General features: G+C 59.8%; 56 protein-coding genes (2 of these 56 only partly in view). 13 read left to right on the plus strand and 43 right to left on the minus strand.

Annotated elements, in window-relative coordinates; all coding sequences use genetic code 11:
- The 3 genes from ACM6IP_RS19960 to ACM6IP_RS19970 form a co-directional block, all read right to left on the minus strand.
- Positions 1-429: the 5' portion of a hypothetical protein gene (locus ACM6IP_RS19960; RefSeq protein WP_414862148.1), read on the minus strand. It extends 270 nt beyond the left edge of the window; 429 of the gene's 699 nt are visible here — the first part of the coding sequence; its start codon is at positions 427-429; its stop codon lies beyond the left edge, outside the window.
- Position 430: 1 nt separating this feature from the next.
- Complete coding sequence (locus ACM6IP_RS19965; protein ID WP_414862149.1) at positions 431-1,198, minus strand: MarR family transcriptional regulator; 768 nt, start codon at positions 1,196-1,198, stop codon at positions 431-433.
- Between the two features lie 248 nt (positions 1,199-1,446).
- On the minus strand, positions 1,447-3,348 hold the full coding sequence (locus ACM6IP_RS19970; RefSeq protein WP_095166894.1) for a potassium transporter Kup: 1,902 nt from the start codon (positions 3,346-3,348) through the stop codon (positions 1,447-1,449).
- 444 nt (positions 3,349-3,792) lie between these two features.
- Here ACM6IP_RS19970 and rimO point away from each other — a divergent pair, with 444 nt between their 5' ends.
- The 6 genes from rimO (at position 3,793) to tsaA (ending at position 8,750) form a co-directional block, all read left to right on the plus strand.
- A complete protein-coding gene (gene rimO, locus ACM6IP_RS19975) occupies positions 3,793-5,130 on the plus strand; it encodes a 30S ribosomal protein S12 methylthiotransferase RimO (RefSeq protein ID WP_095166890.1) in 1,338 nt (445 codons plus the stop codon).
- 115 nt (positions 5,131-5,245) lie between these two features.
- Positions 5,246-5,719: a GNAT family N-acetyltransferase gene (locus ACM6IP_RS19980; RefSeq protein WP_095166887.1), complete on the plus strand. Its 474-nt coding sequence runs from the start codon at positions 5,246-5,248 to the stop codon at positions 5,717-5,719.
- Between the two features lie 82 nt (positions 5,720-5,801).
- Positions 5,802-6,512 (plus strand): rRNA pseudouridine synthase, encoded by a 711-nt coding sequence (locus ACM6IP_RS19985; protein ID WP_159994071.1) that lies wholly within the window; start codon positions 5,802-5,804, stop codon positions 6,510-6,512.
- 67 nt (positions 6,513-6,579) lie between these two features.
- Positions 6,580-7,044, plus strand: a complete 465-nt coding sequence (locus tag ACM6IP_RS19990) for a DUF1456 family protein (RefSeq protein ID WP_095166883.1) — start codon at positions 6,580-6,582, stop codon at positions 7,042-7,044.
- A 150-nt stretch (positions 7,045-7,194) separates the two neighbouring features.
- A complete protein-coding gene (locus ACM6IP_RS19995; protein WP_414862150.1) occupies positions 7,195-7,965 on the plus strand; it encodes an SDR family oxidoreductase in 771 nt (256 codons plus the stop codon).
- An 86-nt stretch (positions 7,966-8,051) separates the two neighbouring features.
- Complete coding sequence (gene tsaA / locus ACM6IP_RS20000) at positions 8,052-8,750, plus strand: tRNA (N6-threonylcarbamoyladenosine(37)-N6)-methyltransferase TrmO (RefSeq protein WP_414862184.1); 699 nt, start codon at positions 8,052-8,054, stop codon at positions 8,748-8,750.
- Positions 8,751-8,881: 131 nt separating this feature from the next.
- Here the strand turns inward: tsaA and fpr are convergent, their stop codons facing one another.
- Positions 8,882-9,661, minus strand: a complete 780-nt coding sequence (gene fpr, locus ACM6IP_RS20005; protein ID WP_003443014.1) for a ferredoxin-NADP reductase — start codon at positions 9,659-9,661, stop codon at positions 8,882-8,884.
- Positions 9,662-9,780: 119 nt separating this feature from the next.
- Between fpr and ACM6IP_RS20010 the strand changes: the two genes are divergently transcribed.
- Positions 9,781-10,707 carry a LysR family transcriptional regulator gene (locus tag ACM6IP_RS20010; RefSeq protein WP_095166878.1) on the plus strand — a complete coding sequence of 309 codons (927 nt, stop codon included), beginning with the start codon at positions 9,781-9,783 and terminating at the stop codon, positions 10,705-10,707.
- Positions 10,708-10,711: 4 nt separating this feature from the next.
- On the opposite strand, the gene ACM6IP_RS20015 is transcribed toward ACM6IP_RS20010, so the two are convergent.
- Both ACM6IP_RS20015 and erdR read right to left on the minus strand, forming a co-directional pair.
- Positions 10,712-11,074 carry a diacylglycerol kinase gene (locus ACM6IP_RS20015; protein ID WP_095166877.1) on the minus strand — a complete coding sequence of 121 codons (363 nt, stop codon included), beginning with the start codon at positions 11,072-11,074 and terminating at the stop codon, positions 10,712-10,714.
- A gap of 73 nt (positions 11,075-11,147) precedes the next feature.
- Positions 11,148-11,798, minus strand: coding sequence for a response regulator transcription factor ErdR (erdR, locus tag ACM6IP_RS20020; RefSeq protein ID WP_095166875.1), 651 nt, complete (start codon positions 11,796-11,798; stop codon positions 11,148-11,150).
- A 237-nt stretch (positions 11,799-12,035) separates the two neighbouring features.
- Here erdR and ACM6IP_RS20025 point away from each other — a divergent pair, with 237 nt between their 5' ends.
- Complete coding sequence (locus ACM6IP_RS20025) at positions 12,036-12,935, plus strand: DMT family transporter (RefSeq protein WP_414862151.1); 900 nt, start codon at positions 12,036-12,038, stop codon at positions 12,933-12,935.
- Here the strand turns inward: ACM6IP_RS20025 and ACM6IP_RS20030 are convergent.
- The gene (locus ACM6IP_RS20030) at positions 12,932-13,642 is read right to left on the minus strand and encodes a tRNA-uridine aminocarboxypropyltransferase (RefSeq protein ID WP_095166871.1); all 711 of its coding nucleotides are present in this window, start codon (positions 13,640-13,642) and stop codon (positions 12,932-12,934) included. The genes ACM6IP_RS20025 and ACM6IP_RS20030 overlap by 4 nt on opposite strands.
- Positions 13,643-13,832: 190 nt before the next feature.
- Here ACM6IP_RS20030 and ACM6IP_RS20035 point away from each other — a divergent pair, with 190 nt between their 5' ends.
- The gene (locus tag ACM6IP_RS20035; RefSeq protein ID WP_095166869.1) at positions 13,833-14,258 is read left to right on the plus strand and encodes a PA3611 family quorum-sensing-regulated virulence factor; all 426 of its coding nucleotides are present in this window, start codon (positions 13,833-13,835) and stop codon (positions 14,256-14,258) included.
- On the opposite strand, the gene ACM6IP_RS20040 is transcribed toward ACM6IP_RS20035, so the two are convergent.
- Complete coding sequence (locus ACM6IP_RS20040; protein WP_095166855.1) at positions 14,259-14,453, minus strand: hypothetical protein; 195 nt, start codon at positions 14,451-14,453, stop codon at positions 14,259-14,261.
- A 478-nt stretch (positions 14,454-14,931) separates the two neighbouring features.
- On the opposite strand from ACM6IP_RS20040, the gene ACM6IP_RS20045 reads away from it, so the two are divergent.
- Positions 14,932-16,050 carry a TIGR00730 family Rossman fold protein gene (locus ACM6IP_RS20045; RefSeq protein WP_401128026.1) on the plus strand — a complete coding sequence of 373 codons (1,119 nt, stop codon included), beginning with the start codon at positions 14,932-14,934 and terminating at the stop codon, positions 16,048-16,050.
- 34 nt (positions 16,051-16,084) lie between these two features.
- On the opposite strand, the gene recX is transcribed toward ACM6IP_RS20045, so the two are convergent.
- From recX to ACM6IP_RS20070, 5 genes are all read right to left on the minus strand, one after another.
- Positions 16,085-16,552: a recombination regulator RecX gene (gene recX, locus ACM6IP_RS20050; RefSeq protein ID WP_095166851.1), complete on the minus strand. Its 468-nt coding sequence runs from the start codon at positions 16,550-16,552 to the stop codon at positions 16,085-16,087.
- Between the two features lie 8 nt (positions 16,553-16,560).
- Positions 16,561-17,610 carry a recombinase RecA gene (recA, locus tag ACM6IP_RS20055; protein ID WP_095166849.1) on the minus strand — a complete coding sequence of 350 codons (1,050 nt, stop codon included), beginning with the start codon at positions 17,608-17,610 and terminating at the stop codon, positions 16,561-16,563.
- Between the two features lie 83 nt (positions 17,611-17,693).
- On the minus strand, positions 17,694-18,194 hold the full coding sequence (locus ACM6IP_RS20060; protein ID WP_159994057.1) for a CinA family protein: 501 nt from the start codon (positions 18,192-18,194) through the stop codon (positions 17,694-17,696).
- A 103-nt stretch (positions 18,195-18,297) separates the two neighbouring features.
- Complete coding sequence (locus tag ACM6IP_RS20065) at positions 18,298-18,639, minus strand: phage holin family protein (protein ID WP_095166845.1); 342 nt, start codon at positions 18,637-18,639, stop codon at positions 18,298-18,300.
- Between the two features lie 183 nt (positions 18,640-18,822).
- Complete coding sequence (locus tag ACM6IP_RS20070) at positions 18,823-19,557, minus strand: helix-turn-helix transcriptional regulator (RefSeq protein WP_095167143.1); 735 nt, start codon at positions 19,555-19,557, stop codon at positions 18,823-18,825.
- Positions 19,558-19,758: 201 nt separating this feature from the next.
- Between ACM6IP_RS20070 and mutS the strand changes: the two genes are divergently transcribed.
- Together mutS and fdxA are read left to right on the plus strand one after the other, a co-directional pair.
- Positions 19,759-22,338 carry a DNA mismatch repair protein MutS gene (gene mutS, locus ACM6IP_RS20075; protein WP_414862152.1) on the plus strand — a complete coding sequence of 860 codons (2,580 nt, stop codon included), beginning with the start codon at positions 19,759-19,761 and terminating at the stop codon, positions 22,336-22,338.
- A gap of 140 nt (positions 22,339-22,478) precedes the next feature.
- On the plus strand, positions 22,479-22,802 hold the full coding sequence (gene fdxA / locus ACM6IP_RS20080; protein WP_095166841.1) for a ferredoxin FdxA: 324 nt from the start codon (positions 22,479-22,481) through the stop codon (positions 22,800-22,802).
- Between the two features lie 507 nt (positions 22,803-23,309).
- On the opposite strand, the gene rpoS is transcribed toward fdxA, so the two are convergent.
- The 8 genes from rpoS to ACM6IP_RS20120 form a co-directional block, all read right to left on the minus strand.
- Positions 23,310-24,314 (minus strand): RNA polymerase sigma factor RpoS, encoded by a 1,005-nt coding sequence (gene rpoS / locus ACM6IP_RS20085; protein ID WP_095166839.1) that lies wholly within the window; start codon positions 24,312-24,314, stop codon positions 23,310-23,312.
- Positions 24,315-24,418: 104 nt separating this feature from the next.
- Positions 24,419-25,276 carry a peptidoglycan DD-metalloendopeptidase family protein gene (locus ACM6IP_RS20090; RefSeq protein ID WP_414862153.1) on the minus strand — a complete coding sequence of 286 codons (858 nt, stop codon included), beginning with the start codon at positions 25,274-25,276 and terminating at the stop codon, positions 24,419-24,421.
- 211 nt (positions 25,277-25,487) lie between these two features.
- Positions 25,488-26,123: a protein-L-isoaspartate(D-aspartate) O-methyltransferase gene (locus tag ACM6IP_RS20095; RefSeq protein ID WP_174244610.1), complete on the minus strand. Its 636-nt coding sequence runs from the start codon at positions 26,121-26,123 to the stop codon at positions 25,488-25,490.
- 41 nt (positions 26,124-26,164) lie between these two features.
- On the minus strand, positions 26,165-26,914 hold the full coding sequence (gene surE / locus ACM6IP_RS20100) for a 5'/3'-nucleotidase SurE (RefSeq protein WP_159994049.1): 750 nt from the start codon (positions 26,912-26,914) through the stop codon (positions 26,165-26,167).
- Positions 26,902-27,960, minus strand: coding sequence for a tRNA pseudouridine(13) synthase TruD (gene truD / locus ACM6IP_RS20105; RefSeq protein ID WP_401128036.1), 1,059 nt, complete (start codon positions 27,958-27,960; stop codon positions 26,902-26,904). Before truD ends, surE begins: the two co-directional genes overlap by 13 nt.
- On the minus strand, positions 27,957-28,430 hold the full coding sequence (gene ispF / locus ACM6IP_RS20110) for a 2-C-methyl-D-erythritol 2,4-cyclodiphosphate synthase (RefSeq protein ID WP_095166830.1): 474 nt from the start codon (positions 28,428-28,430) through the stop codon (positions 27,957-27,959). Before ispF ends, truD begins: the two co-directional genes overlap by 4 nt.
- A 42-nt stretch (positions 28,431-28,472) precedes the next feature.
- Positions 28,473-29,318, minus strand: coding sequence for an S-formylglutathione hydrolase (fghA, locus tag ACM6IP_RS20115; RefSeq protein ID WP_095166828.1), 846 nt, complete (start codon positions 29,316-29,318; stop codon positions 28,473-28,475).
- A gap of 89 nt (positions 29,319-29,407) precedes the next feature.
- Positions 29,408-30,520, minus strand: a complete 1,113-nt coding sequence (locus ACM6IP_RS20120; RefSeq protein WP_095166826.1) for an S-(hydroxymethyl)glutathione dehydrogenase/class III alcohol dehydrogenase — start codon at positions 30,518-30,520, stop codon at positions 29,408-29,410.
- A gap of 106 nt (positions 30,521-30,626) precedes the next feature.
- Here ACM6IP_RS20120 and ACM6IP_RS20125 point away from each other — a divergent pair, with 106 nt between their 5' ends.
- Positions 30,627-31,523, plus strand: coding sequence for a LysR substrate-binding domain-containing protein (locus ACM6IP_RS20125; RefSeq protein ID WP_414862154.1), 897 nt, complete (start codon positions 30,627-30,629; stop codon positions 31,521-31,523).
- Between the two features lie 73 nt (positions 31,524-31,596).
- Here the strand turns inward: ACM6IP_RS20125 and ispD are convergent, their stop codons facing one another.
- From ispD to rpsB, 22 genes are all read right to left on the minus strand, one after another.
- A complete protein-coding gene (gene ispD, locus ACM6IP_RS20130) occupies positions 31,597-32,310 on the minus strand; it encodes a 2-C-methyl-D-erythritol 4-phosphate cytidylyltransferase (protein WP_414862155.1) in 714 nt (237 codons plus the stop codon).
- Positions 32,307-32,585: a cell division protein FtsB gene (ftsB, locus tag ACM6IP_RS20135; RefSeq protein ID WP_027619031.1), complete on the minus strand. Its 279-nt coding sequence runs from the start codon at positions 32,583-32,585 to the stop codon at positions 32,307-32,309. The genes ispD and ftsB overlap by 4 nt, the downstream gene beginning before the upstream one ends.
- A 170-nt stretch (positions 32,586-32,755) precedes the next feature.
- On the minus strand, positions 32,756-34,045 hold the full coding sequence (gene eno, locus ACM6IP_RS20140) for a phosphopyruvate hydratase (protein ID WP_095166820.1): 1,290 nt from the start codon (positions 34,043-34,045) through the stop codon (positions 32,756-32,758).
- 242 nt (positions 34,046-34,287) lie between these two features.
- Entirely contained in the window at positions 34,288-35,919 is a 1,632-nt protein-coding gene (locus ACM6IP_RS20145; protein ID WP_095166818.1) for a CTP synthase, read from the minus strand.
- Positions 35,920-36,193: 274 nt separating this feature from the next.
- Positions 36,194-37,519: a tRNA lysidine(34) synthetase TilS gene (gene tilS / locus ACM6IP_RS20150; RefSeq protein ID WP_414862156.1), complete on the minus strand. Its 1,326-nt coding sequence runs from the start codon at positions 37,517-37,519 to the stop codon at positions 36,194-36,196.
- A 126-nt stretch (positions 37,520-37,645) separates the two neighbouring features.
- On the minus strand, positions 37,646-38,593 hold the full coding sequence (locus ACM6IP_RS20155) for an acetyl-CoA carboxylase carboxyltransferase subunit alpha (RefSeq protein WP_095166814.1): 948 nt from the start codon (positions 38,591-38,593) through the stop codon (positions 37,646-37,648).
- Between the two features lie 140 nt (positions 38,594-38,733).
- Positions 38,734-42,255 (minus strand): DNA polymerase III subunit alpha, encoded by a 3,522-nt coding sequence (gene dnaE, locus ACM6IP_RS20160; protein WP_095166812.1) that lies wholly within the window; start codon positions 42,253-42,255, stop codon positions 38,734-38,736.
- Between the two features lie 73 nt (positions 42,256-42,328).
- Positions 42,329-42,955 (minus strand): ribonuclease HII, encoded by a 627-nt coding sequence (gene rnhB / locus ACM6IP_RS20165; RefSeq protein WP_095166810.1) that lies wholly within the window; start codon positions 42,953-42,955, stop codon positions 42,329-42,331.
- An 11-nt stretch (positions 42,956-42,966) separates the two neighbouring features.
- Positions 42,967-44,097, minus strand: coding sequence for a lipid-A-disaccharide synthase (gene lpxB / locus ACM6IP_RS20170; protein ID WP_414862157.1), 1,131 nt, complete (start codon positions 44,095-44,097; stop codon positions 42,967-42,969).
- Positions 44,098-44,099: 2 nt separating this feature from the next.
- A complete protein-coding gene (gene lpxA, locus ACM6IP_RS20175) occupies positions 44,100-44,876 on the minus strand; it encodes an acyl-ACP--UDP-N-acetylglucosamine O-acyltransferase (protein ID WP_095166805.1) in 777 nt (258 codons plus the stop codon).
- Positions 44,873-45,313, minus strand: a complete 441-nt coding sequence (fabZ, locus tag ACM6IP_RS20180) for a 3-hydroxyacyl-ACP dehydratase FabZ (RefSeq protein WP_027619040.1) — start codon at positions 45,311-45,313, stop codon at positions 44,873-44,875. Before fabZ ends, lpxA begins: the two co-directional genes overlap by 4 nt.
- Positions 45,314-45,421: 108 nt before the next feature.
- Positions 45,422-46,477 carry a UDP-3-O-(3-hydroxymyristoyl)glucosamine N-acyltransferase gene (lpxD, locus tag ACM6IP_RS20185; RefSeq protein ID WP_095166803.1) on the minus strand — a complete coding sequence of 352 codons (1,056 nt, stop codon included), beginning with the start codon at positions 46,475-46,477 and terminating at the stop codon, positions 45,422-45,424.
- A 3-nt stretch (positions 46,478-46,480) separates the two neighbouring features.
- On the minus strand, positions 46,481-46,984 hold the full coding sequence (locus ACM6IP_RS20190) for an OmpH family outer membrane protein (protein WP_095166801.1): 504 nt from the start codon (positions 46,982-46,984) through the stop codon (positions 46,481-46,483).
- A 45-nt stretch (positions 46,985-47,029) separates the two neighbouring features.
- Positions 47,030-49,417: an outer membrane protein assembly factor BamA gene (gene bamA, locus ACM6IP_RS20195; protein ID WP_414862158.1), complete on the minus strand. Its 2,388-nt coding sequence runs from the start codon at positions 49,415-49,417 to the stop codon at positions 47,030-47,032.
- Positions 49,418-49,489: 72 nt separating this feature from the next.
- The gene (gene rseP, locus ACM6IP_RS20200; protein WP_414862159.1) at positions 49,490-50,842 is read right to left on the minus strand and encodes a sigma E protease regulator RseP; all 1,353 of its coding nucleotides are present in this window, start codon (positions 50,840-50,842) and stop codon (positions 49,490-49,492) included.
- A gap of 54 nt (positions 50,843-50,896) precedes the next feature.
- A complete protein-coding gene (gene ispC / locus ACM6IP_RS20205) occupies positions 50,897-52,087 on the minus strand; it encodes a 1-deoxy-D-xylulose-5-phosphate reductoisomerase (protein WP_414862160.1) in 1,191 nt (396 codons plus the stop codon).
- A complete protein-coding gene (locus tag ACM6IP_RS20210; RefSeq protein ID WP_414862161.1) occupies positions 52,084-52,890 on the minus strand; it encodes a phosphatidate cytidylyltransferase in 807 nt (268 codons plus the stop codon). The genes ispC and ACM6IP_RS20210 overlap by 4 nt, the downstream gene beginning before the upstream one ends.
- A complete protein-coding gene (gene uppS, locus ACM6IP_RS20215; RefSeq protein WP_095166791.1) occupies positions 52,890-53,645 on the minus strand; it encodes a polyprenyl diphosphate synthase in 756 nt (251 codons plus the stop codon). Before uppS ends, ACM6IP_RS20210 begins: the two co-directional genes overlap by 1 nt.
- Positions 53,646-53,658: 13 nt before the next feature.
- Positions 53,659-54,216, minus strand: coding sequence for a ribosome recycling factor (gene frr, locus ACM6IP_RS20220; RefSeq protein WP_095166789.1), 558 nt, complete (start codon positions 54,214-54,216; stop codon positions 53,659-53,661).
- Complete coding sequence (gene pyrH / locus ACM6IP_RS20225) at positions 54,213-54,956, minus strand: UMP kinase (RefSeq protein ID WP_011059526.1); 744 nt, start codon at positions 54,954-54,956, stop codon at positions 54,213-54,215. Before pyrH ends, frr begins: the two co-directional genes overlap by 4 nt.
- Positions 54,957-55,165: 209 nt before the next feature.
- Positions 55,166-56,029 (minus strand): translation elongation factor Ts, encoded by an 864-nt coding sequence (tsf, locus tag ACM6IP_RS20230; RefSeq protein WP_095166787.1) that lies wholly within the window; start codon positions 56,027-56,029, stop codon positions 55,166-55,168.
- A 190-nt stretch (positions 56,030-56,219) separates the two neighbouring features.
- A protein-coding gene (gene rpsB / locus ACM6IP_RS20235; RefSeq protein WP_003219330.1) for a 30S ribosomal protein S2 crosses the window boundary here: on the minus strand, positions 56,220-56,570 show its end. The gene runs 387 nt beyond the window's last position; only the last 351 of its 738 coding nucleotides appear in the window; its start codon lies beyond the right edge, outside the window; it ends in the stop codon at positions 56,220-56,222.

Genomic DNA, 56,570 nt, shown 5'->3' on the forward strand with positions numbered 1-56,570 from the left:
CGTCGCAAGAAAGTAGGTCGGTTTAAATATCTGGATTACGGTACCGCTGGGCAACGTAAATTTATCGGCCCTCGCCAGTCCCTCCACGAACCAACGGTTGGCATATCCGAGAACTTCAGGGTCAGAAGGCATCACGTCAACGACGACGTCGTTGAAACGGAAACGACAGTTGACTTCATCCTCACCGGTGATCTTGAAGTGCTTGGTCGCCAGCCGCTCTATGAGGTGTTGCCAGGCGCTAATGCCTGCCAGCTCGATCACCAAGTCGACATCATCGGTGAACCGGATGTCGTCCAGCACAGCCGCATCAGTGACCAGCATGGCCGTGGTGCAACCGCCGACAAAGGCAACTTCAGCGAGAAACGCCTGCCCCAAGCCGTCTGCCACAAACTCTATGAGTTCGTAGTTGTGATCCGCGCTTGATGACATGTTATTTCAGCCCCATCCCTGCTTTCAGAATGTTGACCGCCACACCACGCTCTCGCGGGCCACCAAGACGGATCGCGTCAGCAAGCGCAAGATAGTGATAAAGGATTCTGTCCCTCTTCACCGCTTCCGGCACTGTCTTGTAGAGCGGCACTATCGCCTGACCACGCTCAGTTCCGAGTGCATCAGGCCAAACCGGAATCAACCCGCCAGCGCTCTTGATGCTTTTGGAAAGGGCCGGAGCTGCGAAGCCTGTTGGAATACCGCGAACCATCGCGCCCGGTTTCACGGGGAAAAAGTATTTCAGAGCGTGCTCGGTAATTTTCAGCAGCTCTCGCCGATTAACTTTCGCAAACCCGGTGTCGTAGTCATTGGTGAGAATTCCGGACTCACGGCACCTAGCCATAGAATTTGAAACTTCGCTTTTGCTTATCCCAAGAGACGCAGATAACGCACGCAACGAGTAACCCTCACTCCAGCTCGCCAGCCGCGGAGAAGGCACAGGCTCCGACCACCCTTCCCACCCATCCTCATCCCCCAAGGGCAAGTCGAACTCCTGGCGGCGGAATACAGTTTCTTCACCATCAACGGGGTAGCTGTCCAGCGGCAGCCCTACTCGCCCCCCTGCCGTCATTCGATTGATCTGCTGGGGCTTCAACAGCTCTTCAACCCTGTTCGAATTCGACTCAGACTCCATCCTCCCAAAAAGATTTTCTTCCTGGGCATGCAAGCTGGCCATCTTGAACAAAAGCAAAATGTCTTGACTCTTCATGAAGCTAAAAACCCCAAGTGTCCACACTCCATAAAACGTGGACACTTGTCTCATTGGAAATATCGAGCAGTCAAGCTCTTTCGATACTTGTCAGTTTTCACTGGGCAAACCTGCAGATCGTCTGCCAATTCGCAAACAGCAGGGACAGTGACTGAACTTAGAAGCCCTCGAACCGTAGCGCTAACGACCCTTAGACGAAAAAGCCCCCGCAACCTTGAGGTGGCAGGGGCTTCTTCATCCAGCAACGCTTACATCTCCACCTGCGTCCCCAACTCAATCACCCGGTTCAGCGGCAGATTGAAGAAGCGCAGGTTGCCGTTGGCGTTTTTCAACATGAAGGCGAACAACGCTTCGCGCCAGCGGGCCATGCCTTCGAGCTTGGAGGCGATCACCGTCTCGCGGCTGAGGAAGTAGGTGGTGCGCATCGGGCTGAAGTCCAGCTCATCGAGATGACACAGCTTCAGCGCCTGCGGCACGTCCGGCTCGTCGACGAAACCAAAGTGCAGGATCACCCGGAAGAACCCTTCGCCGTGCGCCTCGACCTCAAAGCGCCGCGCTGGCGGTACCCGTGGGATGTCTTCGTAGACCACGGTCAGCAGCACTACCTGCTCGTGCAGCACCTGGTTATGCAGCAGGTTGTGCAACAACGCGTGGGGCACCGCGTCCGGGCGTGCGGTGAGGAACACCGCCGTACCCTGGACCCGATGGGGTGGCTGCACACGGATGCTGCTGATGAAGATCGGCAAAGGCAGGCCGCCCTCGTCCATCCGCTCGACCAACAGTTGTTTACCGCGTTTCCAGGTGGTCATCAGGACGAACAGCGCCAGACCGGCGATTACCGGAAAGGCCCCGCCCTGGACGATTTTCGGCACGTTTGCAGCGAAATACAGACCGTCCACCAGCAAGAAGCCCAGCAACACCGGGACGGCGAGCAGTGGAGGCCATTTCCACAGCAACAGCATGACCGCCGACACCAGGATGGTGGTCATCAGCATGGTGCCCGTCACCGCCACCCCGTACGCCGAGGCCAACGCCCCAGAGGATTCAAACCCGAGTACCAGCAGGATCACCCCGACCATCAGCGACCAGTTCACCGCGCCAATGTAGATCTGGCCCTGTTCGGCACTGGAGGTGTGCTGGATGTGCATGCGCGGAATGTAGCCGAGCTGGATCGCCTGGCGGGTCAGGGAGAACGCCCCGGAAATCACCGCCTGGGAGGCAATCACCGTGGCCAGGGTCGACAGGCCGACCAACGGAATCAAGGCCCAGCTTGGCGCCAGCAGATAAAAGGGGTTGCGGGCCGCGCTCGGATCGCCGAGCAGCAATGCGCCCTGGCCGAAGTAATTCAGCACCAGCGCCGGCAGTACCAGGATGAACCAGGCGCGGGCAATCGGCTTGCGGCCGAAGTGGCCCATGTCGGCGTACAGCGCTTCAGCACCGGTCAACGCCAGCACCACCGCACCGAGGATTGCCACGCCCATGCCCGGGTGGACAATGAAGAAGCGCACACCCCAGACCGGGTTCATCGCCTGCAGCACTTCCGGATGTTGCAGGATGCCGTAGACACCCAGCGCGCCCAGCACCAGAAACCAGGTGACCATGATCGGCCCGAACAGAATGCCAATACGCGCAGTGCCATGGCGTTGGATCAGGAACAGCGCCACCAGCACCACCAGCGACAGTGGCACCACCCAGTGGTCAATGCCGTCGAATGCCAGTCCCAGGCCTTCAATCGCCGAGAGCACGGAAATCGCCGGGGTAATCATGCTGTCGCCATAAAACAGCGCTGCACCGATCAGCCCACAGACCACCAGCAAGGTGCGCAATCGGGCATGCCCGGCCGCCGCTCGCCGCGCCAACGCGGTCAAGGCCATGATCCCGCCTTCGCCCTGGTTGTCGGCACGCAGCACAAACATCATGTACTTGATCGACACCACCCAGATCAACGACCAGAAGATCAGTGCCAGAATCCCCAGGACGCCGTCATGGTTGACCGGTACGCCATAGTTCCCGGAGAAGACCTCCTTGAGGGTGTACAGCGGGCTCGTGCCGATATCGCCGTAAACCACCCCAACTGCCGCCACCAGCATGCCGATCGGCTTGGCCGCCGAATGCTCGGAACCTGCCGCCTGACTACTTGCCTGCCCCATCCACCACCCCTACTACCCAGACCCGGACTGCCTTGGAAAAGCACGACGCTTTATCGTGCAGCATGCGCTGTTTTACTTTCCGTTACAGACGTTTTGTTGACTGTAAGAAATCGGCAAAGCCCAACGGCGCGAAGCATAGCGCAGCACTCGTCGTATTTCCCTGCATAAAGCTGGTCAAGAGGGCCGACCATCGCTAGAATTGCGCACTTTTTGATCAGAGGCTAAGCGTCCTGCCTCGCGAATACTGCTGTTTTTTGACGGCGCCTGTTGTTGCCATGCTGCGTTGCCGCTTCTCGCCATAGCCAGCTATGACTCGGCGCGGTGCCTTGCCCGACAACAACAGTCACTCGTCAAAAAGCAGCGTAATCACGAGGCAGAACGCCAAGCGCCCGTCTGTCGCCTTGCCGTTCCCGGCTGGAGGCGTCACAAATACCGAGGTTAGACATGTCCACCACTCCTGCGTCGGCCAACCCCAAGGTTGGCTTCGTATCCCTGGGTTGCCCAAAAGCGCTGGTCGACTCCGAGCGCATCCTTACCCAACTGCGTATGGAAGGCTATGACGTCGTGTCCACCTATCAGGACGCGGACGTCGTGGTGGTCAACACCTGTGGCTTCATCGACTCGGCCAAGGCCGAATCCCTGGAAGTGATCGGCGAAGCCATCAAGGAGAACGGCAAGGTCATCGTGACCGGCTGCATGGGCGTCGAAGAAGGCAATATCCGCAACGTGCACCCAAGCGTGCTGGCCGTCACCGGCCCGCAACAGTACGAGCAAGTGGTCAATGCCGTGCATCAGGTCGTGCCGCCACGCCAGGATCACAACCCGCTGATCGACCTGGTGCCGCCACAAGGCATCAAGCTGACCCCGCGCCACTACGCCTACCTGAAGATTTCCGAAGGCTGCAACCACAGCTGCAGCTTCTGCATCATCCCGTCGATGCGCGGCAAGCTGGTCAGCCGCCCGGTGGGCGATGTGCTGGACGAAGCCCAGCGCCTGGTCAAATCCGGCGTCAAGGAACTGCTGGTTATCTCCCAGGACACCAGCGCCTACGGCGTTGACGTCAAGTACCGCACCGGGTTCTGGAACGGCGCGCCGGTAAAAACCCGCATGACCGAACTCTGCGAAGCCCTCAGCACCCTGGGTGTCTGGGTGCGCCTGCACTACGTTTACCCGTACCCGCACGTCGACGAACTGATCCCGCTGATGGCCGCGGGCAAGATCCTGCCGTACCTGGACATCCCGTTCCAGCACGCCAGCCCGAAAGTCCTCAAGTCGATGAAACGCCCGGCCTTCGAAGACAAGACCCTGGCGCGCATCAAGAACTGGCGCGAAATCTGCCCGGACCTGATCATCCGCTCGACCTTCATCGTCGGCTTCCCTGGCGAAACCGAAGAAGACTTCCAGTACCTGTTGAACTGGCTGACCGAAGCGCAACTCGACCGCGTGGGCTGCTTCCAGTACTCGCCGGTAGAAGGCGCACCGGCCAACGACCTGGACCTGGAAGTAGTCCCGGACGACGTCAAGCAGGACCGTTGGGAGCGTTTCATGGCGCACCAACAGGCCATCAGTTCGGCACGCCTGCAAATGCGCATCGGCCGGGAAATCGAAGTGCTGGTCGATGAAGTCGACGAGCAAGGCGCGGTCGGCCGCTGCTTCTTCGATGCCCCGGAAATCGACGGCAACGTATTTATCGACAACGGCAGCAACCTCAAGCCAGGCGATAAAGTCTGGTGCAAGGTGACTGATGCCGACGAGTACGACCTGTGGGCTGAACAGATCTAAGACAGGGCATCCCCTACGGATTGCACTGACTCCAAAAAGCCCCGCTCTTTTTCATGAGATGCGGGGCTTTTTTACGGCTATCGTTTGCTTATCCACTAAAAAGAGGCAGGCGGGCATGCGTCAGCATTCGGTCATCCACACACCGACACTCAGCGATTATCAGGAACTGACCCAGGTCTGGGAGGCATCAGTGCGTGCGACCCACGATTTTCTGCCAGACAGCTACATCGAGTTGCTGCGCAACCTGGTGCTCACCCGCTACCTCGACGCGGTGATGCTGATCTGCACCCGCGACAAACAGCAGCACATCAGCGGCTTCGCCGGGGTTGCCGCCGGCAAGATCGAAATGCTCTTCATCGCCCCCCAGCATCGTGGCGAAGGCCTGGGTAAACAGTTGTTGCAGTACGCCATGCAACACCTGAATGCCGATGAACTGGACGTCAACGAGCAGAATCCGCAGGCCCTGGGTTTCTACTACAAGCAAGGGTTTGAAGTGATCGGACGCTCGGCAGTCGACGGCATGGGCCAGCCCTATCCGTTGCTGCACATGCGTTTGAAGCAGTCCAGGCCGCAAGCCCTGCGCGGCTAAAAGCCACACAAGGCAAATGGACCCGCGATTAACCGGCGCGAGGCAGGTACAATGCCTGCCCCCTTTTTGTTACGGCCCTGTCATGACTGACCCGATTCGTCTTTCCAAACGCCTCATCGAACTCGTCGGCTGTTCCCGTCGGGAGGCTGAGCTGTTCATTGAAGGCGGCTGGGTCACCGTGGACGGCGAAGTCATCGACGAGCCGCAGTTCAAGGTCGATACCCAGAAAGTCGCGCTCGACCCCGAGGCCAAGGCCACTGCGCCGGAGCCGGTGACCATCCTGCTGCATGCTCCTGCGGGCATGGACGTGGAGAGCGCCCAGCAATTGATCAGCGCCGACACCCTGAGCGAAGAGCACCGTTTCAGCAAGCGCCCGCTCAAGGGGCATTTCCTGCGCCTGACCGTCAGTGCCGACCTGCAGGCCAACGCCAGCGGCCTGCTGGTGTTCACCCAGGACTGGAAAATCCTGCGCAAGCTCACGGCCGACGCGAGCAAGATCGAGCAAGAGTATGTGGTCGAAGTCGAAGGCGACATGGTCGCCCACGGCCTCAACCGCCTGAACCACGGCCTGACCTACAAGGGCAAGGAATTGCCAGCGGTCAAAGCCAGCTGGCAGAACGAAAACCGCCTGCGCTTCGCGATGAAGAACCCGCAACCGGGAATCATCGCCCTGCTCTGCCAGGCGGTCGGCCTCAAGGTCATTGCCATCCGCCGCATCCGTATCGGCGGAGTTTCCATCGGCAAGGTTCCGCTGGGCCAATGGCGCTATCTGTCCGCCAAAGAGAAATTCTGAGGCTGCCACTCATTTCGGTGTCGCCGGTACCGGCAACGCCCACAGCTGAATGATCAGGACTGCACACATGATTCATAACGACGTACTGCGCAGCGTGCGCTACATGCTCGACATCAGCGACAACAAGGTCGTCGAGATCATCAAACTCGGCGGCATGGACGTCACCAAGGAAGACCTCGTTACCTACCTCAAGAAAGACGAGGAAGAAGGTTTCGTATTCTGCCCCGACGACGTCATGGCGCATTTCCTCGATGGCCTGGTGATCTTCAAGCGGGGCAAGGACGAAAGCCGTCCGCCACAGCCGATCGAAACGCCGGTGACCAACAACATCATCCTGAAGAAACTGCGCGTGGCCTTCGAGCTGAAGGAAGACGACATGCACGCCATCCTCAAGGCCTCCGAGTTCCCGGTGTCCAAGCCGGAGCTGAGCGCACTGTTTCGCAAGTTCGGCCACACCAACTACCGCCCGTGTGGCGACCAGTTGCTGCGCAACTTCCTCAAGGGCCTGACCCTGCGCGTCCGTCCGCAGTAAGAGCCGGCCAGCCGGCGATGGCGCCCTTCAAAACGCCATCGCCCGCAGCTCGACCCGCCCGTATGGCGGCACATTCCCGGTAAAAATAGTGGCTCCGCTTCCCGCGGCTGACGACTAGGGTGTAGTGACCCTCAGTTATCAGGATTCGCCATGCACCCCTACTTCTCCCTGCAAGGCCGCACCGCTCTGGTGACCGGCGGCACCCGTGGTATCGGCAAAATGATCGCCAAAGCCTTCGTCGAAGCAGGAGCGACGGTGTATGTCTGCGCGCGCGACGCCGAGGCCTGCCAACAGACAGCCGATGAACTGGGCGCCCTGGGGCACTGCCACGCGATCGCGGCCAACCTCGCCACAGAAGAAGGCGTCGCCCAATTGGCCAGTCGTCTCGGCGAACACGTGAGCCACCTGGACATCCTGGTGAACAATGCCGGCACCACCTGGGGAGCGCCGCTGGAGAGCTACCCAGCCAAGGGCTGGGAAAAAGTCATGCAATTGAACGTGACCTCGGTATTCAACTGCATCCAGCAATTCCTGCCGTTGTTGCGCAAGGCCGGTTCGGCCGCCAATCCGGCCCGGATCATCAACATCGGTTCGGTCGCCGGGATTTCCTCCTTCGGTGAACAGGCCTACGCCTACGGCCCGAGCAAGGCAGCCCTGCACCAACTGTCGCGGATTCTCGCCAGGGAGCTGGTCAGCCAGCACATCAACGTCAACGTGATTGCCCCGGGACGCTTCCCGAGCAAGATGACCCAGCACATCGGTAACGATGCCCAGGCCTTGGCCGAGGACACGGCCTTGATCCCCATGCAGCGCTGGGGTCGCGAGGAGGAAATGGCGGCACTGGCCATCAGCTTGGCGAGTACCGCCGGGGCGTACATGACCGGCAACATCATTCCGCTGGATGGTGGGTTCAGCCTCTAAGATCGGCGTGGTGGCCCGCTCGCGAAGACGGTCTCAGGGTCGCGTGAGTTATCATGCTCGCCCTAACCCCGCCTCGACCCGCCACCATGACCTACAGCGTTTCCCCCATCGGTTTTGTGCACTCCTGCTTCAAGGAGAAGTTCGCCATTCCCCGCCAGCCCCAACTGGCCCCTGCCGCGCGGGGCATCCTGGAGCTGGTGGCACCGTTCGACCAGGGTGATGCGGTACAGGGCCTGGAGCAGGTCAGCCACGTCTGGCTGCTGTTCCTGTTTCACCAGGCCCTGGAAGACAAGCCACGGCTCAAGGTGCGCCCGCCGCGCCTGGGCGGCAACAAATCCATGGGCGTGTTTGCCACGCGCGCAACCCACCGTCCCAATGGCATCGGGCAGTCAGTGGTGAAACTGGACAAGGTCGAGGCGAATCGCCTTTGGATTTCGGGCATCGACCTGCTCGATGGCACGCCGGTTCTGGACATCAAACCCTACGTCCCCTACGCCGACATCATCGACACCGCCTCCAACAGCATCGCCAGTGCCGCGCCGCAGCTGATTCCCGTGCAGTGGACGGACGCAGCGCTGCAACAGGCTCACGCGCACGCTCAGCGCCTTGCAGAGCCGCTGGTGGAGCTGATCGAGCAATGCCTGGCACAAGACCCACGCCCGGCCTACCAAACTCCTACATCCGCGCGGGAATATGGCGCGCAGTTTTGGGATCTGGATGTGCGATGGCATTACCCCGAGGCCGGGCTGATTCGCGTCCTCGAAGTCATTCCCGCGAACGCCTGATCACCAGAAACAACTGTGGGAGCGAGCCTGCTCGCGATTGCGGTGTGAAAGCCAACATTGATGTCGACTGGCACTCCCCTATCGCGAGCAGGCTCGCTCCCACAGGTAAAACACAGCAGTTGCGCGCCTGCTTACTTCTCGACGAACGCACGCTCGATCAGGTAGTCACCCGGCTCACGCATACGCGGCGACACTTTCAGGCCGAAGCTGTTGAGCACTTCGCTGGTCTCGTCGAGCATGCTCGGGCTGCCGCACAACATGGCGCGGTCGTCCTGCGGGTTGATCGGGGGCAGGCCGATGTCGCTGAACAGCTTGCCGCTGCGCATCAGGTCGGTCAGGCGGCCTTCGTTTTCGAATGGCTCGCGGGTCACGGTCGGGTAGTAGATCAACTTGTCACGCAGGGCTTCGCCGAAGAACTCGTTCTGCGGCAGGTGCTCGGTGATGAACTCGCGGTAAGCGACTTCGTTGACGTAACGCACGCCGTGGCACAGGATCACTTTTTCGAAACGCTCGTAGGTTTCCGGATCCTGGATCACGCTCATGAAAGGCGCCAGGCCGGTACCGGTGCTGAGCAGGTACAGATGTTTGCCAGGTTTGAGGTCGTCCAGCACCAGCGTGCCCGTAGGCTTCTTGCTGATGATGATCTCGTCGCCTTCCTTGAGGTGCTGCAACTGGGAAGTCAGCGGGCCATCAGGCACCTTGATGCTGAAGAACTCCAGATGCTCTTCCCAGTTTGGGCTGGCAATCGAGTAAGCACGCATAAGCGGGCGGCCGTTGGGCTGTTGCAGGCCGATCATCACGAACTGACCGTTCTCGAAGCGCAGGCCCGGATCGCGGGTGCACTTGAAGCTGAACAGAGTGTCGTTCCAGTGGTGAACACTGAGGACACGCTCGTGGTTCATGTTGCTCATGTACGTGGGACTCCTGGGGATTTTGCCTGCGCCGCTGTGCGCAATTGCATCGCATTCTAATGGCAGCGACAATATCTGTTAAATGGATTATTAAGATAAGGGTTATCGGTTATATAGATATGCGATTTACTCTACGTCAACTTCAAGTCTTCGTCGCCGTTGCCCAGCAAGAAAGCGTATCCCGTGCTGCGGGTCTGCTCAACCTCTCGCAATCGGCGGCCAGCACCTCGATCACCGAGCTGGAGCGCCAGTGCAGCTGCCAATTGTTCGATCGCGCCGGCAAACGGCTGAGCCTCAACGCCCTGGGTAAACAGCTGTTGCCGCAAGCGGTGGCTCTGCTCGACCAGGCCAAGGAAATCGAGGACCTGCTCAACGGCAAGTCCGGTTTTGGTTCCCTGGCGGTCGGCGCCACACTGACCATCGGCAATTACCTGGCGACCTTGCTGATCGGTAGCTTCATGCAGCGCCACCCCGAGAGCCAGGTGAAGCTGCACGTCCAGAACACTGCCAATATCGTGCAACAGGTCGCGCACTATGAAATTGATCTGGGTCTAATCGAAGGCGACTGCAGCCATCCGGACATCGAAGTGCAGAGCTGGGTCGAAGATGAGCTGGTGGTGTTCTGCGCGCCCCAGCATCCGCTGGCACAACGCGGCACTGCCAGCATGGAGGAGCTTAGCCATGAGGCGTGGATTCTTCGCGAGCAGGGTTCCGGGACTCGCCTGACCTTCGATCAGGCCATGCGTCATCATCGCAGCGCGTTGAATATCCGCCTGGAGCTGGAACACACCGAAGCGATCAAACGTGCGGTCGAGTCGGGCCTGGGCATTGGCTGCATTTCCCGCCTGGCCCTGCGCGACGCCTTCCGACGCGGCAGCCTGGTGGCGGTGGAAACCCCGGATCTGGACCTTGCGCGGCAGTTCTACTTCATCTGGCACAAACAGAAATACCAGACCTCAGCCATGCGCGAATTCCTCGAACTGTGCCGCGCCTTCACCGCCGGGGTTCAGCGCAGCGACGAGATCGTGCTGCCGAGCATCGCCTGAGGGGTCAGATCAGGATCACCGCCCACACCAGGGCAATCATGCTCAAAGCCACGAACTGCGCGGCGCTGCCCATGTCCTTGGCGTTTTTCGACAGCGGGTGCAGGTCGAGGGAGATGCGGTCAATGGCCGCTTCTACTGCGGAGTTGAGCAACTCCACGATCAGCGCCAGCAGACAGACGGCAATCAGCACAGCCTGTTCGACGCGGCTGACATTCAGAATGAAGGTCAGCGGAATCAATATCACGTTGAGCAACACCAGTTGCCGAAAAGCCGCTTCGCCGGTGAAAGCGGCGCGCAGGCCGTCCAGGGAGTAGCCCGAAGCGTTGAGGATGCGTTTGAGGCCGGTCTGGCCTTTGAAAGGTGACATATGAGTAGGCAACTGAAAAAAGGAGTGGGAAAGCTAGATCAACAAAAGTCAAAAAAGCGTGAATGAGCCGGCTTCACTGCGGCGAAATTGACTCAAGTTGTTGCAGGAGCAGCGCCGCCTGAGTCCGGGTGCGCACCCCCAGCTTGCGGAAAATCGCCGTCACGTGGGCCTTGATGGTCGCCTCCGACACACTCAGTTCGTAGGCAATCTGCTTGTTCAGCAAACCTTCGCAGACCATGGTCAGCACGCGGAACTGTTGCGGGGTCAAACTCGCCAGGCCCTCACTCGCAGCCTTGGCTTCCGGCGAGACACTGACCGCCTCGAACGCTTGCGGTGGCCAGAACACGTCGCCATCCAGCACCGCACGCACCGCCTGCTGGATCACTTCCAGCGAGCTGGATTTGGGAATGAAGCCGCTGGCCCCGAACTCCCGGGACTTGACCATGATCGACGCTTCTTCCTGTGCCGAGACCATCACCACCGGAATCTGCGGGTACTGGCCGCGCAACAGCACCAGCCCGGAGAATCCGTATGCACCCGGCATGTTCAGGTCCAGTAGCACCAGGTCCCAGTCGGCCTTCTCGGTCAGACGGGTTTCCAGCTCAGCAATGCTTGCCACTTCCACCAGGCGCACGTCCGGGCCCAGCCCCAGTGTGACAGCCTGGTGCAGTGCGCTACGAAAGAGAGGGTGGTCATCGGCAATCAGGATTTCGTATGTGGCCATTGTTCAAATGATCCTGTTTTTTATGGCAGGCCTGATGCATTCAAGCCTCACCAAAACAACTCAAGGTAGCACCAGCAGGCGCAACCAACAGGGTACGTTCAACGCCAAGAGCCCATAAAACCGGCGTTTCAATCTTCGGCCGCACCCTAATCGGCGCCAAGGATGCCCAGCGAAGCCGGGGTGGTCAAGCCGCATCCTTTACGGCATCTTAGCTGGCTAACTAATAAGAGTGCCATCATGCAGACCAAAGCCCTGCGTGCCGATGTCCTGATGTTGATCACCGCGATAATTTGGGGATCAGGATTTGTCGCACAAACCTCCGGCATGGATCACATTGGTCCTTTCCTCTATTCCGGCCTGCGCTTCGCGCTTGGTTCGTTGTGTCTGCTACCGCTGGTCCTGCGTGGCTCCCGTCAGAACAGCCACCACGAGCCCTTCCTGACCCGTGGCTTGTTGATCGGTGGCGGCCTGATGGGCCTCGCCCTGGCTCTGGGGATCAACCTGCAACAGGTCGGCCTCTTGTTCACCAGCGTGACCAACGCCGGTTTCATCACCGGGCTCTACGTCATCGTCGTGCCACTGCTGGGGCTGTTGATTGGCCACAAGACCGGGCTCGGCACCTGGTTCGGGGCGATTCTGGCGGTGGTCGGAATGTTCCTCCTCAGCGTAGGCGATCAGTTCCAGGTTGCGTCCGGCGACTGGTTGCAATTGATCGGCGCCTTTGTCTGGGGTGGACACGTGGTGCTGGTGGGCGTTTTCGCCAGCCGCCACGACCCGATTCGCCTGGCATTCCTGCAGTTCACTACCTGCGCGGTGGTCAGCCTGGTCCTGGCCCTGTGCCTGGAGACCTTCGAGCTCAACGCAATCATCGCCGCCGGCCCAGCCATCCTCTATGGTGGCCTGATTGCGGTCGGCATCGGCTACACCTTGCAGGTGATCGCCCAGAAAGACGCAATCGCCTCCCATGCCGCGATTATTTTTTCCCTGGAGGCGGTGTTTGCCGCCATTGCCGGGGCCTGGCTACTGGGTGAAGAACTGAGCCCGCGCGGCTATGTCGGCTGTGGGTTAATGCTGGCCGGGATGCTGGCAGCCCAGCTCTGGCCAAAAAGCCCAGCGCTGACCCGCAGTACAACCTAGAGGTAGGGCTTGAGGCGGGCGTGGACTGCGTCGAGCGGATCGATCGCCTGCTGAAACTTCGCCGACAAGTAATGGGTGCTGAAGACGTCCAGGTAGGCGTCCAGCACTTCGCTGGCGGCTAGGTCGTCGGCCAGTTCCAGGCAGAGCGCGGCCACTTCGGCGGTGCAGAAGTGATCATCGCGCTTGGAGCGGCGCAACTTGTAGCGCGACAGTTGCTCGGGCTGCAGGCTCAACACCGGCAAATGCTCGAGATAAGGGCTCTTGCGGAACATCTTGCGCGCCTCGCTCCAGGTCGCGTCCAGCAGAATGAACAGCGGGCGCTTGCCCGGCTCCAGCCGGACCTCGCTCACCACCCGCTGCGGGGCGACAAACTCCCCCGGAAACACGATGTACGGCTGCCACTGGGGATCGGCGATCAAGGCCAGCAAACCCGGCTCGACTTCGGTACGCGACCAGGGAAACGCACTGGTCTGCTCGATCACGTCGGCAATCAGCCAGCCGGTATTGCTCGGTTTCATCGGCTCGACATCATGCATCACCAGGCACATGGCCGATTTGGCGGCAACGGTCGGCCGCCAGGCACACATGCAATGGCTGGGGATCACCCGGCAGCCGGCGCACCGCTCAGCTCGCGAACCCCGCGCAACAAAGGGGCGGACGGCACGGGCCAGGCGCTGGGCGCGCAAACGGGAAACGGCGTGGCTCATGGCAGGTTTCGATGGCAAGGGGATTGAATTGACACAAAAAGCGCTCGGCAGGGCAATAAAGTGCCAGCAGTTTACCAGAGCAGCCCGCGCAAGCCTGTACCACCCGCCGCCCGCACCCTATAATTTGCCGCCACTGAACGCTCAGCCCTGTGACGGGTCGAAGCACCAGTCACTGAATCAGGAGAGTTTCATGCTGCGCCTAATCGTCCCCACCGCCGCCCTTGTGCTGGCTTTGCCTTTCTGCGCCCAGGCCGCGTCCCTGAAAGACTTGAACCTGAGCAAGATGCTGGAGAAGGTGGCCGCGGAAAGTAACGTTGGCCTGCCTCGCGAAGTCAGTGACAACATTCTGGACCAGGGCTACACGGTCGAAGGCAAGGAGCTGGTTGATCACCTCAGCGTGCAATCGGTGTACGCCGAAGAAATGCGCGCCAACCCGAAAGCCGTCTACCTGCAACTGGGTGCCAGCGTTTGCCGCAACCCCAACTACCGCAAGTTGATGGCCCAGGGCGCGATCTTGCGTTACGAATTCACCGAGAACAAAACCAACCGCCCGGTGGCCTCGGCCCGATTCCAGGAATCGGACTGCCCGGCAGAGCCTGCGAAAAAGAACAAGTAACTAGCCCGAACCCGCGCGTCGCTGCTCTTCATCGGCGCGCAATTCCGCCACCAGCGCCTGCAAATAAGGCGAGCGCTGTTCCCTGCCCTCCAGCCGCCGTCGACATTCCTCCTCCAGGCTCACCTGATGGTCCTCGGCTGCCGACTTGAGCATCTGATACAGCTGCGTATCGATCTCCAGTATCACCAGAGTCATAACCCGCCTCCGTGCCTAAGAATCGCCACTACTTGCGCGATGACTCCCCACAGCTCCTGGTGCCTTGCGTCTTGCCCTGGACGCACGACAAATGTGTTGCGTGTCTGTATTTCAGTAAATCAGAGCGTAGCGCCTAAGGTGGAGCTTCAGACAAGCGGTGAAAGTCGATCACCTATCGCCAACAAGCTATTGCCAGCACAGACTTTTCAGGACCATGATCAAGTCAGCGCAACTGACGCCGAGCGTCTAGATTTAACCTGTCGATGTTCAATGCTCACGGCAGAAAAGGGGCTGCCATCCAGAGCGGTGTCTTGCGAACATTTCTTTCATCCAAGGGATAAACAGAGCCCGTCTGGATGACTCGACGGCCGTCCGCGGCGGGTCGGGTTGGCTGCAATGCCCAGGCGACACAAGGTGTGTCGCGGCCCCGACGAATCTTTCGGTCGGGCCGAAGGTTCTGTGTAGAAGGAGAAGTTGAATGCCTTACCAACCGAATGACCTTCTGATACGTCATTTTCAGAACAACGGTGTCGATCTCACGAGCAAGATCGAAGAACAACTCAACCTGGTTTCCCCCAACAGCCCGAACATTCCGATCTACCGCGACATGATGCTGACTGTCCTGCGCATGGCCCAGGACGACCACAACCGCTGGAATGCCAAGATCACCCTACAAGCCTTGCGCGAACTGGAGCACGCTTTCCGTGTGCTGGAACAGTTCAAGGGACGCCGTAAGGTCACCGTGTTCGGCTCAGCGCGTACTCCGGTGGAGCACCCGCTGTATGCACTGGCCCGTGAACTGGGGGAAAAACTCGCGCAATCGGACCTGATGGTGATCACCGGAGCCGGTGGCGGGATCATGGCCGCCGCTCACGAAGGCGCCGGCCGTGATCACAGCCTTGGGTTCAACATCACCCTGCCCTTCGAACAGCATGCCAACCCCACCGTCGGTGGCACTGCCAACTTGCTGCCCTTCCACTTTTTCTTCACCCGCAAACTGTTCTTCGTCAAGGAAGCCGACGCGCTGGTGCTGTGCCCGGGCGGCTTCGGCACACTGGACGAAGCCCTGGAAGTACTGACCCTGATCCAGACCGGCAAAAGCCCACTGGTACCCGTGGTGCTGCTGGATGCACCGGGCGGCAAGTTCTGGGAAAGCGCATTGGAGTTTATCCGCAATCAATTGGAGGCCAATCGCTACATCCTGCCCAACGACCTGAAGCTGGTGCGTCTGGTGGATAACGCCGAGGAAGCCGTGGCGCAAATCAATCAGTTCTACAGCAACTTCCACTCCAGCCGCTGGCTAAAAAACCAGTTTGTGATCCGCATGAATCACGCGCTAAACGAGCAGGCGCTGGCACACCTGCAAGTGGCGTTCGCCGATCTGTGCCTCAGCGATCACTTTCACCAGCATGCCTACAGTGGCGAGGAGCATGACGAAGCGCAGTTCAGCCACTTGGCGCGTCTGGCGTTCACCTTCAATGCCCGGGATCATGGGCGCCTGCGTGAGTTGGTGGACTACCTCAACCTGCCGGAAAACTGGGTCACCTCCCAGCCCGCAACTGCCCAGCGCCAACGGGACCCTATCAAAGTGACGTGAATAAAAAAGCCCGACTATTTCTAGTCGGGCTTTTTTAGTCGTCCATTGCTCGGCCGCTGAACAACCGGCCGATCATCTCCATGGAGTAACCGCGATAAGCGAGGAAGCGCCCTTGCTTGGCACGCTCGCGGGCATCGATTGGTAAATGCCCGGCAAATTTACGGCGCCAGGTGTCTTCCAGTTGTGCCTGCCAGCTGATTCCACACTCGCGCAAGGCGAGTTCGATATCAGCGCGCTGCAATCCGCGCTGGCTCAACTCTTCACGAATGCGCAAAGGGCCGTAGCCTGAACGGGCCCGGTAGGAAACGAAACTTTCGAGGTAACGGGATTCGGACAGCAACCCCTCTTCCGTCAGACGGTCGAGGGCAGTGTCGATCATTTCATCGGGGGCGCCGCGCTGACGCAGTTTACGCGTCAGCTCGACTCGACCGTGCTCGCGTCGCGCGAGCAGGTCCATTGCGGTTCGCCGCACCGCGACGAGGGTATCGAGTACGGCGGTCATGGGATCAATCAGATATCAGCGTCGGCCAGGTCATCTTCAGTCTCTTTGACCGGCGCGGCGTTGAGGTCCACCGGCGTCAGCAGCTTGTCGCGAATCTGCTTCTCGAGCTTGGCTGCAATGTCCGGGTTGTCCTGCAGGAACTTGGCCGAGTTGGCCTTGCCCTGACCGATCTTGCTGCCGTTGTAGGCATACCAGGCACCGGACTTCTCAACAAAACCGTGCAACACACCCAGGTCGATCATCTCGCCATTGAGGTAGATGCCCTTGCCGTAAAGAATCTGGAACTCGGCCTGACGGAACGGTGCTGCCACCTTGTTCTTGACGACTTTGACGCGGGTTTCGCTGCCGACCACTTCGTCGCCTTCTTTCACCGCGCCAGTACGGCGGATGTCCAGGCGAACCGAGGCGTAGAACTTCAGCGCGTTACCACCGGTGGTGGTTTCCGGGCTGCCGAACATCACGCCGATTTTCATCCGGATCTGGTTGATGAAGATCACCAAGCAGTTGGCGTTCTTGATGTTACCGGTGATTTTACGCAGCGCCTGGGACATCAGGCGGGCTTGCAGGCCCACATGCATGTCGCCCATCTCGCCTTCGATTTCCGCCTTGGGTACCAGTGCAGCCACGGAGTCGACGATGATCACGTCAACCGCGTTGGAACGCACCAGCATGTCGGTGATTTCCAGGGCTTGCTCGCCGGTGTCCGGCTGGGAAACCAGCAGGTCGTCGACGTTGACCCCCAGTTTGCCGGCGTATTCCGGGTCCAGGGCGTGCTCGGCATCGACGAACGCGCAGGTCGCACCGGCTTTTTGCGCTTGGGCGATGACCGACAGGGTCAGGGTGGTTTTACCGGAAGATTCAGGACCGTAGATTTCAACGATACGGCCTTTTGGCAGGCCGCCAATGCCGAGTGCGATGTCCAGACCCAGAGAGCCAGTGGAGATAGCCGGGATCGCCTGACGGTCCTGATCGCCCATACGCATTACGGCACCCTTGCCGAATTGACGTTCGATCTGACCCAGGGCCGCAGCCAAGGCTTTCTTCTTGTTGTCGTCCATTAAAGTCCTCACGTAATCAATAAGGCCTGACGGCCAACACCTGTATAAGTAGACAGTATTATTCCACAGCGATTGTGGATCGCCTACCCCTGATTTGAGATTTCTCCGGCGGCATGTTGCAGCAAGCCCTCTAGCGCGGCCTTCACCGTTTGTCGGCGGACCTCATCGCGGTTACCGGGGAAGTGCCGGCACTCGCTAAACACGGCCTCGCCCACCCCCCAGGCCAGCCAGACAGTCCCCACCGGCTTGGCCGGCGAGCCGCCGTCAGGTCCGGCGATCCCGCTGACCGCCACGGCAAACCGCGCATGGCTGTTGCGCTGCGCGCCGCGAACCATGGCCTCCACGACCTCGCGACTCACCGCACCGACCTGCTCGAACAATTCGCCCGGCACCTTCAGTTGCTGGGTTTTCTGGCGATTGGAATACGTGACATACCCCGCCTCGAACCAGGCCGAACTGCCGGCAATCCGGGTGATCGCCTCGGCGATACCGCCCCCGGTGCAGGATTCGGCCGTGCTGACGTGGGCATTGAGAACCTGTAGACGCCGGCCCAGTTCCGCGGCCAGCTGAGTGATTTCATTCACGACTCTCTCCTTATCAGACGGGCGTGAGCACTACCCTACATGAGCAGGTTGCGCTTGCAAGGCGCTGGGGAAATCAAAATATGAGTGGCGCCGTGCCCGCGCACTACCGCTGATCCTCCGGGGCCTGGTCTTCCACTACGCCGATGCGCCTGGCCGCCCAGCGCTGATACAAGCCAATGGCGAAATCCGCACCGGCCATCGCCGTCAGGCAGCCGAATGCGGCAGCTGTCCAGGCCGAGATGTTGGCGGCATATAACAGCATCACCACCGAGACACCGCAGATCATGCTCGACCCAGAGCGCAGGCTCAGGCGCCGGACCAATGACCAGCCGCGCTCCCCCTCCTTGTCCGCACGCCACATTTCACCAGACAAGCCACCCAGCAGCGTGAGTGCAATGACCAGCCAGACAGGGATCTCCAGCAAGGCTTGCTGTTCGATTGTCATTTGATTGCTCCTGAGTGACGAGTCAAAACATTATGCACTGATGCATATATAGTCAATCGGAAACCCATCAAACTCAGCGAATATTCATGCATAAATGCATCAAAACAATTCACCTCCCCCCCAAAAAACTCCAGGCGCAAAAAAACCCGCCAGAGGACGGGTTGGGATTGGCACAAGAGACAATCAGCGAGCGTACATACCCCACCAGAACACATGCCCCAGGATTACGATCTGCCCGGTCTGGATATCCTGGAAGCCATAGTCCTCATCCGGATGCTCATCGCGATTGAAGCTGCGCAGGCGAATCCCGGTGGGCAGTCGATACAGCTGTTTCACGCGCAACTGGCCGTTGTGGTTGATCGCGTAGAGATCGCCGTCGACGATATCGCCGATCCCGCATTTGCCGGCATTCACCCCTACCGTGGCGCCATCACGCAGCACCGGCAACATGCTGTTGCCGCGCACGGTCACGCATTTGGCCTGATCGAATTGCACGCCGTTGTGGCGCAGGCTGCGCTTGCCAAAACGCAGGCTGGCGCGCTCGCTTTCTTCGATCACGAATCTTCCTGATCCAGCAGCCAATTCAACCTCGCGCAGAAAGGGTACCGAGACCTCGTCGTCTTCGATGGGAGTGTCGTCATCCCACAGGCTGATGTCCTTGAGCTCCGAGTGCGCGGGATCTCGTGCAGGCGGGTAACCCGGCGCGACATCGACACGGCCACGCAACTGGTCGGTGCTCACACGAAAATACTCGGCGATCTTCGAGATGTGTTTATCCGCCGGATCGGCGATCTTGCCGCCGAGTATCCGCGAGAGGGTGGATTGCGGCACGCCGGTACGCCGGTGAAGCTCCGTAGGGGAGATCCCGTGTTGATCGAGCAGCGCCCTGAGGACGGTAGAAACATTGCGTTTTTGCATACTTTGCATAATGCGGATTCTTTTTCGGGATGACAAATGCTGTTTCGCATAAATTGCCCTTCAGATTCGCAAAACACCCCCACTTGGCGTTCATCCCTGGGTCGTGCGGAGCCGCCCATGGTAACCTTGCGCCCATCGCGCAAAGGCCTGGGCAACGCCCTCCTTTACCCACCCCTTTGAATGAATCCGCCTGATTACCCGATGAATAAAGCACTTTCCGACCTGTCCTCCCACACCCCGATGATGCAGCAGTACTGGCGCCTGAAGAACCAGCACCCGGACCAGTTGATGTTCTATCGCATGGGTGACTTCTACGAGATCTTCTACGAAGACGCGAAGAAAGCCGCCAAGCTGCTGGACATCACCCTGACGGCGCGTGGGCAGTCGGCCGGCCAGGCGATTCCGATGTGTGGGATTCCTTACCATGCCGCCGAAGGTTACCTCGCCAAGCTGGTCAAGCTGGGCGAATCAGTAGTGATCTGTGAGCAGGTGGGTGATCCGGCGACCAGCAAAGGGCCGGTGGATCGCCAGGTGGTGCGCATCATCACCCCCGGCACCGTCAGCGACGAGGCGTTGCTGGACGAACGGCGCGACAACCTGATCGCTGCTGTGCTGGGTGACGAGCGCCTGTTCGGCCTGGCCGTACTGGACATCACCAGCGGCAACTTCACGGTGCTGGAAATCAAAGGCTGGGAAAACCTGCTGGCCGAGCTGGAACGGGTCAACCCGGTGGAACTGATGATCCCGGATGACTGGCCAAAAGACCTGCCGGCGGAAAAACGGCGTGGCGTTCGTCGTCGCGCGCCGTGGGATTTTGAGCGAGATTCGGCGTTCAAGAGCCTGTGCCAGCAATTTTCCACCCAGGACCTCAAGGGTTTTGGCTGCGAGAACCTGACCCTGGCTATCGGCGCTGCCGGTTGCCTCCTGAGCTATGCCAAGGAAACCCAGCGTACCGCCCTGCCGCACTTGCGCAGCCTGCGGCATGAACGCCTGGACGACACCGTGGTGCTGGACGGCGCGAGCCGACGCAACCTGGAACTGGACACCAACCTGGCCGGTGGCCGCGATAACACCCTGCAATCGGTGGTCGATCGTTGCCAGACTGCCATGGGCAGCCGCCTGCTGACCCGCTGGCTGAACCGCCCGTTGCGCGACCTGCAGGTGCTACAGGCGCGGCAGAGTTCGATCACCTGCCTGCTGGATGGCTATCGCTTCGAGAAACTGCAACCGCAGCTCAAGGAGATCGGCGACATAGAGCGAATCCTGGCGCGGATCGGCCTGCGCAACGCTCGCCCGCGCGACTTGGCACGCCTGCGTGACGCCCTCGGCGCCCTGCCGCAACTGCAAGTGGCGATGAGCGAACTGGAAGCGCCGCACCTGAACCAACTGGCCGTGACCACCAGCACCTATCCCGAACTGGCGGCGCTGCTGGAAAAAGCCATCATCGACAACCCGCCCGCAGTGATCCGCGACGGTGGGGTGTTGAAAACCGGGTACGACACCGAGCTCGACGAGCTGCAATCGCTGAGCGAGAACGCCGGCCAGTTCCTCATCGACCTGGAAGCCCGGGAAAAGGCGCGCACCGGCCTGTCCCACCTGAAGGTCGGTTACAACCGGATTCACGGCTACTTCATCGAACTGCCGAGCAAGCAGGCCGAACAGGCCCCCGCCGACTACATCCGGCGGCAGACGCTCAAGGGTGCCGAGCGTTTCATTACGCCGGAACTCAAGGCATTCGAAGACAAGGCACTGTCGGCCAAGAGCCGAGCGCTGGCCCGTGAGAAAATGCTTTATGAAGCCCTGCTCGAGGACTTGATCAGCCAATTGCCACCCTTGCAGGACACTGCAGCGGCACTGGCCGAGCTGGATGTGCTGAGCAACCTGGCCGAACGCGCGTTGAACCTTGATCTGAACTGCCCGCGTTTCGTCAGCGAGCCGTGCATGCGCATCAGCCAGGGCCGCCACCCAGTGGTCGAGCAAGTGCTGAGCACCCCGTTCGTGGCCAACGACCTGAGCCTGGACGACAACACCCGGATGCTGGTGATCACCGGGCCGAACATGGGCGGTAAATCCACCTATATGCGCCAGACTGCACTGATCGTGTTGCTGGCGCACATCGGCAGCTTCGTGCCGGCGGCCAGCTGTGAGTTGTCGCTGGTGGACCGGATCTTCACCCGGATCGGCTCCAGTGACGACCTTGCAGGCGGGCGCTCGACCTTTATGGTGGAAATGAGCGAAACCGCGAACATTCTGCACAATTCCACCGAACGCAGCCTGGTGCTGATGGACGAAGTGGGCCGTGGCACCAGCACCTTCGACGGCTTGTCCCTGGCCTGGGCAGCGGCCGAGCGCCTGGCCCAACTGCGCGCCTACACGCTGTTCGCTACCCACTACTTCGAGTTGACGGTGCTGCCGGAAGCCCAGCCATTGGTGGCCAACGTGCATCTCAACGCCACCGAACACAACGAGCGCATCGTTTTCCTCCACCACGTGCTGCCTGGCCCCGCCAGCCAGAGCTACGGCCTGGCGGTGGCACAACTGGCGGGCGTGCCCACAGAGGTCATCCTGCGCGCCCGAGAGCACTTGAGCCGCCTGGAAACCACCAGCCTGCCCCTTGAAGTCCCGGCTCCGGCCAAAGGCAAACCGGCAGCGCCGCAGCAGAGCGACATGTTCGCCAGCCTGCCCCACCCGGTGCTGGATGAACTGGCAAAACTCGATCTGGATGACCTGACACCACGTCGTGCACTCGAAATGCTCTATACACTGAAGACACGGATCTAACGCTGTTGCCTGCAAGCTGTTAGAATCTCGCGCGGTTTGGGGTGCTGCAGGCTATTAGCCTGGTCTGCAGGCAAGCGCTCCCAAACCTGGCGACCCCACCGTGAAGGGGCGCAGCACGCCGCCTGAGGAGAGAATTAGAAATGACCTTCGTCGTCACCGACAACTGCATCAAGTGCAAGTACACCGACTGCGTAGAAGTCTGTCCGGTGGACTGCTTTTACGAAGGCCCGAACTTCCTGGTGATTCACCCGGATGAGTGCATCGACTGCGCCCTGTGCGAGCCGGAATGCCCTGCTGTGGCCATCTTCTCCGAGGACGAAGTTCCGGACGAGATGCAAGAATTCATTCAGCTGAACGTTGAACTGGCCGAAATCTGGCCCAACATCACTGAGAAGAAAGATTCGCTGCCAGACGCAGCGGAGTTTGATGGCGTCAAAGGCAAGATCAAAGACCTGGTTCGCTGATCTTCGCTGCACGCTCAAAAAAGGCCCTTCGCGGGCCTTTTTGCATTTTGGAGCACGGTACTTTCAGCTGGCAAAAAAAAGGGGCGGTATGACCCGCCCACATTTTTTCCCTAGTCCCTGTGTTCCTTTTCATCGTCCTGATGAATCACGTCCTTGCGATGTTCCTTGACCATCATCCTTGATGGCTGTGTCTATCCGTCGACACAGGGCTGATATTAAAGGCTTCGCCAGCAATCACAATCACCGCTTAGGCTTAAACAGTAGGTGTAGAAGTGCCTGCGCTAATAATTAATTACTTATAAAACAAGATGTTAAAAAATGTATTACTGAGCAACAGCATTCATCCAGCAAGCATAAAAACCGAACACTTACGAAAGAGTAAGCCACGGCTTACAGCAACCCGGGAAAGCACCCGGGATACTCTCCCTGCTAAACACGTGGTGAAATCGCGGGCACAAAAAACCCCGAGATGCCGGGGTTTTTGCTGATCGAGTACCGGGGTTCCTGCTACTGGAACAAAGACTCGCTCGACAATCCATTTTTCTCGAGAATTTCACGCAGACGTTTCAGTCCTTCAACCTGGATCTGCCGGACCCGTTCGCGGGTCAGTCCGATTTCCAGGCCAACGTCTTCCAGCGTGCTGCTCTCATGGCCGCGCAAGCCGAAGCGGCGAATCACCACCTCTCGTTGCTTGTCGGTCAATTCGCACAGCCACTGATCGATACTCTGTGACAGGTCATCATCCTGAAGCAGCTCACAGGGATCGGTAGGGCGGTCGTCAGTCAGGGTGTCCAGCAGGGTTTTATCCGAATCCGGACCCAACGAGACGTCGACCGAAGAAACCCGCTCGTTCAGGCCGAGCATGCGCTTGACCTCTCCCACCGGTTTTTCCAGCAGGTTGGCGATTTCTTCGGGTGAGGGTTCATGATCGAGCTTTTGTGTCAGCTCTCGGGCGGCCCGCAAGTAGACATTCAGCTCTTTGACCACGTGAATCGGCAACCGGATGGTCCGGGTCTGATTCATGATCGCGCGCTCGATGGTCTGACGAATCCACCAGGTTGCGTAGGTCGAAAAGCGGAAGCCACGCTCCGGATCAAACTTTTCCACTGCCCGGATCAGCCCAAGGTTGCCCTCTTCGATCAAGTCGAGCAATGACAGCCCACGATTGACGTAGCGTCGGGCGATTTTCACCACCAGTCGCAAGTTGCTTTCAATCATGCGTTTACGCCCGGCCGGATCTCCACTTTGCGACAGGCGCGCAAAATGAACTTCTTCTTCCGGGGACAACAGGGGGGAAAAGCCGATTTCATTGAGATACAACTGGGTAGCATCTAGCGCCCGTGTGTAATCAATGTACTTGTGTTGCTTGAGTGAGGCGGAGTGTTTGGATTTTGCGCGAACTGAAGGTGTAGCAGACCCCTCATTCGACGTCTGATCCGATGCGACGTCGGTCTCCATCAGGAGAACCTCATCGTCGATGTCAAACTCCGGCACTTCTTTACTGAGAGCCATTGTTATAGTCCTTTGGTGAGTTCGACCTCAAGCTCAAGCGGCGCCTTTATCCTTGGCAACGCTGGAGCCTGTTCCTCTACGTGAAGGAACAGGCTGGTAACAAATCAACGACGTGGCAGGAATTGCAGCGGATCTACTGGCTTACCTTGTCGGCGAATCTCAAAATGCAGTTTCACCCGGTCCGTACCCGTTGACCCCATTTCGGCAATTGTCTGCCCAACCTTGACCTGCTGCCCCTCCCGAACCAACAGCCTGCGGTTGTGACCGTAGGCACTGACGTAGGTATCGCTGTGTTTGATAATGACCAATTCACCGTAGCCCCGCAAGCCACTCCCGGCGTAAACGACAGTCCCATCAGACGCAGCTAAAACAGGCTGTCCCAAATCTCCGGCGATATCAATTCCTTTATTCAAACTACCGTTTGAAGAGAATTTTCCAATAAGAATGCCATTAGATGGCCAACCCCATCCTGTGGGAGCGGGCCCCGCTGGAGGCAATGGCGCCGGCGCGGGCTTGCTGGCAGTAGACGGTGCAGCAGTGGCCGTACTGGTGCCGGTCGCCGAAGCCGGACGGCGAGTAACCGTGAATTTTCCGGAAGACGAAGAGTTGGTGGTGGAGGACGTTACGACCGGGGTCGGCGTTGAACCCGAGCGCCCATCGAAGCGAATCGTCTGACCCGGATGTATCGTATAAGGCGTAAGAATGTTGTTGCGCGCGGCGAGGGCTTTGTAGTCCCAGCCGTAGCGGAAAGCGATTGAAAACAAGGTATCGCCGCGACGGACTACGTACTGGCCGGTGGTAACGGCAGGACGCTGGGCGGCCGTGCTGTTGCGATCGACAACCCGCACGTCACTCGACTTGGTGCTGGAGCAACCGACCAGCAATGAGCTCAAGACAAGGCCAGTCACCAGGCACTGAAAGCTTTTTGTACCAATACGCTGCGCAATGACTTTGAGACTCACCCGCCGCTCCCTTTCTGGTGGCTGAAAATAGTAGATGCCTGGTTCAGGCATGAAGTGTCGCAAGTATAACTGGCCGCTGGCGCATTACCGTCGGCAAAACGAAATCGATACAAGCCTGCGTTTACCGGCTGTAGTACAACGACGTTGAAGCCATCCTTGCCGCTGTAAGACCAAGGTAATCGAAGAGAATTCAGCGCCGTTGAACAAATGCTCAGGCCAATGGCCCGTTAAGCAACGGGACGAAGCGCACCGAGCCCAGGACACGCCTGGAAAACCCCTGTTCCTCGCGGATGATCAGCAACAATTGTTGAACCTCCCCTGACCCAACCGGAATCACCAGACGCCCTCCTGGCGCCAACTGATCCAGCAATGCCTGGGGCACATCGGTCGCCACCGCCGTGACGATAATGCCGTTATAAGGTGCCAGTGCCGGCCAGCCTTCCCAACCATCGCCCCAGCGAAACACCACGTTGCGCAGGTTCAATTCCACCAGGCGCTCTTTGGCCCGATCCTGCAGGACCTTGATCCGCTCGACCGAAAACACCCGCTCCACCAGTTGCGACAATACGGCCGTCTGATAGCCGGAACCGGTACCGATCTCCATGACCTTGTCCAACGGCCCCGCCTCTAAAAGCAGCTCGCTCATGCGTGCCACCATATAAGGCTGGGAAATGGTCTGGTTGTGGCCAATCGGCAAGGCCGTGTCTTCGTAGGCACGGTGGGCCAGCGCTTCATCGACAAACAGATGGCGCGGCGTACGGCGGATCACTTCCAGGACCTGGGCGTTGCTCACGCCTTCTTCATAAAGTCGCTGGATCAAGCGTTCACGGGTCCGCTGGGAAGTCATCCCGATCCCGCGGCGCAGCATATCGTCTTGCTCGCGAGCCATCAGCGCAGCCCCTCCAGCCAGCCATCGAGACTGGCAAAGGCATCATTGAAGGTGCGATCGAGCTGCAGCGGGGTGATGGAGACATACCCCTGCATGACGGCATGGAAATCCGTACCCGGCCCACCATCTTCCGCATCGCCGGCCGCAGCAATCCAGTAGCCGGACTTGCCGCGTGGGTCGACCACCTTGGTCGGTGCCGCAGCACGTGCCCGGTGGCCCAGGCGGGTCAGTTGAATGCCCCGGATGTGGTCCAGCGGCAGGTTCGGAATGTTCACGTTCAACACCGTGCGCGGCGGCAGATTCAGCTCGGCATGAGCTTCCACCAGTTTGCGCGCAAAGTAGGCGGCTGTCGGCAAATTATCCACCTGCCGCGAGACCAGGGAAAACGCAAAGGACGGCTTGGCGAGGAAGCGCCCTTCGAGTGCCGCCGCCACCGTACCGGAATACAGCACGTCGTCCCCCAGGTTGGCACCCAGGTTGATCCCGGAAACCACCATGTCCGGCTCGCGCTCGAGCAAGCCGTTGAGGCCCAGGTGCACACAATCGGTCGGCGTGCCATTCAGGCTGATAAAGCCGTTGGCCAGGGTTTGCGGGTGCAGCGGACGGTCCAGCGTCAGCGAACTGCTGGCGCCGCTCTTGTCCTGGTCCGGGGCGATAACCACGCACTCGGTGTAATCCGCCAGCGCAGCATAAAGCGCGGCGAGACCGGGTGCGGTTACCCCGTCGTCGTTAGAAATCAGAATACGCATGGGCTGTCCGTCTGCCCCACCGGCACCAGATCAACGAGTTCACGCACCAATACGGTGGCGAAGCATCCGGCCGGCAGGACGAATTCCAGTTGCAGAATGTCCAGCGAAGGATAATGCCACGTCAACCCGCCAATGGGCAGCCGCAGGATGCGTCGTTCATGGCTCATTCCGGCGTTTACCAGCCAATCGCGCAGGTCCGCTTCGTTCGTGGCGATCCGTTGCTCCAGCTCATGAGTCGCACCAGCGGCAGGTGAATCGCCCTCGCCCCATTGCGGCCCGGTCGGATGCAGGTCGAGGATCGCCAGGCGCGGGTCACTGCACTCCGCTTCGCCAGCCGGGAAAAAGCTGCGGCTGTCGGTGAAGGCCAGTAAGTCGCCAACCTGAGCGCGCTGCCAACTACCGTCGGCAACACGCGCCGCCAGCACCTGATTGAACAGAAAGCTACGGGCGGTGGACAGCAACCGCGAACGCACATTGCGCTGCTCCGGCAAGGCCTTGCGTGCCGCCCAGGCACGCGCGTCCACCACGTTGCCACCGTCATGGCCGAAACGTTGTGCACCGAAGTAATTGGGAATGCCCTGCTTGGCGATCAGTTGCAGACGCGCTTCGAGCGCCTCTTTGTCACCGGCGAACTGGGTCAGGCGCAAGGTAAAACCGTTGGCCGAATGCGCGCCCCGTTGCAGCTTGCGCTTGTGCCGGGCGGTCTTGAGAATTTTCAGGGTGTCGTTTTCAGCCGCCGACAAATCCGGATCGGCCTTGCCCGGCAATTGCACGCTGAACCACTGTCGGGTCAGCGCCTGACGATCCTTCAGACCAGCATAGCTGACGGTGCGCAGGGGCACGCCGGCGGCCTTGGCGATGCGCCGTGCCGCTTCCTCGGTGTTCAGGCCGCGTTTTTCCACCCAGATCCACAGGTGCTCACCATCGCCAGTCAGCGGAATATCGAGCACTTCATCGACTTGGAAATCTTCCGCGATGGCTTTCAGTACGGCGCTGCCGAGGGGTTCGCCGTAGGCACGCGGGCCGAGCAATTGCGCTTCGTTCATGGGCGCAGCAACAAGGCAACGGAATGCACGGCAATGCCTTCTTCGCGACCGACAAAGCCGAGTTTTTCGGTGGTGGTAGCTTTCACGTTCACTTGATCCAGTTCAACTTGAAGATCGGCGGCAATCAGCGCGCGCATCGCTTCGATATGGGGAGCCATTTTCGGCGCCTGGGCGACGATGGTGTTGTCGACGTTGCCGACTTTCCAGCCCTTGGCGTGAATCAGCGCAACGACATGACGCAACAGCACACGGCTGTCAGCACCCTTGAACTGGGGGTCGGTATCGGGGAAGTGTTTACCGATATCGCCCAGTGCCGCAGCACCCAGCAAGGCATCGCTCAACGCGTGCAACAATACGTCGCCGTCGGAGTGGGCGAGCAGCCCGAAGCTGTGTGCAATCCGCACGCCGCCCAGAGTGATGAAATCGCCTTCAGCAAAACGGTGCACATCGTAGCCGTGGCCAATACGCATAAAAAAACGCCCTGATTGAGTCAGGGCGTGATTCTACCTGCTTTAGGCGCCTAGGGCGTGCGCGTGATGCCGTAAGTGGTCATCGATGAAGCTGGCGATGAAGAAATAGCTGTGGTCGTAGCCCGGTTGCAGACGCAAGGTCAGCGGATGGCCGGCGAGTTTGGCTGCCTGCTGCAAGGCTTCAGGCTTGAGTTGGGTGGCGAGGAAGTCGTCCCGATCACCCTGGTCGACCAGCAGTGGCAGCTGTTCGCTGGCTTCGCTGATCAGCACCGTAGCATCCCACTCTCGCCACTTCGAACGCTCTTCACCCAGATAGCGCGAAAACGCCTTCTGACCCCACGGGCAATCCATTGGGTTGTTGATCGGCGCGAACGCCGAGACCGACTGGTAGCGCCCCGGGTTACGCAGTGCGCACACCAGCGCACCGTGGCCACCCATGGAGTGACCGCTGACGCCGCGTTTGTCCGAGGCCGGGAAATGCGCCTCGACCAATGCCGGTAATTCCTGCACCACGTAGTCGTGCATCCGATAGTGTTTGGCCCAGGGTTGCTGGGTGGCATTCACGTAAAACCCGGCCCCCAGGCCAAAGTCCCAGGCACCCTCAGGGTCCCCCGGCACATCGGCACCACGCGGACTGGTGTCCGGCGCCACGATGATCAAGCCAAGCTCGGCCGCCAGGCGCATGGCACCAGCCTTGTGCATGAAGTTCTCATCGGTGCAGGTCAAGCCCGACAACCAATACAGCACCGGCAACTTGCCACCCTGCTCCGCCTGGGGTGGCAGGTACACGGCAAACACCATGTCGCAACCCAGCACTTGGGAGTGATGTCTGTAGCGTTTGTGCCAGCCACCGAAGCTCTTCTGGCATGAGATGTTTTCCAGACTCATGGGAGTACTCCCAGCTTCAAGCCGCAAGCTGTGAACCGCAAGAGAGGGGAACCCGCTTGCCGCTTACAGCTTGGCGCTTGGCGCTGCGCTTAAAAGTGGATGACGGTGCGAATGCTCTTGCCTTCATGCATCAGGTCAAAAGCCTTGTTGATGTCTTCCAGGCCCATGGTGTGGGTGATGAAAGTGTCCAGTGGAATCTCGCCGGTCTGGGCCATTTCCACATAGCTTGGCAATTCGCTGCGACCGCGCACCCCACCAAAGGCCGACCCGCGCCATACGCGCCCGGTGACCAACTGGAACGGACGGGTGGCGATTTCCTGGCCAGCACCGGCCACGCCGATGATCACCGACTCGCCCCAGCCTTTGTGGCAGCATTCCAGTGCCGCACGCATCAGTTGGACATTGCCGATGCACTCAAAGGAAAAGTCCACGCCGCCATCGGTCATGTCGACAATGACCTCCTGGATCGGACGGTCGAAATCTTTCGGATTCACACAATCGGTGGCGCCCAACTGCTTGGCGATCTCGAACTTGCCCGGGTTGATGTCGATCGCAATGATGCGCGCGGCCTTGGCCTTGACCGCACCGATCACGGCCGACAGGCCGATGCCGCCCAGGCCAAAGATGGCCACGGTATCGCCCGGCTTGACCTTGGCAGTGTTGAGCACCGCACCAATCCCGGTGGTCACGCCGCAGCCCAGCAGGCAGACCTTTTCCAGCGGCGCCTCTTTAGGAATCTTGGCCACGGAAATTTCCGGCAGCACGGTGTACTCGGAGAAAGTCGAGGTCCCCATGTAGTGGAAAATCGGCTGGCCTTTGTAGGAGAAGCGAGTAGTGCCGTCCGGCATCAGGCCCTTGCCCTGGGTCGCACGGATCGCCTGGCAGAGGTTGGTCTTGCCCGACTTGCAGAATTTGCACTGGCCGCATTCCGGGGTGTAGAGCGGAATCACATGATCGCCCACGGCCACCGAGGTCACGCCCTCGCCAATGGCTTCGACAACCGCGCCACCTTCGTGACCGAGGATCGACGGGAAGATGCCTTCCGGATCGGCACCCGACAAGGTGTAGGCGTCGGTGTGGCAAACGCCGGAGGCGACCACGCGCAACAGCACTTCACCGGCCTTGGGCATGGCGACATCGACCTCAACGATCTCCAGGGGTTTCTTGGCCTCGAAGGCAACGGCAGCGCGCGACTTGATCATCCTGACTCTCCAGCGAATTAAAACGAGACCGGGAGTGTAATACACGGCCATCCGATGAATAATCGAGACAAATGCAAAATATTATTGCCATACAGGGATAATCAGAATGTCCGAGAACCGCTGGGAAGGCATCGACGAGTTCGTCGCCGTCGCCGAATGCAGCCAGTTCACCGCCGCCGCTGAACGCCTGGGAGTCTCTTCCTCCCACGTCAGTCGACAAATCGTACGCCTGGAAGAACGCCTGCAAACCCGCCTGCTCTACCGCAGCACGCGCCGGGTGACCCTCACCGAGGCTGGACAAACCTTCCTGCAACATTGCCAACGCCTGCAGGACGGACGCGAAGAGGCCTTGCGCGCCGTCGGCGACCTGACCAGCGAACCCAAGGGCATGCTGCGCATGACCTGTGCCGTGGCGTACGGCGAGCGCTTCATCGTGACGCTGGTGACCGGCTTCATGGGGCTTTACCCGCAGCTGCGGGTCGACATCGAACTGAGTAACCGCCCCTTGGACCTGGTCCACGAAGGCCTCGACCTGGCCATTCGCCTTGGCCGCCTGCAGGACTCGCGCCTGGTGGCCACCCGCCTGGCACCACGGCGCATGTACCTGTGCGCCTCCCCCTCCTACCTCGAGCGTTATGGACGCCCCCATAGCCTGTCGGAACTGAGCCGGCACAACTGCCTCATCGGCAGTTCGGACCTTTGGCAACTGGAACAGAACGGCCGCGAGTTTTCCCAGCGAGTCCAAGGCAACTGGCGCTGCAACAGCGGGCAAGCCGTCCTGGATGCCGCGCTCCAGGGAGTTGGCCTGTGCCAACTCCCGGACTACTACGTGCTGGAACACCTGACCAGTGGCGCCCTGGTGTCGCTTCTCGACGCCCACCAGCCACCGAACACCGCGGTCTGGGCGTTGTACCCACAGCAACGACATCTGTCGCCGAAGGTGCGCAAATTGGTCGATTTTCTTAAGGAAGGGTTGGCAAAACGGCCGGAGTACAGCAGCTAGCCTGCTGCCGATACCCATTACTCAACGGGATGAGGACTGAATCTTCGAGCGCTGCCTCCGGCAGCCCCGACACCTACAGCCCCCCCCGCGGCCCCCAACGCAACCGCAACCACTCAAGATCCTCAGGCCGCGTCACCTTGAGGTTATCCGCCCGCCCTTCGATCAAGCGCGGCGCCTGCCCCGACCACTCCATCGCCGAAGCCTCGTCAGTGATCGTGACATCCGCCACCAGACTATCGGCCAACGCCCGATGCAGGGCCCCCAGGCGAAACATCTGCGGCGTATACGCCTGCCAGATCAAACTCCGGTCAACGGTCTCAAGCACCCGGCCGTGTTTGTCCGCCCGCTTGAGGGTGTCACGCGCTGGCACGGCCAGCAGCCCACCCACCGGATCATCCGCCAGCTCCGACAGCAGCTTGTCGAGATCATCACGAGTCAGGTTCGGCCGTGCCGCATCATGGACCAACACCCAATCCTCATCGCCAGCCCCCTGCGCATGCAGGTGCAACAAGGCATTGAGTACCGACCCCGAACGCTCTTCGCCACCGTCCACCCGCTGAATGCGCGGGTCGGCAGCGCAGGCCAGGTTCGGCCAATAAGGATCATCGATCGCCAGACTGACCACCAGCCCCTTCAAGGCCGGGTGATCAAGGAAACAGCCAAGGCTGTGTTCAAGAATTGTGCGTCCGCCCAATTGCAGATACTGCTTGGGACGGTCGGCTGCCATACGGGCACCGACACCCGCGGCAGGAATCACGGCCCAGAAGGCCGGCAAGCTATTCATCATTGAGCCAGCTGGTAAAGGGTTTCACCGTCCTTGACCATGCCCAACTCATGGCGAGCCCGCTCTTCAACGGTCTCCATGCCTTTTTTCAGCTCCATCACTTCGGCGTCCATCACCCGGTTGCGCTCCAGCAGCGTCTGGTTTTCAGCCTGCTGATCGGCAATTTGCTGAGTCAGGTCGGCCACCTGTGCCAGGCTGCCGTTTCCCACCCACAGGCGGTACTGCAACCCCCCCAGGAGCAAGAGCAAGACAAGAAACAACCAATAGGGACTGCGCATCGAATATCAGGTATCCACTGAAAAAAAACAGCCATGCCAACACTTTGAAGCGTCTGATAGCACGAAGCCTGGAAGAACCAGGCTCGTACTCTAAGGCATCAGACTAGTGGCAAAAAACCCGCTAATGCGATTTTTTCGACACAATCCGGTGTCTTTTTACTCCACCAAGCTTAGCCGCGGAATTCGCTGCGGCCGTTGTACTTGGCTTTGCCACCCAATTGCTCTTCGATACGCAGCAGTTGGTTGTACTTGGAAACGCGGTCGGAACGGCACAACGAACCGGTCTTGATCTGGCCTGCCGAAGTGCCCACAGCCAGGTCGGCAATGGTCGAATCTTCGGTTTCGCCGGAGCGGTGCGAGATCACGGCAGTGTAGCCAGCGGCCTTGGCCATCTGGATCGCTTCCAGGGTCTCGGTCAGGGTGCCGATCTGGTTGAACTTGATCAGGATCGAGTTGGCGATCTTTTTATCGATGCCTTCTTTCAGGATCTTGGTGTTGGTCACGAACAGGTCGTCGCCCACCAGTTGGGTCTTCTCGCCGATCTTGTCGGTGAGGATCTTCCAGCCAGCCCAGTCGGACTCGTCCAGGCCGTCTTCGATCGAGATGATCGGATAACGCTCGGTCAGGCCTTTGAGGTAGTCAGCGAAACCTTCAGCGGTGAACACCTGGCCTTCGCCGGACAGGTTGTACTTGCCGTCTTCGTAGAATTCGCTCGCCGCGCAGTCCAGTGCCAGGGTCACGTCGGTGCCCAGAGTGTAACCGGCGTTGGCTACGGCTTCGGAGATGACTTTCAAAGCGTCTTCGTTGGAAGCCAGGTTTGGCGCGAAACCACCTTCGTCACCCACTGCAGTGCTCAGGCCACGGGCCTTCAGTACAGCCTTGAGGTGATGGAAAATCTCGGTGCCCATGCGCAGGCCTTCCGAGAAAGACTTGGCGCCAACCGGCTGCACCATGAATTCCTGGATGTCGACGTTGTTATCAGCGTGCTCGCCACCGTTGATGATGTTCATCATCGGCACCGGCATCGAGTAGACACCCGGGGTACCGTTCAGGTTAGCGATGTGGGCGTACAGCGGCAGATCCTGATCGTGGGCTGCTGCCTTGGCCGCAGCCAGGGAGACGGCGAGGATCGCGTTGGCGCCCAGGCTGCCTTTGTTCTCGGTACCGTCGAGCTCGATCATGATGCGGTCGAGGGCTTTCTGGTCAACCGGGTCTTTACCCAGCAGCGCGGTGCGAATCGGGCCATTGATGTTGGCTACGGCCTTGAGCACACCTTTGCCCAGGTAACGGCTCTTGTCGCCATCACGCAGCTCGAGCGCTTCACGCGAGCCAGTGGAAGCACCGGACGGCGCGCAAGCGCTGCCGATGATGCCGTTATCGAGAAGCACGTCCGCTTCGACGGTGGGGTTGCCACGGGAGTCGAGAACTTCACGACCTTTGATGTCGACGATTTTTGCCATTGTTGTAAACACTCCAAAGTTGACGAAAACGCTGTATACCGATCGATTTATAACTTGTGGGTCACATTACTGTTTGTCGACGCTGACAATCCAGCGCCAACAAGACGCAGAAACCCAGGTAACGCGGCTTCTGCGTTGGAAAACTTTCAGCCAATCATCCAGCAACGGCCAGCGGCGTAATCGCGGCAACCCACGGGCCTTGGCAGCCCATGGGTCACATCGCGAATTCACGCCTTGGCGCGTCAGGCTTTTTTCTGGTGCTGAGTCAATGCTGCCTTGACGAAACCGCTGAACAGCGGGTGGCCGTCACGCGGAGTCGAGGTGAACTCCGGGTGGAACTGGCAAGCGACGAACCATGGATGATCCGGTGCTTCAACCACTTCAACCAGGGCGCCATCGCCGGAACGACCGGAGATTTTCAGGCCGGCTTCGATCAGCTGTGGCAGCAGATTGTTGTTCACTTCATAGCGATGACGATGACGCTCGACGATCACGTCCTTGGCATAGCAATCGTGAACCAGCGAGCCGGCTTCCAGCAGGCAGTCCTGGGCACCCAGACGCATGGTGCCGCCCAGATCGGAGGACTCGGTGCGAGTTTCAACAGCGCCGGTGGCATCTTCCCACTCGGTGATCAGGCCCACGACCGGGTGACCGCTAGCGCGATCGAACTCGGTGGAGTTGGCGTCTTTCCAACCCAGCACGTTACGGGCGAACTCGATGACCGCCACTTGCATGCCCAGGCAGATACCCAGGTACGGCACCTTGTTTTCGCGAGCGTACTGCACGGCGGTGATCTTGCCTTCCACGCCACGCAGGCCAAAACCGCCTGGTACCAGGATCGCATCGACACCTTCGAGCAGCGCAGTGCCCTGGTTCTCGATGTCTTCGGAGTCGATGTAGCGCAGGTTGACCTTGGTCCGGTTGCTGATGCCGGCGTGGCTCATCGCTTCGATCAGCGACTTGTACGCGTCCAGCAACTCCATGTACTTGCCGACCATGGCGATGGTGACTTCGTGTTCCGGGTTCAGCTTGGCATCGACCACCGCTTCCCACTCGGACAGGTCGGCGCTATCGCATTGCAGGCCAAAACGCTCGACGACAAAATCATCCAGGCCCTGGGAGTGCAGGATGCCCGGGATCTTGTAGATGGTGTCGGCGTCTTCCAGGGCAATCACCGCACGTTCTTCAACGTTGGTGAACTGCGCGATCTTGCGACGCGAAGACAGGTCGATCGGGTGGTCGGAACGACAGACCAGCACGTCCGGCTGCAGGCCGATGGAACGCAGTTCCTTGACCGAATGCTGGGTTGGCTTGGTCTTGGTTTCGCCTGCGGTGGCGATGTACGGTACCAGCGTCAGGTGCATCAGCATCGCGCGCTTGGCGCCGACTTCGAAACGCAGTTGACGGATGGCTTCCAGGAACGGTTGCGACTCGATGTCACCCACGGTGCCACCGATCTCGACCATCGCCACGTCAGCGTCGCCAGCACCCTTGATGATGCGGCGCTTGATTTCGTCGGTGATGTGCGGGATCACCTGGATGGTTGCACCCAGGTAATCACCACGGCGCTCTTTGCGCAGCACGTGCTCGTAGACACGGCCAGTGGTGAAGTTGTTGTTCTGGGTCATGGTCGTGCGGATGAACCGCTCGTAGTGGCCCAGGTCCAGGTCGGTCTCGGCGCCGTCGTGAGTGACGAACACTTCACCGTGCTGGAACGGGCTCATGGTGCCCGGGTCGACGTTGATGTACGGGTCCAGCTTGAGCATGGTGACCTTAAGTCCCCGCGCCTCCAGGATGGCCGCCAATGATGCCGATGCAATGCCTTTCCCCAATGAAGAAACAACACCGCCCGTGACGAATATGTAGCGCGTCATGAAAAACCCTAGAAGTCTGCGTTAAAGCGGTCAGTGCCGCCGGGGAAAGCGAAGGAAGGCCGAAGCCCCCGATCACCTGCATTAATTACAGTGCATCTTTCAAAAAAACCGCCGCGTTGGGACAGACCGGTAGATGAATCACCAGTAGGTTGCTCGCTACACATTTTTTGGAATCGCCCAGCAAAGACTGCTTGGTAATCGGCAACTCCTGCAATTCAGGCGAATCCACAGAAGTTGTATCAAGAAGGGAGCGTAGTCTACCGGAAAGCCCCTTTCAGCTCAAACCTTGATCGTTGATTACTGGCTGCCATCGCAAAACCAGGTTTGCCCCCGCATTGACGTCCAGCCCGGGCAGGTTGGCCACGGCGATCAGTTGCTCATCGCAGTACAGCAGCGGCAATCTGCCACGGGCAAACAACGGCACCTGACGCTCATTGAGCAAGCGCTTGAGGTCACGGTGGCCACGACCGGGCAACTGCATGATTTCCCCGCCCTGGCGGTAGCGCACGCTGAGCAGGCCTTGCGGGGCCTCACCCGCCAGGCTGAGCCGGCCATTGCCGGGCAGTGCCAGTTCAACTGATGGATCAGCCCAGGGCACAGTACCCGTGAGCGCGGGCAGCCCCGCGCCGGACAACCACCAGACCCGCCCATTGGCCCGATGCAGCTCGCCATCTGCCAGGCGCCAGATCGGCCGGGCATCCGCCGCGGCATCCCGCAGGCTGTCCCAACCCGACCAATGGTCAGTGTCTGGCAGCCGAGTCAGCGTTGCCAACCAATGCCCCAAGGCGTTGCGCTGGCGAGCCGCGGACAGCCCGGCCAGTACCGCCAGGTCCAGCGACGGTTGCCCCAGCCAGGCAAATTCATGGGCAGTGGCAGCCCGGGCCAGGTCCATCTGGGCCAACTCATCGAGCAAGCCCTGAGCCTCGCGCAGATGGCCGGCACTGCGGGCCAGGGTGGCGGCAGCCTGGGGCCAGCGGCAACTGAGCACGGGGAAAACCTGCTGGCGCAGGTAATTGCGGGAAAACTGCTGGTCGCCGTTCGAGGGGTCCTCGACCCAGCGCAACTGATGCGCCCGGGCGTACGCCTCAAGCTCGGCCCGTGGCACATCCAACAACGGCCGCACCAGACTCCCGCATCCCAAGGCACGATGGCCCGGCATTGCCGACAAGCCCCTGACCCCCGCGCCCCTTAACAGACGAAACAGCAGGGTCTCAGCCTGATCGTCGCGGTGCTGGGCAGTCAGCAACAGCTCACCGGCCTCAGTCACCTGGATAAAGGCGGCATAACGCGCCTCGCGGGCGGCTCGCTCCAGGCTGGCACCCGCCTGGACCTGCACCCGAATCACCGCCAGCGGCACGCCCAACTCGTCACACACGGCCTGACAATGCTGCGGCCATGCATCAGCCGCAGCCTGCAGGCCGTGATGCACGTGGACAGCTTGGAGTTTTGGCAGGTCCTGGCTTTGAGCCAGTTGCGCCAGGAGGTGCAGCAGCACGGTGGAGTCAAGGCCACCGGAGAAGGCGATACGCCAGGTCGGCGCGTTACGCCAGGGGGTCAGGTTCAACAGCAGTCTTGCAGATAGATCCGTGAGCTGGCGCATAACGATCACTTCGCACAGATCAAAGGTGGGAGCGAGCCTGCTCGCGAAAAAAGCCAGCCAACACTGAGGTTGACTGTAGCTCCGTCATCGCGAGCAGGCTCGCTCCTACAATGATCTCGCGTCAGATCACAGACCGTAGCTCATCAGGCGCTCGTAACGGCGGGCCAGCAGCGCGTCGTTGTCGAATTTCTTGAGCATCTGCAGTTGCGCGACCAGTTCGCCACGGATCGAGGCAGCCGCAGCGGCTGGATCACGGTGGGCGCCGCCCAATGGCTCGCCGATCACTTTATCGACGATACCCAGGCCCTTGAGGCGCTCGGCGGTGATGCCCATCGCTTCGGCAGCATCCGGGGCCTTTTCCGCGGTTTTCCACAGGATCGAGGCACACCCTTCCGGCGAGATCACCGCGTAGGTCGAATACTGCAGCATGTTCAACTGATCGCAGACACCAATGGCCAGTGCACCACCGGAACCACCCTCACCGATCACGGTGGCGATGATTGGGGTTTTCAGGCGGGACATAACCCGCAGGTTCCAGGCAATGGCCTCGCTCTGGTTGCGCTCTTCGGCGTCGATCCCCGGGTACGCGCCCGGCGTGTCGATGAAGGTCAGGATCGGCATCTTGAAGCGTTCAGCCATTTCCATCAGGCGGCACGCCTTGCGGTAGCCTTCCGGACGCGGCATGCCGAAGTTGCGGCGAACCTTCTCGCGCACTTCACGGCCTTTCTGGTGACCGATCACCATTACTGGCTGGTCGTCCAGACGGGCTACACCGCCGACAATCGCCGCGTCATCGGAGAAGTGACGGTCGCCGTGCAGTTCATCGAACTCGGTGAAGATGTGCTGGATGTAGTCCAGGGTGTAGGGACGACGCGGATGACGCGCCAGACGAGCGATCTGCCAGCTGGTCAGCTTGCCGAAGATGTCTTCGGTCAGCGTGCTGCTCTTGTCCTGCAGGCGCGAGATCTCATCGCCGATATTCAGCGAATTGTCATTACCGACCAAGCGCAACTCTTCGATCTTGGCTTGCAGGTCGGCGATCGGCTGTTCGAAATCTAGAAAATTCGGGTTCATAGGCGTCCGTCTTGGGTCGACGTCCAAGTGAGCTTGGGTCGGCCGGTTGTCTATTCGCGCCCTACCTTAAGGGACAGGCGCGTTCAGGTCGAGATTAAAAATTCGGGTCATGGCCAGGGCGCTTCAAGGGCCCCTGACCGTCAACGGTATTGGAGGAAGACGTTGTCTCGCCCGAACTGGTCACGCAGGGCTTGAATCAAGCTGTCTGCCGGATCGATTCGCCAGGTCTCGCCAAATTGCAGCAAGGCCTTCGCGTCGGGGCTGGTGTACTCCATGGTGATGGGGCAGGCGCCACGATGACGCTTGAACAACTCCCCCAGCCAGCGCAACTGATCGCCCTTGAGGTCCTGGGTCTGCACCTTCAGGCGCAGGCTTTCGGCCAGGTTGGTGCGCGCATCTTCCATGCTCATCACCCGCTTGACCCGTAGCCGCAGGCCACCGGAGAAGTCGTCATTGCTGACTTCGCCCTCGACCACCACCATCGCGTCGGTTTGCAGCAGCGATTGCGCGGAATGGAACGCCTCGGCGAACAGCGACGCCTCGATCCGGCCCGAACGGTCGTCGAGGGTGATAAAGCCCATCTTGTCGCCCTTTTTGTTCTTCATCACCCGCAGGGCGATGATCATGCCGGCGACAGTCTGGGTGTCGCGAGCCGGCTTCAGGTCGATGATGCGCTGGCGGGCAAAACGGCGGATTTCACCTTCATATTCGTCAATCGGGTGACCGGTCAGGTACAGCCCCAGGGTGTCTTTTTCACCTTTCAGGCGTTCCTTGAGCGTCAGCTCCTTGGCTTTGCGGTGATTGGCGTAGACGTCGGCGTCTTCTTCGACAAACAGCCCGCCGAAGAGGTCGGCGTGCCCGCTGTCGTGGGTCCGCGCCGTCTGCTCGGCCGCCTTGATCGCCTCTTCCATGGCCGTCAGCAGCACCGCGCGGTTACGGTCGATGTTGGCTTGGTAGGCTTTGGTCTCATCAAAGAAGTACGGACCCAGGCGGTCCAGCGCGCCGCTGCGGATCAGGCCGTCGAGGGTGCGCTTGTTAATTCGCTTGAGGTCGACCCGCGCGCAGAAATCGAACAGGTCCTGGAACGGCCCATCCTGACGCGCCTCGGTAATCGCCTCGACCGGCCCTTCGCCCACGCCCTTGATCGCGCCCAGGCCGTAGATGATCCGGCCCTCCTCGTTCACCGTGAACTTGAACTCCGAAGTGTTCACGTCCGGCGCGTCGAGACGCAGCTTCATGGTCCGCACTTCCTCGATCAAGGTCACGACCTTGTCGGTGTTGTGCATATCCGCCGAGAGTACCGCGGCCATGAACGGCGCCGGGTAGTGGGCTTTCAGCCAGGCCGTCTGGTAAGACACCAGGCCGTAGGCGGCGGAGTGAGATTTGTTGAAGCCGTAACCGGCGAATTTCTCCACCAGATCGAAGATGTTACCCGCAAGGTCAGCGTCGATATTGTTGGTCGCGCAACCTTCGATGAAACCGCCACGTTGCTTGGCCATCTCTTCGGGTTTTTTCTTACCCATGGCCCGACGCAGCATGTCCGCTCCGCCGAGGGTGTAGCCGGCCATGACCTGGGCGATCTGCATTACCTGTTCTTGATACAGGATGATGCCGTAGGTCGGTGCCAGTACGGGCTTGAGGCCCTCGTACTGGTAGTCGGAGTGCGGGTACGCCAGTTCGGCTCGACCGTGCTTACGGTTGATAAAGTCGTCCACCATGCCCGATTGCAACGGGCCGGGACGGAACAGGGCCACCAGTGCGATCAAGTCTTCCAGGCAGTCGGGCTTGAGCTTTTTGATCAGCTCCTTCATGCCGCGCGACTCGAGCTGGAACACCGCGGTGGTCTCGGCCTTTTGCAGCAAGCTGTAGGTCGGCTTGTCGTCCAGCGGGATAAAGGCGATATCCAGCGGCGGCTCGTCGACCTTGGCGCGGTCGCGGTTGATGGTTTTCAGCGCCCAGTCGATGATCGTCAGGGTCCGCAGACCGAGGAAGTCGAACTTCACCAGGCCGGCCGCCTCGACGTCATCCTTGTCGAACTGGGTGACCAGGCCGCCACCCTCTTCATCGCAATAGATCGGCGAGAAGTCGGTCAGCTTGGTGGGTGCGATCACCACACCACCGGCGTGCTTGCCGACGTTACGCACAACACCTTCGAGTTTGCGCGCCATCTCCCAGATTTCCGCCGCCTCTTCATCGACCTTGATGAAGTCGCGCAGGATCTCTTCCTGCTCGTAGGCTTTTTCCAGAGTCATGCCGACTTCGAAGGGAATCATCTTCGACAGGCGATCCGCCAGGCCGTAGGACTTGCCCTGGACCCGCGCCACGTCGCGCACCACCGCCTTGGCGGCCATGGAGCCGAAGGTGATGATCTGGCTAACCGCGTTGCGCCCGTATTTCTCGGCCACGTACTCGATGACCCGGTCACGACCGTCCATGCAGAAGTCGACGTCGAAGTCGGGCATGGAGACCCGTTCCGGGTTGAGGAAACGTTCGAACAGCAGGTCGTATTCCAGCGGGTCGAGGTCGGTGATTTTCTGTACATAGGCCACCAGCGAGCCGGCACCCGACCCCCGGCCCGGCCCCACCGGAACCCCGTTGCTCTTGGCCCACTGGATAAAGTCCATCACGATCAGGAAGTAACCGGGGAACCCCATCTGGATAATGATATCCAGCTCGAAATTCAGCCGGTCGACGTAGACCTGGCGCTTGGCCTCGTAGTCCTCGGTGGTGTCCTTGGGCAGCAGCACGCTCAAGCGCTCTTCAAGCCCGTCGAAGGACACCTTGCGGAAATACTCGTCGATGGTCATGCCATCGGGAATCGGGAAGTTGGGCAGGAAGTGCTTGCCCAGTTTTACATCGATATTGCAGCGCTTGGCGATCTCGACCGTGTTCTGCACGGCATCGGGCAAGTCGCTGAACAGCTCGAGCATTTCCTCGGCGCTTTTGAGGTATTGCTGGTCGCTGTAGTTCTTCGAGCGCCGCGGATCGTCGAGTGCCCGGCCTTCACCGATGCACACCCGGGTTTCGTGGGCGGCAAAGTCTTCCTGCTTGATGAAGCGCACGTCGTTGGTGGCCACCAGCGGCGCGCCGATCTTGTCGGCCAGGGCCACGGCTGCGTGCAGTTGCTCTTCATCATTGGGACGGTTGGTACGCTGGATTTCCAGGTAAAAACGGTCCGGGAACACCGCCATCCACTCGCGAGCCAGGGTTTCGGCTTCGTCCGGGTTGCCGCCGAGCAGGGCCATGCCGATCTCGCCCTCCTTGGCTGCCGAGAGCATGATCAAGCCTTCGTTGGCCTCTGCCACCCATTCGCGCTCGATGATGACCTGGCCATTGCGCTGGCCATCGATGAAGCCGCGGGAAATCAGCTCGGTGAGATTGCGATAACCGACCGCATTCATCGCCAGGAAGCTGATCCGGCTCAACGCGTTGTCCGGGTCCTTGTTCGACAGCCACAGGTCGGCGCCGCAGATCGGCTTGATCCCCGCACCCATGGAGTTTTTGTAGAACTTGACCAGGGAACACATGTTGTTCTGGTCGGTGACCGCTACGGCCGGCATGTTCATGCCGACCAGGGTCTTGACCAGCGGCTTGATCCGCACCAGACCGTCGACCAGGGAGTATTCAGTGTGCAGGCGTAGGTGAACGAATGAAGCCGGCATAGTGATCCTGCTAATAACGTGGAGACAACAAGGCCCGGATTGTACCGGGCCTTGGCAAAAACATCAGCTTGGACTAGCGCTCAAGCAGCCCTTCGCGAGCCTCGTAAGCCTGCCGCACCGGCGCGAACGAACGCCGGTGAATCGGGGTCGGGCCCAGGCGCGCCAGGGCTTCCAGGTGCACGGGAGTCGGATAACCTTTGTGGCCGCCGATGCCATACCCCGGGTAAATCAATTCAAAGGCGGCCATTTCGCGGTCGCGGCTGACTTTGGCCAGGATCGACGCCGCGGCAATCGCCGGGACCTTGCTATCGCCCTTGACCACCGCTTCCGCCGGCATGGCCAGCTTGGGGCAGCGGTTACCGTCGATCATCGCCAGTTTTGGCTGGATGTGCAGGCCTTCGACGGCGCGCTGCATCGCCAGCATGGTGGCATGGAGAATGTTCAACTCGTCGATTTCTTCGATTTCAGCGCGAGCGATACACCAGCTCAGGGCTTTTTCACAGATTTCGTCGTAGAGCTTTTCGCGACGAGCTTCAGTGAGCTTCTTCGAGTCATTGAGGCCGAGGATCGGGCGCAGCGGATCGAGGATCACCGCCGCCGTCACCACCGCGCCACAGAGTGGACCGCGCCCTACTTCATCGACTCCGGCGACCAGCGCTTGCGCATCCGCGACAAGGTTGAAATCCAGGCCCATTTGCATCTTTACCGTAGTCATTGTGGTGCGCCGATCAAATTGAGGACCGCGTCAGCAGCCTGGTTCGAGGCATCGCGGCGCAGGGTCCGGTGGATCTGGTCAAAACCGATGGTTTGCTCTTCGCCGCCATCGATCAGCGGCGACAGGGTCAGCGCCAACGCCTCGGGCGTCGCATCGTCCTGCAGCAACTCGGGCACCAGCAGACGCTGGGCCAGCAAGTTCGGCAAGGAGATGTAGGGGCTTTTCACCATGCGCTTGAGAATCCAGTAGGTCAGTGGCGCCAGGCGATAAGCCACGACCATCGGCCGCTTGTACAACAAAGCCTCCAGCGTCGCAGTCCCCGAGGCGATCAGGACCGCGTCGCAGGCGGCCAGCGCCAGGTGCGAGCGACCGTCCAGCAGGGTGACCGGCAAATCACGGCCAGCCAGCAGCTCTTCGAGCTGCACCCGCCGCTCAGGGTTGGCACACGGGATGACAAACCGCACTCCGGGGCGCATGGCCCGCAACCGCTGGGCGGCATCGAGGAACAAGCCGCCCAGGCGCCCGACTTCACCGCCCCGGCTGCCCGGCATCAGGGCGACCAGAGGGCCGTCCGGCAGGCCCAGCTCGGCGCGCGCTGCGCCGCGGTCGGCTTCCAGCGGAATGGCATCGGCCAGGGTGTGGCCGACAAACCGCACCGGCACGCCTTTCTCTTCGTAGAACCGGGCTTCGAACGGCAGCAGCGTGAGCATCAAGTCGCAGCCTTCGCGGATCTTCAGCACACGTTTCTGCCGCCAGGCCCAGACCGAAGGGCTGACGTAGTGCACGGTCTTGATCCCGGCCTGGCGCAGCTTGAGTTCGATATTGAGGGTGAAGTCTGGTGCATCGATGCCGATAAACACGTCCGGCTTTTCGGCGATCAAGGTCTTGATCAGCTTCTTGCGCCGAGCCAACAGTTCACGCAAGCGCCCCAGGACTTCCACCAACCCCATGACCGACAAGCGCTCCATGGGAAAATAGGACGTCAGGCCTTCAGCCTGCATGAGCGGGCCACCGACACCGATGAACTCGACCGCTGGGTGGCGAGCCTTGAGCGCACGCATCAAGCCCGCGCCCAGGATGTCGCCGGAAGCTTCGCCCGCCACCAGCGCTATACGCAGATTAGCCATGGTTAGCGGGTGATGCCGCGGGTCGAAGACTGGATCGAGTCACGGAACACTGCAACTTCCGGAAACTGCGCCGAAGGCTCGACCAGCTCAGCCAATGCCTGCTCCACGGTCAAGCCCTGGCGGTAGACCACTTTGTAGGCGCGACGCAGGGCATGGATAGCTTCTTCGCTGAACCCACGACGGCGCATGCCCTCGAAGTTCATGCTGCGCGCTTCGGCCGGGTTGCCGAACACCGTGACATAGGCCGGCACATCCTTGCCGATGGCTGTGCCCATGCCGGAGAAGCTGTGGGCACCAATGTGGCAATACTGATGAACCAGGGTGAATCCGGAGAGGATCGCCCAGTCGGCCACGTGTACATGCCCGGCCAACGCTGTGTTGTTGACCAGGATGCAGTGGTTGCCGATGACGCTATCGTGGCCGATGTGGGCATAGGCCATGATCAGGTTGTGATCGCCCAGGGTGGTTTCCGAGCGGTCCTGGATGGTCCCACGGTGAATCGTCACCCCTTCTCGGATAACGTTGTGGTCACCGATCACCAGTCGCGTCTCTTCCCCCTTGTACTTCAGGTCAGGGGTGTCCTCACCGATCGAGGAGAACTGATAGATGCGGTTGTGCTTGCCAATCCGGGTCGGTCCCTTGAGCACCACGTGCGGGCCGATCACTGTTCCCTCGCCGATTTCCACACCTGCGCCGACGATCGACCAAGGGCCGACCTCAACGCCCTCAGCCAGTACGGCTGTCGGATCGATGATTGCGCGAGGGTCAATCAAACTCATACTTTTTGTTCCGCACAGATGATCTCGGCCGAGCACACGGGCTTGCCATCCACCGAAGCCTGGCATTCAAACTTCCAGATCTTGCGCTTGCAGCTGATGAAGGTGGCTTCGAGGATCAACTGGTCGCCCGGCTTGACCGGCTGACGGAAGCGTAGCTTGTCGGAGCCGACAAAGTAGTAAAGCGTGCCATCGGCAGGCTTGACGTCGAGCATTTTGAAACCAAGGATTCCGGCAGCCTGGGCCATCGCTTCGATGATCAATACGCCCGGCATGATTGGATGCGCGGGGAAGTGACCGTTGAAGAACGGCTCGTTGATGCTGACATTCTTGTAGGCACGAATGCGCTTTTCCTCAACATTGAGGTCCACTACGCGGTCCACCAGCAGGAACGGGTAACGGTGAGGCAGGTATTCGCGAATCTCGTTGATGTCCATCATTTCGGGGGGAAGCCTATGTAAAGATTGGGAACGCGCGACTGATGCACGCTCCTCTAGCAAATCAAGGAGGCAGTCTAACGGCTGTGCACGCTTGATATGGAAATGGTATCAGCCATCTGATGAAGCATTACCACCAGGGGTCACTTCACCTACCTGCTTTTCCAGCTGGCGCAGGCGTCGCGCGATGTCATCGAGCTGACGGATGCGTGCCGCGCTTTTGCGCCACTCGGCGGCCGGCTGCATGGCCGTACCGGAAGAATAGGCGCCCGGCTCGGTAATCGAGTGGGTAACCATGGTCATTCCGGTCAGGAATACGTTGTCGCAGATCTCGATGTGCCCCACCAGCCCGACACCGCCGGCCAGCATGCAATGCTTGCCGATCTTGGTGCTGCCGGAAATGCCTACGCACGCTGCCATGGCGGTGTGATCACCGACCTGCACGTTGTGCGCGATCTGAATCTGGTTGTCCAGCTTCACCCCATTGCCGAGGATGGTGTCAGCCAAGGCGCCACGGTCGATAGCGGTATTCACGCCAATCTCCACGTCATCACCGACCAGCACCCCACCGACCTGGGCAATTTTCTGCCAGATGCCCTTTTCGTTGGCGAAACCAAACCCTTCACCGCCGAGCACCGCACCGGACTGAATGACCACCCGCTTGCCAATGCGCACGTCGTGGTACAGCGTCACTCGCGGGGCCAACCAGCCACCTTCACCGATCTCGCTACGGGCACCGATGAAGCAATGGGCGCCGACCGTGACACCGGCAGCAATCCGGGCACCGCTCTCGATCACCGCAAACGCACCGATGCTCGCCGCCGGGTCAACCACCGCGTCCGCCGCGATGACTGCCGTCGGATGGATACCGGCAGCCGCCTTGGGCTTGGGATCGAACAGGTGGGACACCCGCGCGTACGCCGCGTAAGGATCCGGCACCACCAGCGCATCACCGGCAAAACCTTCGGCGTCAGCGGCCTTCAGCAACACGGCTGCGGCATGGCTGTCGGCCAGGTATTTACGGTATTGGGGGTTTGCCAGAAAGCTCAACTGAGCTGGGCCAGCCTCTTGTAAAGTGGCTAGCCCAGTAATTGTCTTCTCTGGGTCACCACACAATGTGGCGCCCAGGAACTCGGCCAATTGGCCGAGGGTTTTAGTCGCTGTCATGGATTACTTCAGCTGATTCATGCGCTCGATAACCTGGCGGGTGATGTCGTATTGCGGCTTGACATCAATCACTGCGCCACGCTCGAAGACCAGGTCAAAAGCACCTTTCTTGATGACTTCTTCCACAGCGCTATCCAGTTTCGGCTTGAGCTGCTTGAGCATTTCACGGTCGGCAACAGCCTTGGCTTCGTTCAATTCCTTGGACTGGAACTGGAAGTCGCGGGCCTTTTGCTTGAATTCAAGCTCCAGACGCTCACGCTCGCCCTGGGCCATTTTGTCGCCACCGCTGACCAGACGATCCTGGATGCCTTTGGCACTGCTTTCCAGGGTCTTGAGCTTGCTCAGTTGTGGGCCGAACTTCTTCTCGGCGTCCACTGCGTACTTCTTCGCCGCGTCGGATTCCAGCAGCGCCATCTGGTAGTTCAGTACCGCGATTTTCATGTCGGCAAATGCCGGGGTCGCTACCAGGACAGTTGCCAGGAGAACCAATTGAGTCAACTTACGCACGATGCACTCCTACAAAATCCATTGTCGTTGTCTTGGGGCAGACGCTTAGAACGTCTGACCGAGGGAAAATTGGAACACTTGGGTTTCAGCGTTATCCGGTTCTTTCACCGGCATGGCCAGAGCAAAGCTCAAAGGACCCAATGCAGTAACCCAGGTCACGCCAATACCCACGGAGCTGGCCAGGTTGCTGAGGCTGACGTCGTTGCACTGTGTTTGGGACTTAGAACCATTGCTGTTGATGGTCTGCTCGCACTTGGAGTCGAATACGTTACCGACATCCCAGAACACGGAAGTACGTAGCGAACGTTGATCCTTGACGAATGGCAGCGGGAACAGCAGCTCGGCACCACCCTGGATCAGGACGTTACCACCAAACGGCAGCGGATCGTTGTCCGGGTCGGCAACCGTACCTTGGTTCCCCGTTTCCTTAACACCACGACTCGGGGTACTGCGAGGACCCAAGGTACTGTCCTTGAAGCCACGAACCGAGTTGAAACCACCAGCATAGTAGTTTTCGTAGAATGGCAAGCCATCCGTCGAGCCGTAGCCGTCACCGTAGCCCAGCTCGGTGTGCAGGCGCAGGGTGTAGTTATCGGTCAATGGCTGGAACAACTGACCACGGTAGTCGAGCTTGAAGAACGACAGGTCGCTGCCCGGCACCGTGGTTTCCAGGGTCACGCTCTGGGAGTGACCACGGGTGGCCAATACGCCTTTGTTCAGGGTCGACTCGGACCAACCGGCCGAAGCCTTGAAGTTCAGGTACTGGTCGCCTTCACGGTTAACGAAGTCGAAGATCTCGTCGACGGTGTACTGGCCGGTCTTGATCTTGTCTTGCTGTGCGTTCAGACCAAAGGTCAGGCGCGAAGTCTCGCTGATCGGGTAACCCACGCTGACACCGGCACCCAGGCTGTCCACGGCATAGCTGGAAACGTCGGTATCGAGCTCATCGTAGTCAGTGGTGCGATAGAAAGCGTTGTAACCCAGGCTCACGCCATCGGCTGTCCAGTAGGGGTCCACGTAGCCGAAGTTGTAGCGGCTCTGGTATTCACTGCGGGTCAAACCGATGCTGACCTTGTTACCGGTACCCAGGAAGTTGTTCTGGGTGATCGAACCACCGAGGATCAGACCGGCGCTCTGGGCAAAACCGACGCTGGCAGTGATGGAACCGGATGCTTGTTCTTCAACGCTGTAGTTGACGTCTACCTGGTCATCGACACCCGGCACGGCCGGCGTCTCGACGTTGACTTCCTTGAAGAAGCCCAGGCGCTCCAGACGGGTCTTGGACTGGTCGATCAGGTAAGTCGAAGCCCAGCCACCTTCCATCTGGCGCATTTCACGACGCAGCACTTCGTCTTCGGACTTGGTGTTGCCACGGAAGTTGATACGGTTCACGTAGGCACGTTTGCCCGGATCGACCACGAAGGTGATATCGACCGTGTGGTCTTCGTCGTGCGGCTGAGGCACGCCGTTGACGTTGGCGAAGGTGTAGCCCTCGTTACCCAGGCGACGGGTGATCAGTTCGGAGGTGGTGGTCATCAGCTTGCGCGAGAACACTTGGCCTTTCTGCACCAGCAACAGCGCCTTGACCTGGTCTTCAGGCACTTTCAGGTCGCCGCTGAGCTTCACGTCACGAACGTTGTACTTCTGGCCTTCGTTGACGTTGACGGTAATGTAGACGTGCTTCTTGTCCGGGGTGATGGACACCTGGGTCGAAGCGATATCCATGTTGATATAGCCGCGGTCCAGGTAGTAGGAGCGCAGGCGCTCGAGGTCACCGGAGAGTTTTTCACGGGCGTACTTGTCATCGTTCTTGAAGAACGACAACCAGTTGGTGGTCTTGAGTTCGAACAGGTCGATCAGGTCATCGTCGGGGAAAACCGTGTTGCCCACCACGTTGATGTGCTGGATAGCGGCAACGGTGCCTTCGTTGATGTTGACCTTCAGGCCTACGCGGTTGCGCGGCTGAGGGACCACTTCGGTATCAACGGTGGCCGAGTAGCGGCCTTGAGCCACGTACTGGCGCTGCAGTTCGTTACGCACGCCTTCGAGGGTTGCGCGCTGGAAGATTTCGCCTTCAGCCAGACCGGATTGCTTGAGGCCCTTCATCAGGTCTTCAGTGGAGATCGCCTTGTTGCCTTCGATCTCGATACTGGCGACGGAAGGACGCTCGACCACCGTGATGACCAGGACGTTGCCGTCGCGACCCAACTGGATGTCCTGGAAGAAACCGGTTTTGAACAGCGCACGAGTGGATTCGACCAGGCGACGATCATCCGCCTGCTCACCGACGTTCAACGGCAAGGCACCAAAGACGCTACCGGCGGAAACCCGCTGGAGGCCGTTGACGCGAATATCGGAGATAGTGAAGGACTCGGCGTGAACTTCGGCGATCATCAATACGGTGAGAACCGCAGTTAGCAGCAGACGTTTCATGAAGTCCTTTCTTATTCCAACTGGCAATAAAAACTGCCGCAAAATGCGGCAGATTCGCAATTCAGCGAAGCGTTACAGTCGACCCAGATCGTTGACCAAGGCAAGCAACATCACCCCGACCACCAAACTGATACCGATCTGTATCCCCCAACCTTGCACCCGATCCGACAAGGGACGACCACGCGCCCACTCGATCAGATAAAACAACAAATGCCCCCCATCCAGTACAGGAATGGGCAACAAATTCAGAACCCCCAGGCTAATACTCAGATAAGCAAGGAAATTCAGGAAATCAGCGACGCCCGACTGGGCAGAAGCGCCCGCCACTTTAGCAATGGTTATCGGTCCACTCAAGTTTTTTACCGAGAGCTCGCCGAACAACATTTTCTTCAGCGAATCGAGGGTCAGCACACTCATGGTCCAGGTGCGCCGCGCCCCTTCGCCAATGGCCGCTACAGGACCGAAGCTGACCTCACGAATCATCGTTGGTGGCCAATCGACAGCTTTCACCCCCGCCCCCAGGTAACCGGTGGCGGCCTTGCCGTCACCTCGGACCGCCAGGGTCACAGGGACGTCGATTTGAGCACCGTCGCGCTCGACCTGCAGCACAATTTTGGTTTCAGGACGTACACGCACCCAATCGACCACTTGCTGCCAATCCGTCAGCGCCTGGCCATCGAGCTTCAACAGCCGGTCGCCGGTTTTCAGGCCTGCCGCCTGGGCCGGCCCCTTGGGATCGAGCTCAGCCAGGACCGGCGGCAAGGCCGGACGCCATGGACGAATGCCGAGGGAGCGAATCGGATCAGGCTCATCGGCGCCCTTGAGCCACTTGTCCAGAATCAGTTCACGGGGGGTATCGGCAGTGGAGCCCTCCTCGCGCACCAAAAACTGCACCGCACCACTCTCACCCAGGCGGCGCACCAGTTGCAGATTGACGGCGGCCCAACCGGAAGTGGCCTCACCATCGACGGCGACGATTTCCTGGCCCGGACTCAAGCCGGCCTTGGCGGCGATACTGCCGATTTCAACTGCGCCAATCACCGGGCGCACCTGCTCGGTACCGAGCATGGCCAGGACCCAGAAGAACACCAGGGCCAGCAGGAAGTTGGCAATAGGGCCGGCAGCAACGATAGCGATACGCTGGCGAACCGACTTGCGATTGAAGGATTGCTCCAATTGATCAGCCGGCACGTCGCCTTCACGCTCATCGAGCATTTTCACGTAGCCACCCAGCGGAATGGCGGCAATCACAAATTCGGTGCCCTGGCGATCGTGCCAGCGTATCAACGGCATGCCGAAGCCTACGGAAAAACGCAGGACCTTGACGCCACAACGACGCGCGACCCAGAAGTGGCCGAATTCATGGAAGGTGACCAGCACACCCAGGGCTACCAGGGTGCCGACAATCATATAGAGCGCGCTCATCTACTTTCTCCGCAATCCTATTCAGCGCTGGCGCCGGCAAACCTGCCGCAACACCTATCGCCCGTGGCGGCTCAACCAACGCTGCGCCAGTACACGCGCTTTCGCGTCCGCCGTAAACACTGCCTCGAGATCCGCCACAGCCACCACCGGCTCAAGGTTCAATACTTCCTCGATGATACTCGCGATCTCCAGGTAGCGGACACGCCCATCCAGAAAGGCGGCAACCGCCACTTCGTTGGCCGCATTCAACATGGCCGGCGCGCTGTTACCCGCCTCGGCCGCCTGGCGTGCCAGGCGCAGGCACGGGAAACGCTCTTCGTCGGGTGCCTGGAAATCCAGGCGCGCGATAGCAAACAGATCAAGCGGCGCCACACCGGAGTCAATCCGCTCAGGCCAGGCCAGCGCATTGGCGATGGGTGTGCGCATGTCCGGGTTGCCCAACTGGGCCAGCACCGAACCGTCCACGTAGTCGACCAGCGAGTGAATCACGCTCTGCGGGTGGATCACCACTTCGACCTGTGAGGGCTTGGCATCGAACAGCCAACAGGCCTCGATCAACTCCAGACCCTTATTCATCATGCTCGCCGAGTCGACCGAAATCTTGCGCCCCATCGACCAGTTGGGATGGGCGCAAGCTTGATCCGGCGTGACATGTGCCAGCTCGGCCAGGGCGGTCTGGCGGAACGGGCCGCCCGATGCAGTCAGCAGAATCCGCCGCACCCCGACATTGCCCAGCCCGCGGGAAAAGTCCGTAGGCATGCACTGGAAGATCGCATTGTGCTCACTGTCGATCGGCAACAATACCGAACCGCTCTTGTGCACCGCCTGCATGAACAAGGCGCCGGACATCACCAGCGCCTCCTTGTTGGCCAGCAGGATCTTCTTGCCAGCTTCCACTGCCGCCAGGGTCGGGCGCAGTCCTGCCGCACCGACTATCGCCGCCATCACCGCATCCACTTCGGGATCGGCAGCCACCTGGCACAACCCCTCCTCCCCCACCAGCACACGGGTCGGCAGGCCAGCAGCCCGCAGATCGTCCTGCAGACGCCGCGCCGCTTCAGGTTGCGGGACCACGGCAAAACGCGGCACGTGACGGATGCACAAGGCCAGCAACTCACTAAGGCGCGAGAAGCCACTCAAGGCAAAGACCTGGAAACGCTCCGGGTGGCGAGCGATGACGTCCAGGGTGCTCAGGCCTATGGAGCCGGTCGCACCGAGGACGGTGATCTGTTGTGGCCGGCTCACGGTGCGGCCATCCACAACAGCACGGCAAACAAGGGGATTGCAGCGGTCAGGCTGTCGATTCGATCCAGCACACCGCCGTGACCCGGCAGCAGGTTACTGCTGTCCTTGATCCCGGCCTGACGCTTGAACATGCTTTCGGTCAGGTCACCGACCACCGAGATGAACACGATGATAGCCGCGCCGACCAGGCCCATGAGCAACTGGCCCACGCTCCAGTCGCGTACCAGGCCGACGACCAGGGTAATCACCAAGCTCAACAGCAGGCCGCCATACACCCCTTCCCAGCTCTTGCCAGGACTGACCAGCGGCGCCAGCTTGCGCTTGCCGAAGGCCCGGCCGGAGAAGTAAGCGCCGATGTCCGCGCCCCAGACCAGCACCATGACCGCCATGATCAGCCAGTTGCCCAGCGGGTATTGCTTGATCAGCACCAGGCCTTGCCAGGCCGGCAACAGGATCAGCAGACCGATCACCAGCTTGCAGGCGGCACTCGCCCAATGCTCGCTGGTCTTGGGGTAGGTCAGCACCAGGAAGGTCGCCACGCCCCACCACAGCACGGCTGCGCCCAACACCCAAGGCGCAAGCCCGGGTACCAGATGCAGGACCAGCAGCATCGCGGCCACTACAGCCCCGTAGGCGACACGCATCGACTGCGCCTCGAAGCCCGCCAGGCGCGCCCATTCCCACGCGCCCAGGGTTACCACCAGACCGATGAACAGCGCAAAAGCGGAACCTTCGAGCAGGAAAAACCCGCACAGGGCGATTGGCAGCAGGATCAGTGCCGTGATGATTCGTTGTTTAAGCATTAAACCCGGGCTCCAGCTTCGACCTGTTCGCTCGTTTTACCGAAGCGACGTTGGCGAGAAGCGAAATCGGCCAGTGCAGTGCGCATGGCTTCGTGTTTGAAGTCCGGCCAGAACAGGTCGGAGAAGTACAACTCGGAATAGGCCATCTGCCACAACAGGAAGTTGCTGATGCGATGCTCGCCACCGGTGCGAATACACAGGTCCGGCAACGGCAGGTCGCCTGTGGACAGGCAGGTCTGCAGCAAATCCGGGGTGATGTCGTCCGGCCGCAGGTGGCCGGCCTGAACTTCTCGCGCCAGACGCTGCGCAGCCTGGGCAATGTCCCACTGACCGCCATAGTTGGCGGCGATTTGCAGGACAAAACGATTGGCCCCGGCCGTCATCGCCTCGGCTTCACGCATGGCTGCCTGAAGCTCCGGATGAAAGCGCGAGCGATCGCCAATGATGCGCAAGGAAATGTTGTTGTCGTTGAGGCGCTTGGCCTCACGACGCAACGCCTTGAAGAACAGGTCCATCAAGGCACTGACTTCATCGGCCGGGCGCTGCCAGTTTTCACTGGAAAACGCGAACAGGGTCAGGACTTCCACCCCCGATTCCGCGCACACCTCGATTACGGCGCGCACAGCATCGACGCCCGCCTTGTGCCCGGCAACGCCGGGCAAGAAACGTTTTTTTGCCCAGCGATTATTGCCGTCCATGATGATCGCGACATGTCGCGGCACCGTGGACAGCGCAGGCTGCTTGGTCTTTTCCATGAAAGCGCGACCCTTATACGGCCATCAAATCCGCTTCTTTTTGCTTGGTCGCTGCGTCGATTTCGGCCTCAGCCTTGTCGGTCAGCTTCTGGATATCAGCAGCGGCACGACGCTCTTCGTCTTCGCTGATTTCCTTGTCCTTGACCAGTTTCTTCAGGTCGCCCAGTGCATCACGACGAATGTTGCGCACGGCAACACGAGCATCTTCAGCTGCGCTACGCGCCTGCTTGGTGAAGCCCTTGCGGGTTTCTTCAGTCAGAGCCGGCATGGAGATCAACAGCAGCTCGCCCAGGTTCGTCGGGTTGAGGTTCAAACCTGCACTTTGGATCGCCTTGTCGACTGCCGCGAGCATATTGCGCTCAAACGCCACGACCTGAAGGGTCCGGGAGTCTTTTACCGTGATGTTGGCCACTTGGGTGATGGAAGTGTCCGTGCCGTAGTACGGCACCATCACGCTACCCAGGATGCTTGGGTGAGCCTTGCCGGTACGAATCTGACCAAATGCATGGTTCAGAGAGTCCAGCGATTTCTGCATGCGCTCTTGAGCGTCTTTCTTGATTTCGTTGATCATTGTTCGCCTTCCTCGATCAGAGTCCCTTCAGCGCCGCCATGTACGATGTTCAGCAGGGCGCCGGGCTTGTTCATGTTAAATACGCGCAGCGGCATCTTGTGGTCGCGGCACAGGCAGATAGCCGTCAGGTCCATGACACCCAGCTTGCGATCCAGTACTTCATCGTAGGTCAGATGATCGAACTTCTCGGCATGTGGGTCTTTGAATGGATCTGCGGTGTACACACCGTCAACCTTGGTCGCTTTGAGCACGACGTCGGCATCGATTTCGATCGCGCGCAGGCAGGCAGCCGAATCGGTGGTGAAGAACGGGTTGCCGGTACCGGCCGCGAAGATCACCACTTCCTTGGAGTTGAGGTGACGCATGGCTTTGCGGCGATCGTAGTGATCGGTCACGCCAACCATGGAGATGGCCGACATCACGATGGCCGAGATATTCGCACGTTCCAGCGCGTCGCGCATGGCCAGGGCGTTCATCACAGTGGCCAGCATGCCCATGTGGTCGCCAGTGACCCGATCCATGCCGGCCGCACTCAGTGCCGCGCCGCGGAACAGGTTGCCGCCACCGATCACCAGGCCGACCTGGACGCCGATACCGACCAACTGGCCGACTTCCAGCGCCATGCGATCCAGGACCTTGGGATCGATCCCGAACTCTTCGGAGCCCATCAAGGCCTCGCCGCTAAGCTTGAGTAGAATGCGTTTATAGCGAGCCTGATAACCACTGCCCTGCTGAGCCATTGCGAATCTCTCCTGCGGCGTATTTTAAAAAATTCTGTGCTGGCTGTTTACAGCCTGCGTTTACTCTAGCTTGACGCTATCACAGCGCCATCAGAACACGGCTTTGTAAGCCAGTTCCGAAGGGAAGCCAAATAAAATCGACCTCCCATTTGAAAAGAGGCTGCGCGCGTGAGCGGGCAGCCTCTTTCGGGCGACAGTTGAAAACTGTCTTATTGCTTGGCAGCAGCCAGCTGGGCAGCAACTTCTTCAGCGAAGTTGTCGACCGGCTTCTCGATGCCTTCGCCTACTTTGAAGTAAGTGAAGGAAACGATTTCAGCACCGGCTTTCTTGGCCAGTTCGCCAACCTTGATTTCAGGGTTCTTGACGAACGCCTGCTCAACCAGGCTTGCTTCAGCCAGGAACTTGCTGATACGGCCTTTGACCATGTTCTCAACAATGTTTTCTGGCTTGCCTTTGATTTTTTCTTCGTTCAGCTGCAGGAACACGGCTTTTTCGCGCTCGATCGCTTCAGCGGAAACTTCCGATGGCAGCAGGAACTCAGGGTTGCTAGCAGCTACGTGCATAGCGATGTCCTTGGCCAGCTCAACGTTGCCGCCTTTCAGAACAACAGCTACACCGATCTTGTTGCCGTGCAGGTAACCACCAACCACATCACCTTCAACGCGAGCCAGGCGACGGATGTTGACGTTTTCGCCAACCTTGCCGACCAATACCAGGCGAGCAGCTTCTTGAGCTTCGATCAGCGGAGCGACGTCAGTCAGCTTGTCGGCGAACGCTTTTTCAACGCTTGCAGCAACAAATGCCTTGAAGTCGTCCTGCAGAGCCAGGAAGTCAGTCTGCGAGTTCACTTCCAGCAGGACTGCGGATTTACCGTCTTCCTTCAGGGCGATAGCGCCTTCAGCAGCAACGTTGCCTGCTTTTTTGGCAGCCTTGATGGCGCCCGAAGCACGCATGTCATCAATGGCTTTCTCGATGTCGCCGCCAGCCTTGGTCAAGGCCTTTTTGCAGTCCATCATGCCTTCGCCAGTACGCTCGCGCAGTTCTTTGACCAACGCTGCAGTAATCTCTGCCATTTTCAAATTCCTCTTGGATAGGTTTTCAACCATTCCACCCGATCGAACGGGCGTTCAATTCTTCTCGATCCACCCTTTGTTAGCTGCCGCACGTTACAAAAAGGCAGTGGGCGCCGACAAATGGTTTTCGAGGTGGCAAAAAGGGGGCCAAGCCCCCTTTTTGCTTACTGAGTCAACGCCAAGGCGTCAATTACTCAGCTGCTGCTACCGGAGCTTCTTCTACGAACTGCTCGGTGCCGCCAGCAACGTGGTTGCGACCGCGGATTACAGCGTCAGCCATCGAACCCATGTACAGCTGGATAGCGCGGATTGCGTCATCGTTGCCTGGGATGATGTAGTCAACGCCTTCCGGGCTGCTGTTGGTATCGACTACGCCGATAACCGGGATGCCCAGCTTGTTGGCTTCGGTGATCGCGATGCGCTCGTGATCAACGTCGATAACGAACAGTGCGTCAGGCAGACCGCCCATGTCCTTGATACCACCCAGGGAACGATCGAGCTTTTCCAGGTCACGAGTGCGCATCAGCGCTTCTTTCTTGGT

It is taken from the genome of Pseudomonas sp. IT-P176 (assembly GCF_949767245.1).
Lineage (GTDB): Bacteria > Pseudomonadota > Gammaproteobacteria > Pseudomonadales > Pseudomonadaceae > Aquipseudomonas.

Excerpts from the sequence above, each read along its gene's own strand:
- ACM6IP_RS20015 (WP_095166877.1), bottom strand. The coding sequence starts at position 11,074 with ATGTCACCTTTCAAAGGCCAGACCGGCCTCAAACGCATCCTCAACGCT.
- ftsB (WP_027619031.1), bottom strand. The coding sequence starts at position 32,585 with ATGCGCAGTCCCTATTGGTTGTTTCTTGTCTTGCTCTTGCTCCTGGGG.
- ACM6IP_RS20095 (WP_174244610.1), bottom strand. The coding sequence starts at position 26,123 with ATGACTTCCCAGCGGACCCGTGAACGCTTGATCCAGCGACTTTATGAA.
- lpxB (WP_414862157.1), bottom strand. The coding sequence starts at position 44,097 with ATGGCTAATCTGCGTATAGCGCTGGTGGCGGGCGAAGCTTCCGGCGAC.
- frr (WP_095166789.1), bottom strand. The coding sequence starts at position 54,216 with ATGATCAACGAAATCAAGAAAGACGCTCAAGAGCGCATGCAGAAATCG.
- uppS (WP_095166791.1), bottom strand. The coding sequence starts at position 53,645 with ATGGAAAAGACCAAGCAGCCTGCGCTGTCCACGGTGCCGCGACATGTC.
- eno (WP_095166820.1), bottom strand. The coding sequence starts at position 34,045 with ATGGCAAAAATCGTCGACATCAAAGGTCGTGAAGTTCTCGACTCCCGT.
- rimO (WP_095166890.1), top strand. The coding sequence starts at position 3,793 with ATGTCCACCACTCCTGCGTCGGCCAACCCCAAGGTTGGCTTCGTATCC.
- ACM6IP_RS20155 (WP_095166814.1), bottom strand. The coding sequence starts at position 38,593 with ATGAACCCGAATTTTCTAGATTTCGAACAGCCGATCGCCGACCTGCAA.
- ACM6IP_RS20035 (WP_095166869.1), top strand. The coding sequence starts at position 13,833 with ATGCTGCGCCTAATCGTCCCCACCGCCGCCCTTGTGCTGGCTTTGCCT.
- ACM6IP_RS20070 (WP_095167143.1), bottom strand. The coding sequence starts at position 19,557 with ATGCAAAAACGCAATGTTTCTACCGTCCTCAGGGCGCTGCTCGATCAA.
- ACM6IP_RS20145 (WP_095166818.1), bottom strand. The coding sequence starts at position 35,919 with ATGACGCGCTACATATTCGTCACGGGCGGTGTTGTTTCTTCATTGGGG.
- pyrH (WP_011059526.1), bottom strand. The coding sequence starts at position 54,956 with ATGGCTCAGCAGGGCAGTGGTTATCAGGCTCGCTATAAACGCATTCTA.
- rseP (WP_414862159.1), bottom strand. The coding sequence starts at position 50,842 with ATGAGCGCGCTCTATATGATTGTCGGCACCCTGGTAGCCCTGGGTGTG.
- rpoS (WP_095166839.1), bottom strand. The coding sequence starts at position 24,314 with ATGGCTCTCAGTAAAGAAGTGCCGGAGTTTGACATCGACGATGAGGTT.
- fdxA (WP_095166841.1), top strand. The coding sequence starts at position 22,479 with ATGACCTTCGTCGTCACCGACAACTGCATCAAGTGCAAGTACACCGAC.
- ACM6IP_RS20065 (WP_095166845.1), bottom strand. The coding sequence starts at position 18,639 with ATGACAATCGAACAGCAAGCCTTGCTGGAGATCCCTGTCTGGCTGGTC.
- lpxD (WP_095166803.1), bottom strand. The coding sequence starts at position 46,477 with ATGACAGCGACTAAAACCCTCGGCCAATTGGCCGAGTTCCTGGGCGCC.
- lpxA (WP_095166805.1), bottom strand. The coding sequence starts at position 44,876 with ATGAGTTTGATTGACCCTCGCGCAATCATCGATCCGACAGCCGTACTG.
- dnaE (WP_095166812.1), bottom strand. The coding sequence starts at position 42,255 with ATGCCGGCTTCATTCGTTCACCTACGCCTGCACACTGAATACTCCCTG.
- fabZ (WP_027619040.1), bottom strand. The coding sequence starts at position 45,313 with ATGATGGACATCAACGAGATTCGCGAATACCTGCCTCACCGTTACCCG.
- ACM6IP_RS19965 (WP_414862149.1), bottom strand. The coding sequence starts at position 1,198 with ATGAAGAGTCAAGACATTTTGCTTTTGTTCAAGATGGCCAGCTTGCAT.
- tsf (WP_095166787.1), bottom strand. The coding sequence starts at position 56,029 with ATGGCAGAGATTACTGCAGCGTTGGTCAAAGAACTGCGCGAGCGTACT.
- tsaA (WP_414862184.1), top strand. The coding sequence starts at position 8,052 with ATGACCTACAGCGTTTCCCCCATCGGTTTTGTGCACTCCTGCTTCAAG.
- ACM6IP_RS20040 (WP_095166855.1), bottom strand. The coding sequence starts at position 14,453 with ATGACTCTGGTGATACTGGAGATCGATACGCAGCTGTATCAGATGCTC.
- surE (WP_159994049.1), bottom strand. The coding sequence starts at position 26,914 with ATGCGTATTCTGATTTCTAACGACGACGGGGTAACCGCACCCGGTCTC.
- tilS (WP_414862156.1), bottom strand. The coding sequence starts at position 37,519 with ATGCGCCAGCTCACGGATCTATCTGCAAGACTGCTGTTGAACCTGACC.
- ACM6IP_RS20125 (WP_414862154.1), top strand. The coding sequence starts at position 30,627 with ATGTCCGAGAACCGCTGGGAAGGCATCGACGAGTTCGTCGCCGTCGCC.
- ACM6IP_RS19970 (WP_095166894.1), bottom strand. The coding sequence starts at position 3,348 with ATGGGGCAGGCAAGTAGTCAGGCGGCAGGTTCCGAGCATTCGGCGGCC.
- ACM6IP_RS19990 (WP_095166883.1), top strand. The coding sequence starts at position 6,580 with ATGATTCATAACGACGTACTGCGCAGCGTGCGCTACATGCTCGACATC.
- ACM6IP_RS20025 (WP_414862151.1), top strand. The coding sequence starts at position 12,036 with ATGCAGACCAAAGCCCTGCGTGCCGATGTCCTGATGTTGATCACCGCG.
- fpr (WP_003443014.1), bottom strand. The coding sequence starts at position 9,661 with ATGAGCAACATGAACCACGAGCGTGTCCTCAGTGTTCACCACTGGAAC.
- ACM6IP_RS20120 (WP_095166826.1), bottom strand. The coding sequence starts at position 30,520 with ATGATCAAGTCGCGCGCTGCCGTTGCCTTCGAGGCCAAGAAACCCCTG.
- rnhB (WP_095166810.1), bottom strand. The coding sequence starts at position 42,955 with ATGCAAATGGGCCTGGATTTCAACCTTGTCGCGGATGCGCAAGCGCTG.
- fghA (WP_095166828.1), bottom strand. The coding sequence starts at position 29,318 with ATGAGTCTGGAAAACATCTCATGCCAGAAGAGCTTCGGTGGCTGGCAC.
- ACM6IP_RS20030 (WP_095166871.1), bottom strand. The coding sequence starts at position 13,642 with ATGAGCCACGCCGTTTCCCGTTTGCGCGCCCAGCGCCTGGCCCGTGCC.
- mutS (WP_414862152.1), top strand. The coding sequence starts at position 19,759 with ATGAATAAAGCACTTTCCGACCTGTCCTCCCACACCCCGATGATGCAG.
- bamA (WP_414862158.1), bottom strand. The coding sequence starts at position 49,417 with ATGAAACGTCTGCTGCTAACTGCGGTTCTCACCGTATTGATGATCGCC.
- ACM6IP_RS20010 (WP_095166878.1), top strand. The coding sequence starts at position 9,781 with ATGCGATTTACTCTACGTCAACTTCAAGTCTTCGTCGCCGTTGCCCAG.
- ispF (WP_095166830.1), bottom strand. The coding sequence starts at position 28,430 with ATGCGTATTGGCCACGGCTACGATGTGCACCGTTTTGCTGAAGGCGAT.
- ACM6IP_RS20210 (WP_414862161.1), bottom strand. The coding sequence starts at position 52,890 with ATGCTTAAACAACGAATCATCACGGCACTGATCCTGCTGCCAATCGCC.
- ACM6IP_RS19980 (WP_095166887.1), top strand. The coding sequence starts at position 5,246 with ATGCGTCAGCATTCGGTCATCCACACACCGACACTCAGCGATTATCAG.
- recA (WP_095166849.1), bottom strand. The coding sequence starts at position 17,610 with ATGGACGACAACAAGAAGAAAGCCTTGGCTGCGGCCCTGGGTCAGATC.
- erdR (WP_095166875.1), bottom strand. The coding sequence starts at position 11,798 with ATGGCCACATACGAAATCCTGATTGCCGATGACCACCCTCTCTTTCGT.
- ACM6IP_RS19985 (WP_159994071.1), top strand. The coding sequence starts at position 5,802 with ATGACTGACCCGATTCGTCTTTCCAAACGCCTCATCGAACTCGTCGGC.
- ACM6IP_RS19995 (WP_414862150.1), top strand. The coding sequence starts at position 7,195 with ATGCACCCCTACTTCTCCCTGCAAGGCCGCACCGCTCTGGTGACCGGC.
- recX (WP_095166851.1), bottom strand. The coding sequence starts at position 16,552 with ATGACCGCCGTACTCGATACCCTCGTCGCGGTGCGGCGAACCGCAATG.
- ACM6IP_RS20045 (WP_401128026.1), top strand. The coding sequence starts at position 14,932 with ATGCCTTACCAACCGAATGACCTTCTGATACGTCATTTTCAGAACAAC.
- ispD (WP_414862155.1), bottom strand. The coding sequence starts at position 32,310 with ATGATGAATAGCTTGCCGGCCTTCTGGGCCGTGATTCCTGCCGCGGGT.
- truD (WP_401128036.1), bottom strand. The coding sequence starts at position 27,960 with ATGAACGAAGCGCAATTGCTCGGCCCGCGTGCCTACGGCGAACCCCTC.